At 59.7% G+C, this 57449-nt stretch carries 58 protein-coding genes (2 of these 58 running past the window's edge); 14 read left to right on the top strand and 44 right to left on the bottom strand.

Annotated elements, in window-relative coordinates; genetic code table 11:
- On the bottom strand, positions 1–1668 hold the 5' portion of the coding sequence (locus tag BN1969_RS08145; protein ID WP_050623848.1) for a sensor histidine kinase. Its footprint begins 327 nt before the window's first position; only the first 1668 of its 1995 coding nucleotides appear in the window; its start codon is at positions 1666–1668; the stop codon falls past the left edge of the window.
- Positions 1669–2364, bottom strand: coding sequence for a response regulator transcription factor (locus tag BN1969_RS08140; RefSeq protein ID WP_050623847.1), 696 nt, complete (start codon positions 2362–2364; stop codon positions 1669–1671).
- A 411-nt stretch (positions 2365–2775) separates the two neighbouring features.
- On the opposite strand from BN1969_RS08140, the gene BN1969_RS08135 reads away from it, so the two are divergent.
- Complete coding sequence (locus tag BN1969_RS08135; protein WP_050623846.1) at positions 2776–3147, top strand: DUF6465 family protein; 372 nt, start codon at positions 2776–2778, stop codon at positions 3145–3147.
- A 96-nt stretch (positions 3148–3243) separates the two neighbouring features.
- Here the strand turns inward: BN1969_RS08135 and rpsU are convergent, their stop codons facing one another.
- Positions 3244–3426: a 30S ribosomal protein S21 gene (gene rpsU, locus BN1969_RS08130; protein ID WP_023348912.1), complete on the bottom strand. Its 183-nt coding sequence runs from the start codon at positions 3424–3426 to the stop codon at positions 3244–3246.
- A gap of 164 nt (positions 3427–3590) precedes the next feature.
- Positions 3591–6101, bottom strand: a complete 2511-nt coding sequence (gene leuS, locus BN1969_RS08125; protein ID WP_050623845.1) for a leucine--tRNA ligase — start codon at positions 6099–6101, stop codon at positions 3591–3593.
- 253 nt (positions 6102–6354) lie between these two features.
- Here leuS and BN1969_RS08120 point away from each other — a divergent pair, with 253 nt between their 5' ends.
- Entirely contained in the window at positions 6355–6912 is a 558-nt protein-coding gene (locus BN1969_RS08120) for a hypothetical protein (RefSeq protein WP_050623844.1), read from the top strand.
- Between the two features lie 113 nt (positions 6913–7025).
- Here the strand turns inward: BN1969_RS08120 and rsfS are convergent, their stop codons facing one another.
- From rsfS to BN1969_RS07995, 26 genes are all read right to left on the bottom strand, one after another.
- The gene (gene rsfS, locus BN1969_RS08115) at positions 7026–7385 is read right to left on the bottom strand and encodes a ribosome silencing factor (RefSeq protein WP_050623843.1); all 360 of its coding nucleotides are present in this window, start codon (positions 7383–7385) and stop codon (positions 7026–7028) included.
- Between the two features lie 39 nt (positions 7386–7424).
- Positions 7425–9047 (bottom strand): LCP family protein, encoded by a 1623-nt coding sequence (locus tag BN1969_RS08110; RefSeq protein ID WP_050623842.1) that lies wholly within the window; start codon positions 9045–9047, stop codon positions 7425–7427.
- 16 nt (positions 9048–9063) lie between these two features.
- Entirely contained in the window at positions 9064–10272 is a 1209-nt protein-coding gene (gene nadD / locus BN1969_RS08105) for a nicotinate (nicotinamide) nucleotide adenylyltransferase (protein WP_050623841.1), read from the bottom strand.
- Positions 10273–10295: 23 nt separating this feature from the next.
- Positions 10296–10718, bottom strand: a complete 423-nt coding sequence (locus BN1969_RS08100) for a hypothetical protein (protein ID WP_050623840.1) — start codon at positions 10716–10718, stop codon at positions 10296–10298.
- 74 nt (positions 10719–10792) lie between these two features.
- The gene (locus tag BN1969_RS08095; protein WP_050625435.1) at positions 10793–11134 is read right to left on the bottom strand and encodes a YhbY family RNA-binding protein; all 342 of its coding nucleotides are present in this window, start codon (positions 11132–11134) and stop codon (positions 10793–10795) included.
- Between the two features lie 116 nt (positions 11135–11250).
- Entirely contained in the window at positions 11251–11844 is a 594-nt protein-coding gene (locus BN1969_RS08090; RefSeq protein WP_050623839.1) for an XTP/dITP diphosphatase, read from the bottom strand.
- Positions 11845–11846: 2 nt separating this feature from the next.
- Complete coding sequence (locus BN1969_RS17895) at positions 11847–12008, bottom strand: hypothetical protein (RefSeq protein WP_154669730.1); 162 nt, start codon at positions 12006–12008, stop codon at positions 11847–11849.
- A 61-nt stretch (positions 12009–12069) separates the two neighbouring features.
- The gene (gene rph, locus BN1969_RS08085) at positions 12070–12786 is read right to left on the bottom strand and encodes a ribonuclease PH (RefSeq protein ID WP_050623838.1); all 717 of its coding nucleotides are present in this window, start codon (positions 12784–12786) and stop codon (positions 12070–12072) included.
- Between the two features lie 61 nt (positions 12787–12847).
- Positions 12848–13435: a hypothetical protein gene (locus BN1969_RS08080; RefSeq protein WP_050623837.1), complete on the bottom strand. Its 588-nt coding sequence runs from the start codon at positions 13433–13435 to the stop codon at positions 12848–12850.
- A 193-nt stretch (positions 13436–13628) separates the two neighbouring features.
- On the bottom strand, positions 13629–14498 hold the full coding sequence (gene ftsY, locus BN1969_RS08075; protein ID WP_050623836.1) for a signal recognition particle-docking protein FtsY: 870 nt from the start codon (positions 14496–14498) through the stop codon (positions 13629–13631).
- 15 nt (positions 14499–14513) lie between these two features.
- Positions 14514–14828 carry a hypothetical protein gene (locus BN1969_RS08070; RefSeq protein ID WP_050623835.1) on the bottom strand — a complete coding sequence of 105 codons (315 nt, stop codon included), beginning with the start codon at positions 14826–14828 and terminating at the stop codon, positions 14514–14516.
- Complete coding sequence (locus BN1969_RS08065; protein WP_050623834.1) at positions 14825–15463, bottom strand: hypothetical protein; 639 nt, start codon at positions 15461–15463, stop codon at positions 14825–14827. Before BN1969_RS08065 ends, BN1969_RS08070 begins: the two co-directional genes overlap by 4 nt.
- A 331-nt stretch (positions 15464–15794) precedes the next feature.
- Complete coding sequence (smc, locus tag BN1969_RS08060) at positions 15795–19367, bottom strand: chromosome segregation protein SMC (protein WP_050623833.1); 3573 nt, start codon at positions 19365–19367, stop codon at positions 15795–15797.
- 938 nt (positions 19368–20305) lie between these two features.
- Positions 20306–21487, bottom strand: a complete 1182-nt coding sequence (locus BN1969_RS08055; protein WP_050623832.1) for a MalY/PatB family protein — start codon at positions 21485–21487, stop codon at positions 20306–20308.
- 3 nt (positions 21488–21490) lie between these two features.
- Positions 21491–23284, bottom strand: a complete 1794-nt coding sequence (locus tag BN1969_RS08050) for an N-acyl-D-amino-acid deacylase family protein (RefSeq protein ID WP_050623831.1) — start codon at positions 23282–23284, stop codon at positions 21491–21493.
- Between the two features lie 13 nt (positions 23285–23297).
- The gene (locus tag BN1969_RS08045; RefSeq protein ID WP_077138731.1) at positions 23298–24122 is read right to left on the bottom strand and encodes a hypothetical protein; all 825 of its coding nucleotides are present in this window, start codon (positions 24120–24122) and stop codon (positions 23298–23300) included.
- Positions 24123–24136: 14 nt separating this feature from the next.
- On the bottom strand, positions 24137–25096 hold the full coding sequence (locus tag BN1969_RS08040; RefSeq protein ID WP_050623829.1) for an ABC transporter ATP-binding protein: 960 nt from the start codon (positions 25094–25096) through the stop codon (positions 24137–24139).
- Positions 25089–26129 (bottom strand): ABC transporter ATP-binding protein, encoded by a 1041-nt coding sequence (locus BN1969_RS08035; RefSeq protein ID WP_050623828.1) that lies wholly within the window; start codon positions 26127–26129, stop codon positions 25089–25091. The genes BN1969_RS08040 and BN1969_RS08035 overlap by 8 nt, the downstream gene beginning before the upstream one ends.
- A 12-nt stretch (positions 26130–26141) precedes the next feature.
- Positions 26142–27071: an ABC transporter permease gene (locus BN1969_RS08030; RefSeq protein WP_050623827.1), complete on the bottom strand. Its 930-nt coding sequence runs from the start codon at positions 27069–27071 to the stop codon at positions 26142–26144.
- Between the two features lie 10 nt (positions 27072–27081).
- The gene (locus tag BN1969_RS08025; protein WP_050623826.1) at positions 27082–28002 is read right to left on the bottom strand and encodes an ABC transporter permease; all 921 of its coding nucleotides are present in this window, start codon (positions 28000–28002) and stop codon (positions 27082–27084) included.
- An 83-nt stretch (positions 28003–28085) separates the two neighbouring features.
- Positions 28086–29762, bottom strand: a complete 1677-nt coding sequence (locus tag BN1969_RS08020; RefSeq protein WP_050623825.1) for a peptide ABC transporter substrate-binding protein — start codon at positions 29760–29762, stop codon at positions 28086–28088.
- A 57-nt stretch (positions 29763–29819) separates the two neighbouring features.
- Positions 29820–30761: an ornithine cyclodeaminase family protein gene (locus tag BN1969_RS08015; RefSeq protein WP_050623824.1), complete on the bottom strand. Its 942-nt coding sequence runs from the start codon at positions 30759–30761 to the stop codon at positions 29820–29822.
- 37 nt (positions 30762–30798) lie between these two features.
- Positions 30799–31428 (bottom strand): helix-turn-helix transcriptional regulator, encoded by a 630-nt coding sequence (locus BN1969_RS08010; RefSeq protein ID WP_050623823.1) that lies wholly within the window; start codon positions 31426–31428, stop codon positions 30799–30801.
- Between the two features lie 469 nt (positions 31429–31897).
- The gene (locus tag BN1969_RS08005; protein WP_147577036.1) at positions 31898–32107 is read right to left on the bottom strand and encodes a hypothetical protein; all 210 of its coding nucleotides are present in this window, start codon (positions 32105–32107) and stop codon (positions 31898–31900) included.
- Between the two features lie 158 nt (positions 32108–32265).
- The gene (locus BN1969_RS08000) at positions 32266–32673 is read right to left on the bottom strand and encodes a response regulator (protein ID WP_147577034.1); all 408 of its coding nucleotides are present in this window, start codon (positions 32671–32673) and stop codon (positions 32266–32268) included.
- Between the two features lie 497 nt (positions 32674–33170).
- On the bottom strand, positions 33171–33905 hold the full coding sequence (locus BN1969_RS07995) for a helix-turn-helix domain-containing protein (protein ID WP_050623820.1): 735 nt from the start codon (positions 33903–33905) through the stop codon (positions 33171–33173).
- 282 nt (positions 33906–34187) lie between these two features.
- Between BN1969_RS07995 and BN1969_RS07990 the strand changes: the two genes are divergently transcribed.
- The gene (locus BN1969_RS07990; protein ID WP_187120337.1) at positions 34188–34652 is read left to right on the top strand and encodes a sporulation initiation factor Spo0A C-terminal domain-containing protein; all 465 of its coding nucleotides are present in this window, start codon (positions 34188–34190) and stop codon (positions 34650–34652) included.
- 42 nt (positions 34653–34694) lie between these two features.
- A complete protein-coding gene (locus BN1969_RS07985; RefSeq protein WP_050623818.1) occupies positions 34695–35594 on the top strand; it encodes a PAS domain-containing protein in 900 nt (299 codons plus the stop codon).
- 166 nt (positions 35595–35760) lie between these two features.
- Here BN1969_RS07985 and BN1969_RS07980 read toward each other — a convergent pair whose 3' ends face one another.
- Positions 35761–35946 carry a hypothetical protein gene (locus tag BN1969_RS07980; RefSeq protein ID WP_050623817.1) on the bottom strand — a complete coding sequence of 62 codons (186 nt, stop codon included), beginning with the start codon at positions 35944–35946 and terminating at the stop codon, positions 35761–35763.
- A 713-nt stretch (positions 35947–36659) separates the two neighbouring features.
- Between BN1969_RS07980 and BN1969_RS07975 the strand changes: the two genes are divergently transcribed.
- The 3 genes from BN1969_RS07975 to BN1969_RS07965 all read left to right on the top strand — a co-directional run bounded on the left by BN1969_RS07975 (position 36660) and on the right by BN1969_RS07965 (position 40741).
- Positions 36660–37028: an Hpt domain-containing protein gene (locus tag BN1969_RS07975; RefSeq protein ID WP_050623816.1), complete on the top strand. Its 369-nt coding sequence runs from the start codon at positions 36660–36662 to the stop codon at positions 37026–37028.
- A gap of 14 nt (positions 37029–37042) precedes the next feature.
- Positions 37043–37498, top strand: a complete 456-nt coding sequence (locus BN1969_RS07970) for a response regulator (RefSeq protein ID WP_050623815.1) — start codon at positions 37043–37045, stop codon at positions 37496–37498.
- Positions 37499–37642: 144 nt separating this feature from the next.
- Entirely contained in the window at positions 37643–40741 is a 3099-nt protein-coding gene (locus BN1969_RS07965) for a PAS domain-containing hybrid sensor histidine kinase/response regulator (protein ID WP_050623814.1), read from the top strand.
- A gap of 1011 nt (positions 40742–41752) precedes the next feature.
- On the opposite strand, the gene BN1969_RS07960 is transcribed toward BN1969_RS07965, so the two are convergent.
- Positions 41753–41992, bottom strand: a complete 240-nt coding sequence (locus tag BN1969_RS07960) for a TnpV protein (protein WP_050623813.1) — start codon at positions 41990–41992, stop codon at positions 41753–41755.
- A gap of 263 nt (positions 41993–42255) precedes the next feature.
- Between BN1969_RS07960 and BN1969_RS17090 the strand changes: the two genes are divergently transcribed.
- The 6 genes from BN1969_RS17090 to BN1969_RS07930 all read left to right on the top strand — a co-directional run bounded on the left by BN1969_RS17090 (position 42256) and on the right by BN1969_RS07930 (position 46282).
- A complete protein-coding gene (locus tag BN1969_RS17090; RefSeq protein WP_077138730.1) occupies positions 42256–43134 on the top strand; it encodes a dipicolinate synthase subunit DpsA in 879 nt (292 codons plus the stop codon).
- A gap of 23 nt (positions 43135–43157) precedes the next feature.
- Complete coding sequence (locus BN1969_RS07950) at positions 43158–43745, top strand: dipicolinate synthase subunit B (RefSeq protein WP_050623812.1); 588 nt, start codon at positions 43158–43160, stop codon at positions 43743–43745.
- Positions 43746–43931: 186 nt separating this feature from the next.
- Positions 43932–44282, top strand: a complete 351-nt coding sequence (locus BN1969_RS07945; protein ID WP_050623811.1) for a hypothetical protein — start codon at positions 43932–43934, stop codon at positions 44280–44282.
- A 67-nt stretch (positions 44283–44349) separates the two neighbouring features.
- Complete coding sequence (locus BN1969_RS07940; RefSeq protein WP_050623810.1) at positions 44350–45099, top strand: alpha/beta fold hydrolase; 750 nt, start codon at positions 44350–44352, stop codon at positions 45097–45099.
- Between the two features lie 84 nt (positions 45100–45183).
- Positions 45184–45696, top strand: a complete 513-nt coding sequence (locus BN1969_RS07935) for an SLOG family protein (protein ID WP_050623809.1) — start codon at positions 45184–45186, stop codon at positions 45694–45696.
- A 1-nt stretch (position 45697) separates the two neighbouring features.
- Entirely contained in the window at positions 45698–46282 is a 585-nt protein-coding gene (locus BN1969_RS07930; protein ID WP_050623808.1) for an epoxyqueuosine reductase QueH, read from the top strand.
- A gap of 225 nt (positions 46283–46507) precedes the next feature.
- Here BN1969_RS07930 and gltS read toward each other — a convergent pair whose 3' ends face one another.
- From gltS to BN1969_RS07910, 4 genes are all read right to left on the bottom strand, one after another.
- Positions 46508–47707, bottom strand: coding sequence for a sodium/glutamate symporter (gene gltS, locus BN1969_RS07925; protein ID WP_050623807.1), 1200 nt, complete (start codon positions 47705–47707; stop codon positions 46508–46510).
- A 277-nt stretch (positions 47708–47984) separates the two neighbouring features.
- Complete coding sequence (locus tag BN1969_RS07920) at positions 47985–48404, bottom strand: YjdF family protein (RefSeq protein ID WP_050623806.1); 420 nt, start codon at positions 48402–48404, stop codon at positions 47985–47987.
- A 174-nt stretch (positions 48405–48578) separates the two neighbouring features.
- Complete coding sequence (locus BN1969_RS07915) at positions 48579–49061, bottom strand: VOC family protein (RefSeq protein WP_050623805.1); 483 nt, start codon at positions 49059–49061, stop codon at positions 48579–48581.
- 28 nt (positions 49062–49089) lie between these two features.
- Positions 49090–49977, bottom strand: coding sequence for an SPL family radical SAM protein (locus tag BN1969_RS07910; RefSeq protein ID WP_050623804.1), 888 nt, complete (start codon positions 49975–49977; stop codon positions 49090–49092).
- 130 nt (positions 49978–50107) lie between these two features.
- On the opposite strand from BN1969_RS07910, the gene dinB reads away from it, so the two are divergent.
- Positions 50108–51346 (top strand): DNA polymerase IV, encoded by a 1239-nt coding sequence (gene dinB / locus BN1969_RS07905; RefSeq protein ID WP_050623803.1) that lies wholly within the window; start codon positions 50108–50110, stop codon positions 51344–51346.
- Between the two features lie 215 nt (positions 51347–51561).
- On the opposite strand, the gene BN1969_RS07900 is transcribed toward dinB, so the two are convergent.
- The 8 genes from BN1969_RS07900 to BN1969_RS07865 form a co-directional block, all read right to left on the bottom strand.
- Entirely contained in the window at positions 51562–51747 is a 186-nt protein-coding gene (locus tag BN1969_RS07900; RefSeq protein WP_050623802.1) for an LPXTG cell wall anchor domain-containing protein, read from the bottom strand.
- 166 nt (positions 51748–51913) lie between these two features.
- Positions 51914–52450 carry a hypothetical protein gene (locus BN1969_RS07895; RefSeq protein ID WP_050623801.1) on the bottom strand — a complete coding sequence of 179 codons (537 nt, stop codon included), beginning with the start codon at positions 52448–52450 and terminating at the stop codon, positions 51914–51916.
- Positions 52451–52554: 104 nt separating this feature from the next.
- Complete coding sequence (locus BN1969_RS07890; RefSeq protein ID WP_050623800.1) at positions 52555–52923, bottom strand: type II toxin-antitoxin system PemK/MazF family toxin; 369 nt, start codon at positions 52921–52923, stop codon at positions 52555–52557.
- A gap of 171 nt (positions 52924–53094) precedes the next feature.
- The gene (gene alr, locus BN1969_RS07885) at positions 53095–54267 is read right to left on the bottom strand and encodes an alanine racemase (RefSeq protein ID WP_050623799.1); all 1173 of its coding nucleotides are present in this window, start codon (positions 54265–54267) and stop codon (positions 53095–53097) included.
- Between the two features lie 10 nt (positions 54268–54277).
- Entirely contained in the window at positions 54278–54871 is a 594-nt protein-coding gene (locus BN1969_RS07880; protein ID WP_242850300.1) for a hypothetical protein, read from the bottom strand.
- A gap of 17 nt (positions 54872–54888) precedes the next feature.
- The gene (locus BN1969_RS07875) at positions 54889–56544 is read right to left on the bottom strand and encodes an NAD(P)H-hydrate dehydratase (protein ID WP_242850299.1); all 1656 of its coding nucleotides are present in this window, start codon (positions 56542–56544) and stop codon (positions 54889–54891) included.
- Between the two features lie 3 nt (positions 56545–56547).
- A complete protein-coding gene (locus BN1969_RS07870) occupies positions 56548–57051 on the bottom strand; it encodes a hypothetical protein (protein ID WP_050623798.1) in 504 nt (167 codons plus the stop codon).
- Positions 57052–57148: 97 nt separating this feature from the next.
- On the bottom strand, positions 57149–57449 hold the 3' end of the coding sequence (locus BN1969_RS07865) for a SufB/SufD family protein (protein WP_050623797.1). Its footprint extends 617 nt past the window's final position; only the last 301 of its 918 coding nucleotides appear in the window; its start codon lies off the right edge, out of view; it ends in the stop codon at positions 57149–57151.

Below are 57449 nucleotides of genomic sequence, written 5' to 3'. Positions count from 1 at the left end.
GTCCGCATACACATAGGTCTCCCCCTCCGGCAGACTGGGGACCACTGTGAGCTTCCGGGCCTCCAGCTTCTCCTCGTACTCCCCCAGAGCCTGGTCCACCAGCTGGCACATTCCGATCTTCTCCCGGTTCACCGTCAGCGCGCCTGTGGAGGCCTTGGACGCCTCCACCAGATCCTCTGTGAGCTTTTTCAGCCGCTGGGACTTCCGATCCAGCACCTCGATGTATTCCCGGGCTTTGGGGTTTTCCACCTCCTCCATTTTCAGGAGGTTGACATAATTTATAATAGAGGTGAGAGGAGTCTTCAGATCGTGGGAGACGTTGGTGATGAGCTCCGCCTTGAATCGCTCACTCTTCATCTTCTCCTCCACCGCACCGTTGAGCCCGTCAGCAATGTTGTTGAGCGCCTCGGCGTGGAGCCTGAGATCGTGGGGCATGCGGGTAGTGTCGATCTGGTGGTTCAGGTTGCCGCCCGCGATGGCCTCGCTCCCCTTCCGCAGGCGCTGGAAGCAGACACTCCAGTGGCACAGCCACAGCAGCATCCCAAGATTGATCAGAAACAGAGGGATGGGATTGTCCCACCAGATGCGGCGGGCAAAAAAGCATAGCACCAGATAGGCCAAAAACCCCGCCACGCTTCTCCATATCATGGGGAAGGAGCGGATGGCATCCAGCAGACCGCTCCATATCCAGCTGCATGCCCGGCAAACCAGGGTAGTGCGGGCCAGGACCCCCGCCTTGCAGCGCACCACCAGGGTGCGCAGGACCAGCACGGCCAGCGCCGTCATAGCCGTTACGCACAGAGAGACCACGATGGCGCTCACCTGGTTCTCATAGCTCTCCTGAGACGCATACCCCCAGCCGTACAGGAACTCCATCAGCGGGAAAATCAGAATGAAAAACAGGACCCCCGCCCCGATCAGATACAGGTCAAAATAGATTTTTTCCTGCCAGGTGAGGACGATCCCCTCCACTCCCTCCTTATGGCCGGAGGACCACATGAGAAAGGCAAAGCAGGCAAGGGAGAGCACCAGGCACACACAGGTGGCAGCGATCCTCAGGGGGATCTCTTTCCGGCCCCCTGTGTCGCGGGCATGGAGCTCAGAAAATTCATCCTCTGCCCCGGACAGCTCCTGGGGGACGCCACACTCGATGATATAATAGGCATCTCCGCTCTCCTCCGACCCCTCCGTCACCAGCGCAGGGTCCCCCGCATCGGGGCTGCTGTTCCAGGGCTGGGTCAGGTGCTCCCCTGGACGGAACACAGCGGAGTGGATCTCGGGCACCAGCTGCTCCAGGGACTCCCCCGGCGCCAGATTGGTGGCTAGGACCTTTGTCCCGTCCTGACTGAGCACCCGGTAGCGGAAAGAGGTCTGATCCTGCGCCATTGCTGCTCCGATCCGCTCCGCATCTGTCTCATACCGCACCTGGTCCAGATAGGCCAGTCCAGGATCCTCCAGCGCGGCTCTGGCCGCGAACCACTCGGCCAGCTGGTCCTCCCGTTCCCGGATCAGCTCTTTGAACTCCCAGGTATCCTGCCAGCTGTCTGTCAGCACATAGTCGATCCCCCGCAGCACAGCCATCCCCTGCCAGCACAGGCTGAAGACGGACACCAGAATCAGCAGTGAGGCGATCACCTTGGCCGGCACGCTCTTTCGGACATCGCTCACTCACGCTCCCCCTTTCTCGATCTTATAGCCCAGCCCCCACACTACTTTCAGATAGCGGGGCTCGGCGGGGTCGATCTCGATCTTCTCCCGCAGATGCCGGATGTGGACCGCCACCGTGTTCTCTGAGCCGTAGGCGGGGTCGTTCCATACCTGTTCATAGATCTGGGCAGAGGAAAAGACCTGTCCCGGGTGGGAGAGGAGCAGCTTCAAAATGTTATACTCAATGGGCGTCAGGGACACAGGCGCACCGTCCACCATCACCTGCTTGGACCCGTCGTCCATAGAGATGGGGCCCACGGTGAGCATACCGGGCGCCTTCTCCGCTCCCCCCAGTGCCGTATAGCGGCGCAGCTGGCTCTTCACCCGGGCGATCACCTCCAGGGGATTGAAGGGCTTTGTAATGTAGTCGTCCGCCCCGATGTTCAGTCCCAGGATCTTGTCTGTATCCTCGCTCTTGGCGGTAAGCAGGATAATGGGCACATTGCTCCCCTCCCGCAGCTTGGCCGTGGCCCGGATGCCATCCAGCTCAGGCATCATCACGTCCATCAGGATCAGATGGATCTCGTTTTCCTCCGCCGCCTGGATAGCCTCCCGGCCGTTATATGCCGCGATGGTGCGGTACCCCTCGCTGGTCAGGTAGATATCCAGTGCGGAGACGATGTCCCGGTCATCGTCACAAATCAGTATCGTGTACATACTCTCTCCCCCAGAAGCTTCATTTCCGGCCGGCTCAGCAGGTCCGGCCCGACTGTACTATAAGGATAGCATAGACAGTTTAAGTTGCAAGACCGAAAATCTTAAGAACTGATAAAATTGTGGGGCCATCCCTGTGCTTTCTTCCGCTCCTCCGCCGGTAAGGTCCCCTTCCAATGCGGGCTTCCTAACCGGTTTTTTAAATTTATCCTATTTCCTCCAAAAACACACCAACAAACCTCATAAGAAAAGGGCTTTTTTCCTCCGCTTTTTTGTTTTGAGCGAATAAATTCAATTATTTTCCATCATACTCTTGAAAGTGACAGAATAAAAGTGTAACATACAAGAAAGATCGATTTTTCTTCCTCAGCCTACTATCGCATCATGTTGCGTAAGAAAAAGGAGTGTCCTACTATGAAGAAGACCCCGGAGACAATTGAGAAGGCGGCTGAGCCTGTCGCTGAGAAGGCGGCCGAGACCGTAGTGGAACAGGCTTCCAAGCCTGTGACAGAAAAGGCCGCTGAGACCGCCGCCAAGCCCAAGGCCGCCAAGGCTAAAAAGCAGCCCGCTGCCAAGGCCGCACCCCAGAAGACGGAGGATATCTTTGTCCAGTTTGGCAGCGGAGAGTGGAACGTCTCTGAGTTAGCCGAACGCGCTAAGGCGGCCTATCTGGCTGAGGGCCACCGCGCCGCCTCCATCAAGAAGCTCTGCCTGTATGTCAAGCCGGAGGATGGCAAGGCCTACTATGTGGTCAATGACAAGGCCGCCGGCAACATCGAGCTGTGACCCCCTTTCCTGCCTGAAAAGCGGAAAAGCCCTCCGGTCTGGAGGGCTTTTGTCATTAGAAAACGCCGCAGCTCACGCTGCGGCGTTTTTGATGCCTTAATAGAACTTCTTGCGATTCTTGCGGGCAGCCTCGGACTTCTTGCGGCGCTTAACGCTGGGGCTCTCGTAGTGCTCACGCTTCCGGACCTCAGCCAGCACGCCAGACTTGGCACAGCTGCGCTTAAAGCGCTTCAGCGCGCTCTCCAAAGACTCGTTTTCTCTTACACGGACTTCCGACATTTATATTTCCCTCCCTCCGGCGCGGCGGGGCGTCCCCTGCCGCGAAAGGGCCATTCATATGGCTTTAACAGATTCATTATATTAGACTTTTTCCTTCTTGTCAAGCTCCAGTTTCCCGAGAAAATTTGAACATTTTATGAAAACCCGCTCCGCCCGGATGGGTCTCACGCCTTGGGCTTGAAGATCAGGTTCACCAGGCGGCCCTTGACCACGATGGACTTGACTAAGTCCATCCCCTCCGCCATGCGTGCGATCTTGGGCTCCGCCAGGGCGGAGGCCACTACAGCCGCCTCGTCGCTGTCCGTGGGGACCACGATGTTGGCCCGGACCTTGCCGCCCACCTGGACTGCCATCTGCACAGTGGCGGCCACGGTCTTGCTCTCGTCATACTCAGGCCAGGCCTGGAGGCATACCTGCCCGCCGTAGCCGGCCATCTCCCACAGCTCCTCACACATGTGGGGAGCGAAGGGGGAGAGCATCAGCAGCAGGGCCTTCATATCGCCCCGGCTGGCTCCGTTGGCATAGAAGTCGTTGACCAGGGACATCAGGGCGGCAATGGCGGTATTGAACTTCATGGCCTCGATATCCTCAGACACCTTTTTGATGGCCTTGTGGACAGCGGCCTCGTTGGCCTTGGAGTACTCCTCGCCGGTGTGCTCCTGCTCAGTAGCCAGGTTCCACACCCGGTCCAGGAAGCGCTTGCAGCCACGGACGGAGTCGTCGGACCAAACCGCTGTCTTTTCAAAGTCACCGATGAACATGATATACAGGCGCATGGTGTCCGCGCCGTAATCCCGGATCACGTCGTCGGGGTTGACCACGTTGCCCAGAGACTTGGACATCTTGACAGAGGGACGCAGGGCCTGATTGCCGTACTTTTCAATGAGTGCCTGCTTCTCCTCCTCGGTCTCCACATTGCCCACATAATGGGGGTTCTTGCCCAGGATCATGCCGTGGCTGGTGCGCTTGGCATAGGGTTCAGCACAGGGGATGACCCCGATGTCATGGAGGAAGTTGTTCCAGAACCGGGAGTAGAGCAGATGGAGGGTGGTATGCTCCATGCCGCCGTTGTACCAGTCCACCTGTCCCCAGTACTCCAGGGCCTCCTTGGACGCCAGAGCCTTGTCGTTGTGGGGATCCATATACCGCAGGAAGTACCAGCTGGAGCCGGCCCACTGGGGCATGGTGTCGGTCTCGCGCTTGGCCGGGCCGCCGCAGCAGGGGCAGGTGGTGTTTACCCAGTCGGTCATCTTGGAGATGGGGGATTCGCCGTCGTCAGTGGGCTCGTAGCTCTCCACCTCGGGCAGGAGCAGGGGCAGCTGATCTTCAGGCACAGGCTGCCAGCCGCACTTGTCGCACCAGATCATGGGGATGGGCTCGCCCCAGTAGCGCTGGCGGGAGAACACCCAGTCCCGCAGCTTATAATTCACCTTGGCCTCGCCGATGCCCTTTTCCTCCAGCCACTTGGTGATAACAGGAATGGCTTCCTTCACCGTCAGGCCGTTGAGGAAGTCGGAGTTGACCATGATACCGGTGTCGTCCTTGGCGGTGAAAGCGGCCTTCTGCACGTCCTCGCCGCCGGATACCACCTCGATGATCTCACAGCCGAACTTCCTGGCAAACTCCCAGTCGCGGTCGTCGTGGGCAGGAACGGCCATGATGGCGCCGGTGCCGTAGGTGGACAGGACGTAGTCGGAGATGAAGATGGGGATCTCCTTGCCGTTGACCGGGTTGACACCCCGGACGCCGTCCAGCTCCACGCCGGTCTTTTCCTTATTCAGCTCGGTGCGCTCCAGGTCAGACTTGGAGGCCGCCGCCTTCTGATAGGAGACGACCGCATCTGCATTCTTCAGCCTGCCGCTCTCCAGCCAGCCCCGCACCAGGGCGTGCTCCGGGGAGAGGACCATGTAAGTCGCACCAAACAGGGTGTCGGGCCGGGTAGTAAAGACCTTGATGTCCTCGCCGGTAGTGGCCTTGAATACCACCTCGGCGCCGGTGGAGCGGCCGATCCAGTTGCGCTGCTGGGTCTTGACCCGGTCGATAAAGTCCACAGTGTCCAGACCGTCGATAAGCTTCTGGGCGTACTCTGTGATCTTCAGCATCCACTGGCTCTTTTCCTTGCGGATGACGGGGGCGCCGCAGCGCTCACACACGCCCTCTACCACCTCCTCATTGGCCAGCACACACTTACAGGAGGTGCACCAGTTCACAGGCATGGTGGTCTTATAGGCCAGACCGTGCTTATATAACTGAAGGAAAATCCACTGGGTCCACTTGTAGTAACCGGGGTCGGTGGTGTCCACCACCCGGTCCCAGTCGAAGGAGTAGCCCAGCATATGGAGCTGGCGGGTAAAGTTAGCGATGTTGTCCTTGGTCACCTTAGCGGGATGGACGTGATTCTTGATGGCGAAGTTCTCAGTAGGCAGGCCGAAGGCGTCGTAGCCGATGGGGAACAGCACATTATAGCCGTCCATCCGCTTCTTCCGGGCGATCACGTCCATGGCGGTGTAGGGCCTGGGATGGCCCACATGCAGGCCGGCGGCGGAGGGGTAGGGGAACTCTACCAGGCCGTAGAACTTGGGCTTGGAGGTGTCGCCGTTCTGGCAGGCGAAGGTCTTTTCCTCCTTCCACCTGCTCTGCCACTTCTTTTCGATGGCTGTGAAATCGTACTTCAAATCAATCACACTTTCCTGTATTTCTGCGCCGGAGTGAACCCTCCGGCAGGCATACGCATAAATTTCCGTAATATTATATCCGAAAATTTCGATGATTGCAAGGGCCGCTCCCCCCTTTTTCCGCGTCCGTCTCCCGGAAGAGATGATAAAAAAATTCTCATCTCTCTTTCAAAAAATCTTAATCTTCTCTTTATTGCCTCTTAGAATCCATCCTGTATCCTGAATGCACACAGACAGGAAGGGAGAAAACATCATGGGAAACACCACAGAGGCGCGCACCATCTACATCCTTTTGACCCGCTCCGGGACCTGGTTTTCCCGTCTGATCCATCTGGCCACTGCGGATTCCTATACCCATGCATCCATTGGACTGGACGGCCCCATAGGTCCCTTTTACAGCTTTGCCCGGAAATACTCCCACTTTGCCCTCCCGGCCGGGCTGGTGGAGGAACAAATCGGTCCGGAGCTCCGGACCAAGAGGCAGCAGGTCCCCTGCTGCCTCTATGAGCTGTCCGTCTCCCCAGAGATATACGCCAGCCTCCGCCGGCAGATCAGTGCTATGTACGCCCAGCGGCAGCGATACCACTACAATCTGCTGGGTGCCCTCTCCTGCTTCTTCAACCTCCCGCTGGACCGGCGTGACCACTACTTCTGCTCCCAGTTCGTGGCCGGCCTCCTGCGGGACAGCGGGGCGCTGGAACTCTCCAAGCCGCCGGCCCTGGTCCGTCCTGCCGACTTCTGTCAGATCCATCAGCTCCGGACGGTCCACCAGGGGGACATGGGGGGCCTGCCCGCCCTCGCTCTGGCGTAGCGCCCCCATCTCCCATTCGATCAGAGGACCAACTTCCCGGTGGTTTTCTTTCTTACTCCGAAGAGGCCGGTGCGCAAGCGCACCGGCCTCTTTGTCTGTTTTATCGTTCTCTCTTATTCCGGCTTCAGGACCTGGCTCAGATCCTCCTCCTGGGCATCGCCCCACAGGCGCTCCAAGTCATAGAATTTCCGGGCCTCGTCCATGAAGATATGGACCACCACGGAGGAGAAATCCATCAGCACCCAGGTGCCGCCCCGGTGGCCCTCAATGTGGTGGACCCGCTCTCCGTTCCGCTCCATCGCCTCTTCGCAGACGTCAGACAGGGCCTTGATCTGGGTGGTGGAGGAGGCAGTACAGATGACGAAGTAGTCCGCCAGGGTGGTCAGCTCCTCCGTCTTCAGCACCTTGATCTCCATGCCCTTCTTACTGTCCAGGGCTTTGGCTAACACGATCGCACTCTCTCGGGATGTCATGGGCAAAATTCCTTTCCTTTTTGTATTCTGTATCAGGCATCACGCCACATCAGGCAGCAGCCACTCCGGGGGCAGATCGCTGCCGCCGCTCTCCCCCTCTGTGCCGGGCTGGGAGGGTTCGGACTGTGACGCACCCCCGTTCCCGCCGCCAGGGTCCTGCTCCGGCTGGGAGGCTCCAGCTCCCTCCCCCTGGCCGGGCCCTTCAGGCTGCACAGCCCCGGGGTCATCCGTATCGGGAGTCTCTCCCTCCGGCCCTTGCGTGCCGGGCTCCCCAGTCTCCGAGCCGGTGCTGCCGGGTTCCCCGGTTCCGGTCTCCGTGCCCTCCGGGGGCGTGGTGCCGGGGGTCTCCGTCCCGGCGTCCGTCTCCCCTGGCTGTTCTGTCTCAGGCTCCTCTGTCTCCTGGGTAGTCTGTGTCCCCGAGGAGGAGCTGGAGGCCCCGGCGTAAGCCATGCTGGAGTCCAGCAGGGTGCCGGTGGTGACCCCGTATCCCCCGCCGCTCTTTTTGTACATCAGCTGGAGGTCGCTGGACTGGATCTGGTCCACATAGGGGTTCATGCCGCTGTTGAGGATCTCCAGCAGCTCCTTCTCCACCGGCAGCACCAGTGAGGCCCTGTCATACATGACCCCGGTATAGGGCATAGTGGAAAATTTCACATCGCTCTCCGGGTCCATGCCGATGGCCAGCTGTGCGAAGGCCAGGATATTGCCCACTGTCAGGTCGGTGGTCACGTTGTTCAGGAACACCTGGGCCAGTGCCGGGGCCTTCAGCAGGGTTGCTGGCTGGAGGCACTTGTCCAGTACGGCGGAGAGGAAGTCCTGCTGGATCTGGATACGTCCCACATCGCCCGGAGAGGGCTCCCCGTTGTTCTTCCGCCAGCGGATGACCTCCATGGCGTCCTCCCCGCTCAGCTTCCGGTAGCCAGCCTCCTGGTGGATATGCAGGTCCTGATAGGGATCGTCGTAGTTCATATCAAATGGGACGTCGAAGTACACTCCGCCCAAGGCGTCCACCAGCTCGCCGATGGCCTCCCACTCCACCATCACATAGAAGTCGGGGTAGATGCCGGTCAGGCGGCTCACCTCCTGCTTCAGGGCAGTCATGCCGTTCTCCACCCGCTGGGCCTCCGGCAGGTCGGAGGAGCCCCGGTTGCGGTTGTACACCACGTTGATCCGCTTCAGCGAACCGCCCTTGGCGCTGGTGTTGATCATAGTGTCCCGTGGCAGGCTGATGGCGTTCAGGCTCTTGTTATTGGTGTCGAACGTAAAGAGGAGGATGGTGTCCGTCAGGCCGCTGGCCACGTCCCGCCCCACCACCAGGAAGGTGTAGTAGCCCTCCTTCCGTCCGCTCTTGGCCACATTGGGCAGCTCTGCCCCCGTGAACTGGATGTCCTCTCCCTCCCCGGGCTGCTGGGTGGTGTCCGGGCCGGCCGTCGGCGGGTCAGGCACCTTGGGCACCCGTATCCAGGCGCTCATCACCGCCCAGACCGCGATGATGGCGATGGCCAGGACCACCGCCGCCTGGAGCAGGCGGTGCCGGATGCGCTGTCCCCGGGTCATCCCGGCGATCCACTCCCGGCGCTGCTGCCGCCACTGTTGAAACTTCTCTCCCAGGGAGCGCCGCTCCCGATGCTGCTCTCTGCGTCCTCTGTTCTCAGTGCTCATCTGCTCGTTCCTCTTGTCATTCCTCTGTTTTTGTCCCGTGCTCTCTCAGCCAGTCCCGGGCCCGGAGGGTATTGGTGTGGATAGGGAGCCGGCGGTCCCGCATCTCCTGGATGGTGGTCTCCACCCCCAGCAGCAGGGCCCGGTCCAGGTCCTCATACGCCAGCCGGCGCAGCTCCTCCACCCCCTCGAAGTCCCGGTTGGGCTCGATGTAATCGGCGATATAGATGATCTTTTCCAGCAGGGTCATGTCCGCCTTGGCCGTGGTATGCCAGAAGATGGCCTGGTACACCTCATCAGGTTCCCCAAAAATGTCCCGAGCGATACAGGCCCCCGTCTTGGCGTGGAGCAGCTTCACCGCCTGCTGTTCCAGCTCATCCAGCTCCACCCCGTACTGCCGGCACAGACGGAGCTGGTCGTCCAGTTCCAGATACTTGGTGCAGTCGTGGAGGATAGCGGCCCGGCGGGCCATCCCCTCGTCTCCGCCCCACCGCTCGGCCAGGCGCACCGCCTCCTCCTCCACGCCCATAACATGTGGGACCCGCTTGGCCCGGATCATGGAGTAGGAACAGGCCCGCAGCTCCGGAAGCTCCAGCCGCTTCAGGTCCGCGTGGGTGCCGTACAGCCGGTTCATCAGGATATAGCCGTACACCTGGGGGAGCAGATACTCCTGTCCCTCCCCCCGGGCCAGCAGCTCCCGCAACCGGGTAGAGGACACATCCACCAGTCCCGGCAGGGTGATGGTGACGATCTGGGCCTGATACTTCTGGGAGAGGAACTCCCTCTGGGGGGCGAACAGCTCCTCTCCGTCCTGCTCTGTTCTGCCAAAGGCGCAGATCCCCGCCAGCTGGGTGATGACCTCCGGGTCGTGCCACAGGTGGAGGGTGAGGAACATGTCTGTCCCCATAAGCAGCCACAGCTGGGCGTCCGGGTACTGAGCCCGGATGGCCCGGAGGGTATCGGCGGTATAGCTCTTGCCCTCCCGGTCCAGCTCCATGCGGGATACCTCCGCCACCTTCGGCATGGATAGGGCGTCCGCCATCCGCTCGGTCATGGCCAGACGGTGGGCGCCCTCCGGCGTCCCCTCCGGCAGGGCCTTGTGGGGCGGGACCGCCGCCGGGATCAGGATCAGCTTGTCCAGCTCCAGCACCTTGACCGCCGTCCGGGCCGCCTCCAGATGCCCCAGGTGGGGTGGGTTGAAGGTCCCTCCATAGATCCCAATTTTCATACAGACACCCTTCCTTTCCAAGTTCACCGCTCCCCCGGCTCTGAGCTGGACGGGAGAGCGGATGCCAGATCCCGCCACAGCTGTTCTCCGTCCAGAATGCGCCAGTTTAAGCGCTCCCCGCTGTCATAGGCGAAGGCGCCCTCCGGTCCGGCAATCAGATACCAGCTGCCCCCCCGGTAGCTGAAGCCCAGCTCTAAGGGGTACCTATCCAGTTGGTAGGCGCCCACCTTCCCGCCATAGACCCGCCGGCAGCGCGCGATCCGCTCTGTCACAGCTTCCCGGTCTGCCCGGTCCGTCAGGTCTACCCTCGCCTGTCCGTCCCACAGGGTCACACAGTACAGCTCTCCCTCCATCATGGAGCGGGGAAAGAAGCACCAGAGCAGTCCCCCCACCGCAGCCAGAAGCAGGAGGGCGGTCAGGGCCGCACGCCATTTTCTCCGTTTCAAGAGACAAGCCTCCTCTCAGCCCTTCTTCCGCTTCACTCCTTCTTGCTGCCGCTCCTCAGAGACAATTCTGTTTTTTATGGCTCCCTCTGGGGTACGCTTTCTCTCTTCTTTCCCTCCACCAGCACGATCTTGTCCTTTTTGTCCTTCCGGTGGCTCTGGCGGTAGAGAACAAATTTGGTCCCGATCACCTGGACCACCTCGCTTCTGGTCAGGGGGGCCAGCGCCTCCGCCGCCTCCCGGGCCGACATCAGGGCGTTTTCCAGCACCCTGCCCTTGATCAGCTCCCGGGCCTCCAGGGCATCGTTGGCCTGCTTGACCAAATTGTCACCGATGCCCTCCTTGCCCACGATCAGGATGGTGTCGATCCCGTTGGCCAGACCGCGCAGCTGGGCGCGCTGTTTGCTTGTCAAATCCATCGTCCTCACAAACTCCATTCCGCTCCGTCCGCCTCCCGGCGGACATCCGCTCTATTCCGTTGCTCGTCCTCTCCAAATGGGACCCGCTCCGCTGGGCTCCCATTTGGGGCCGGGCGTCAGCTTTTCTCCAGACACTCCCTCAGTTTCACCTGAAACGCCTCCAGAGCCTTCCCCCGGTGGGAGATGGCGTTCTTCTCCTCCGCCGTCAGCTGAGCAAAGGTTTTTTTCAGCGGCGGCACAAAAAACACCGGGTCATAGCCGAAGCCTCCCTCCCCCATGGGGGTGAAGGCCACGGTGCCCTCACATTCTCCTCTGGCAGAGAGCACGTCTCCGTTGGGGAAGCAGCAGGTGATCACCGATACAAAGCGGCAGGTCCGGGGCATCTGGCCCCGCATGTTCTCCAGCAGCAGGCGCACCCGTCCCGGGTCGTCCAGCCCAGGCCCTCCGTACCGGGCAGAGTACACCCCCGGCGCGCCGTTGAGGGCGTCCACGCACAGCCCGGAGTCGTCGGCGATGGCAGGCAGACCGCTGGCCTCCATGACCGCCCTGGCCTTCAGCAGGGAATTCTCTTCAAAGGTGGTGCCGGTCTCCTCCACCTCCACATCCACCCCCGCCTCAGCCTCAGAGCAGACCTCCACGCCCAGATGGGACAGGATATCGTTCATTTCCGCCAGCTTTTTCTTGTTTTTACTTGCTAGTACCAGCTTCATAGTTACCACTCCCACGGGTCCTTGCCCTTTCGTTTGTTCCACTTTTTATCCTCTTTTTGCTCCGCCTTCTGCTCCTGCCAGTTCTCCCGGGTTTTTTCTATATCAGACCTGATCTGATCCAGCTTCTTTTTCAGCTTCTGTCCGGTGGTCTCGATCTCCGGCACAGGGACAATAATCCGGCGGCAGTCGGGGCAGTAGAAAGCCTCCGCCTCCTCAGGTTTGGAGTTACCCCTCCAGCACAGCCCGCTGGACCGTCTGAAGCCGTCGGATACCCTTCTCGCACAGCTCCACCAGCTGACGCTGCTCATCCAGCGTGAAGGGCCGCTCCTCGCCGGTGCCCTGGATCTCGATGAGGCGGCCCTGGTCGTCCATGACGCAGTTCAGGTCCACCATGGCGGCGGAGTCCTCCTCATAGCACAGGTCCAGCAGGGGCACATCGTCCACGATGCCGGCGGACACGGCGGCCACATAGCCGCTGACCGGATACTCCGCCAGCTGGCCTGCTTCCATCATCTTTCGGAAGGCCAGCATCATGGCCACAAAGCCGCCGGTGATGGAGGCGGTACGGGTCCCTCCATCCCCCTGGAGCACATCACAGTCGATGGTGATGTTCCAGGGTCCCAGCTTCTTCATGTCCACCACAGAGCGCAGAGCACGGCCGATGAGCCGCTGGATCTCGGCGGAGCGGCCGTTCAGCTTCAGCTTGGAGATGTCCCGGCGGGACCGCTCCCGGTTGGCCCGGGGGAGCATGGAGTACTCGGCGGTGACCCAGCCCTCCCCCTCGGGCACGTGGCGGGGCGGCCGGTCCTCCACGCTGGCGGTGCACAGCACATGGGTGTTTCCGCACCGGATCAGGCAGGAGCCCTCGGCAAACTTGTTGATATGGGGGATGATCTCCACGGTTCGGAGCTCATCGTTTTTTCTTCCGTCAATACGCGGCATCGTCTTGTCCTCTCCTGTTCTCTGAGTGGCCCGCTGAGGGCCCCTCTGTTTTATGCGGTCTTTACTGAATGCCTCCCATGCTCATGAAAAATGATTCGGTGATGTCCTGCCCCTCTCCGTCGTACAGGGTGATCTGCTCCACGGAGGCAAGTCCGGTGGGGATACGGCTGTCCACCCCGGTGTGGATGAAAAAGACCTCTTTCCGGGGCAGCTTCAGCTCATATTCATAGCCCCTGTCCAGTGTGATTTGGACCCTGTCGATCTCTCCGAAGGTGTTCCGTCCCTGAAAAAGCAGCTGCTTTCCGCCGTTCTCCTCGATCACACCGCACCGAAAGGGGGCGTTTCCGGAAGAGGTGTGGGCGATCCGATATCTGCCAGTGATGCTCCGCTCCAGCAGAGCGTAGCCCAGCTTCTCCCCCACCTCCATGGGGACGTAGGTCCGCTCTCCCAGGGTGACCGGCTCATGCAGCCGGGGCTGATAGCCATGGACCGCGTCTATCCCCCGGTTCAGCCAGTTCGTCAAAGAGCCCTCCAGCCCGTCCATTCCAGGATCGATGGGGTAGGAGAGGCGGTCGTTGATCCAAAAGCCCCCCGCCGCCAATGTGGCGGCACAGAGCACGCCCAGAAATATCTTCCCGATACGCTTCACGGCAGGCCCTCCCTCCGTATTCCCCTCCCGTTCCGGGAGACGTCATTTTATTTTACCATACCGCTGAGGAAAAATGTTGAAATAGATATGAATATGACCCTTAATTTTTCTTAACTCTGAGGCGGCAGCTGCCCCGCCGGTGACATGGTGTTACACCGGCGAGCGCCAGGACGGCCGGCCTCCAATTCCTAACTCAAATGAGCGCCTGCGCAAACTCCAGCGCGTCAAAGGGTCTGAGGTCGTCGATCCCCTCGCCTACCCCGGCGTACTTCACAGGCACGCCCAGCTCCCGGGCGATGGCGATGGCGATGCCCCCCTTGGCGGTGCCGTCCAGCTTGGTGAGGACGATGCCGGTGATGCCGGCGGCCTCCCGGAACTGCTTGGCCTGGATCAGTCCGTTCTGCCCTGTGGTGGCGTCCAGCACCAGCAGGGTCTCCTTGGCGCAGCCCGGCAGCTCCCGGTCGATGACCCGGGAGATCTTGTTCAGCTCGTTCATCAGGTTCTGTTTGTTGTGCAGCCGCCCGGCGGTATCCACCAGCACCACGTCGGTGTTCCGGGCCTTGGCGGCGGAGGCAGCGTCAAAGACCACAGCCGCCGGGTCCGCACCCTCGTGCTGCCTGATGATCTCCAGGCCGGAGCGGTCCGCCCAGATGGTCAGCTGCTCTGCGGCGGCGGCCCGGAATGTGTCGGCGGCGCACAGCAGCACCTTTTTCCGCTCCTTCTTCAGCTGTGCCCCGATCTTGCCGATGGTGGTGGTCTTGCCCACCCCGTTCACCCCGATGAACAGTACCACCGAAGGCTTGGTGGACAGGTCCAGGGCTGGGTCGCCCACCTGCATGGCGTCGGCGATACACCGGCACATGCAGGTCCGGGCCTCCTCCACCGTCTTGATGCGCTCCTCCCGCACCCGGCGGCGCAGTTCCTCCACCAGCTCCAGGGTGGTGTCCATGCCGGTGTCCGCCAGGATCAGGGACTCCTCCAGCTCATCGTAAAAGTCGTCGGTCAGCTCCGAACCGAAGCTGGCAAAAATATTGATCTTTTTCAGCTTGTCAAAAAAGCCCATACGTTTGATCCTTTCTTAAAACAATCTGGTATTCTTCTTTCCGCAGAAGGGGCACTTGGGGCTGTCCAGCTCATAGCTCCTGCCGCAGCTGGGACACTCCATCCGGGCGATGCCGCTGCCCTCCGGGTCCTCCAGCTCAGACCACTCTCCCCGGAAAAATTCCAGCTTCCCGCAGTCTGAACAGCACAGGATATCCACATCCAGCGCCCCGGCCAGCAGGTTGTCCAGATCTCCCAGGACCCACCCTGTCTTTCCCATCTGGAGAAATTCCCGCCGCAGCAGCTCCATCGTCCCGCCGCAGCGCAGGCATCTCAGGGTCCTCCGGCTCATGTCCCGCTCCCTTCCAGTCGGTCCCGGCCGATATAGGTCTCCTCCGTGGAGTACAGCCGGTCTCCAATGGAGGTCAGCTTGCGGACCTCCTGCTCCCGGCCGTCCAGGATGACTCGGACCCGGATTCCGTTCCAGCTGTCGGAGGTAGTGGCGAAGCAGTACAGCGTCTCCTCCGGCGCCACCGGCTTGCTGTTCTCCGGGGTGCGGGCCCGCAGGACCAGGCACACCTCACTGTCCTCCTCCGTCTCTTCGGAGGCGGTCAGCCCGCCCTCCAGCAGGGAACGGTCCTGGTCCGGCAGATAGAGCAGATACTCGTCGGTGTCCTGGCGGTAGAGCCAGAAGACAATCCCTTCTGTCTCCGGGGTCTGCTCCAGTTCTCCGGCCGCCTGCTCCATCCACTGGGCGATGTCCGGCGCGGACAGGTCGATCTCTCCCGGCTCCCGCAGAGTGTAGCGCACCGCCTCCCCCTGCTCGTTGTACATCTGGTACCAGTTCCCTGTCTCTTCGGGACCTTCGTCCTGGGGGATAACATATCCTAGCCCCGCGAATACCAGCTTCACCCCCGCAAAAAGGACCGCGATCAGCAGGATCAGCCCCACAATGGGCAGCCACCCGCCCTTTTCCTTCTCCTTCAAATGTGTCCTCCCCGGTTCTATGCCGTAAAATATCTGTTCTCCGCCCAGCGGGCAGTATTGGGGTCGATATAGGCCCAGTGATCCAGAAAATCGTCCTCATTCAGGGGGAGGAATGAGATCTCACCGGATCTTCAGCTCTTTCTCCACGTCGTTGAGATTGATCGTCAGCATACGGCTCACGCCCTGCTCCTTCGTCGGTGCAAAGTCCGCTTCTGCTCGGGACGCCCCTCCGGGCATCCCTCGCCCGCTCCCTTGCGCCTCCTCTCCCAGTCCGGCCCGCTTCGCTGGGCCCGGCCTGGGGTCCCGCCATGCAGGAGCAGGGAAAGGAAGTTCATCGGATCTTCAGCTCTTTCTCCACGTCGTTGAGATTGATCGTCAGCATACGGCTCACGCCCTGCTCCTGCATGGTGACGCCGTAGAGGACGTCAGCCTCCTCCATAGTGCCGCGCCGGTGGGTGATGACGATAAACTGGGTCTTGTCCGCCATGGAACGCATGTAATGGGCGAACCGGGCCACATTGTTGTCATCCAGGGCGGCCTCGATCTCGTCCATCACCACGAAGGGGGTGGGCCGGACCTTCAAAATGGCGAAATACAGGGCGATGGCCACGAATGCCTTTTCCCCGCCGGAGAGCAGGGTGATGATCTTCAGCGCCTTGCCCGGGGGCTGCACTTTGATCTCGATGCCGCAGTTGAGGATGTCCTCCGGGTCCTCCAGCTCCAGCGTGGCCTTGCCGCCCCCGAAGAGCTCTGTGAAGGTCTGCCCGAATGCCTGGTCGATGGTCTGGAACTCCCGGGCGAAGATGGTCTTCATCTCCCCGGTGATGTCCGCGATGATCTCCTCCAGCTCCCCCTTGGCCCGCTGGACATCGTCTCTCTGGTCGGTGAGGTAGGTGTATCGTTCGTTGACCCGCTGATACTCCTCGATGGCCCCCAAATTTATGGAGCCCAGGCTGGAGATGGCCCGCTTCAGCTCCCCGATGCGCCGGCTGGCCTTGGGCACCGACTCGATCTCCACCCGGTGCTGCTTGGCCGCCTCGTGGGACAGCTCGTAGGTCTCCCACAGCTTGTCCAAAAGCTGCTTCTCCTCCATGGCGGCAGCCACCTTCCGCTGCTCCAGTATGGAGACCTCCCGCTCCATGGCCAGCAGCTCGTCGTTCTTGGCCCTGCTGTCCTTGTCCGCCTGGTTGCGCTGTCCCTCCAGGGCCAGCTTTTCCTCGCCCAGGGCGCGGATCTCCTCGCTGCGGACCTGATTCTCCGCCCGCAGCTCCTGGAGGCGTGCTGTCTTCTCCCCGATCTCCTGGGTGAACTGGCGGTTCTTCTCCTCATACTGGCCGATGAGGGCCTGGTTCTGCTCCCGGTCCCCCGCCATGTCGTCCCGCAGGCTCTTCAGCTCACCCAGGCTCTTGGCCGTGGTCTCCTGCTCCGCCTCCAGGGCGGCCAGGGAGGCGGTGAGCTCGGACAGCTCCCGGGTGATGCGGGCGGACCGGTCCTGGAGATCCGTCTGGCCTCTGACCTTTCCCTCCGCCTCGCTCTTCAGGGCAGCGGCGGCCCCCTCCAGCTCCTGGATGCGGCTCCTGGCCCCCCGGGTGTCCGACTCGATCTGGGCAGAGCGGCTCTTCAGCTGCTCCAGCTCCTCCCTCTGGGACGACGACTGGCGCTCCAGGTCGGCCACCACGCTGTCGCAGTGGGCCGCCTCGCCCTCAGCCTTCAGGATGGCGTCCTCCCACTCCCGCAGCTGGCTCTGGGCCGTCTCCATCTCATAGCCGGCGGCGGCGGCCTCCCGGTCCGCCTCCTCCAGCGCCTTGGCGGCCTGGGCCAGCTGCTCCCGCAGACCCCGGCCCTGTTCGTTCAGCCGCTCCAGCTCGTTGGCACGGCTCAAGATGCCGGCACTGCGGCTGGCGGAGCCGCCGGTCATGGAGCCGCCGGGGTTCAGCACCTGCCCGTCCAGGGTGACGATGCGGAACTTATAGCCGTATTTCCGGGCCGCTGCGATGGCGTGGTCCAGGTCCTCCATCACCGCCACCCGGCCCAGCAGGTTGGAAAACACGTTCCGGTACTGGGGCTGGAAGGAGATCAGCTGATCTCCCACCCCCACGAAGCCGGGCTCCCGCCGGAGGGCCTGTCCCTCCCTCAGCTCCCCCGGCCGGATGGAGCTGAGGGGCAGAATGGTGGCCCGGCCTGCGTCTCGGCGCTTCAGATACTGGATGACGGCCTTGCCGTCCTCCTCCCGGTCCACCACCAGGTTCTGCATGGCGCCCCCCAGCGCGGTCTCAATGGCCACGGTGTACTCCTCCGGCACCTTCAGCAGGTCGGCCACCGGACCGTGGATATGCTGGAGGCTTCCCCGCTGGGCCTCCCCCATCACCAGCTTGACCGCCTTGGAGTAGCCCTCGTGGAGCTTCTCCATCTCGGTGAGCATCTTCACCCGGGATGACAGGGCATTCTCGTCCATCTGGAGCTTCATATGGCGCTCCCGGGCCTGCTCCGCCTTTTTCCGGCGTGACTCCAGGCGCAGGGCGTAGCCGCTGATGACGTTCTGCACCGCGTCCCGCTCCTCCACCGCCTTGGCCAGGGCCTTCCGGGCCTGACGCTGGGCGGCGCGCCCCTCCTCCAGCCGGCTGTCCAGCTCCCGCAGCTCCTGGCGCACCGTCTCGTCCCGGTCCAGCACCTCCTGAGCGGCAGCCGCCAGGGCGGAGAGCAGGGCCTTGGCCTCGGCGGCGGTGGCCGTCTCCATGGCCTCCTTCTGCCGCAGTTCCTCCAGCTCCCGTGCCATGGTCCCGGCAGACTGGGCCGCCTCCTGGGCCTGCTCGCTCTTGCCCCGCAGCTCCTCCCGCATCCGAGTCAGCTTGTCCTCGATCTCGGCCAGCCGCTCCTGCCGCTGGCCGATCTGGCCCGCCAGGCTGTCCGCCCGGCCTTCCTGCTGGTCCAGGTCCGCCCGGATGCGCTGAGCGTTGTCCAGGTTGTTCTGCACGTTGTTCTTCAGCACCGCGATAGCGCTCTCCAGCTCCGCCGCCGCGGCCTCCCGGCTCTGGCTCTCAAAGCGCAGCCGGTCCGCCTCCACGTCCTTCTCCCGCATCTGGGCGGAGAGGGCCTCGGCGGCGGCATACAGCCGCTCCAGGGCCACCCGGGCCTCCTCCTTCTGCCGGGCAGCCTCCTGATAATCGGCGTCCAGCTTGATGTGGCTGGCCCGCAGCCGCTCCAGGGTGTCCAGCCACACGGAGACCTCCAGCCCCTTCAGCTCGTCCCGCAGCACCAGGAACTTTCTGGCCCGCTTACTCTGCTCCCGCAGGGGCTCCACCTGGAGCTCCAGCTCGGCGATCTTGTCGTTGACCCGGACCAGGTTCTCGTCCGTATGGGCCAGCTTCCGCTCTGCCTCCTCCTTCCGGTGGCGGTAGCGGGAGATGCCGGCGGCCTCCTCAAAGACCTCCCGGCGGTCGGCGCTCTTGACGGAGAGGATCTCGTCGATCTTGCCCTGACCGATGATGGAGTAGCCCTCCCGGCCCAAGCCGGTGTCCATGAACAGCTCGTTGACGTCCTTGAGGCGGACGGAGCGGCGGTTGATATAGTACTCGCTCTCCCCGGAGCGGTAATACCGCCGGGTCACCATGACCTCGCTCTCATCCATGGGAAAGATGTGGCTGGTGTTGTCCAGGATGAGGGACACCTCGGCATACCCCGTCTGGCGGCGCTGAGCAGTGCCGCCGAAGATCACATCCTCCATCTTCCCTCCCCGCAGGGCCCGGGTGGACTGCTCCCCCATGACCCAGCGGATGGCGTCGGAGATATTGGATTTTCCGCTGCCGTTTGGCCCTACGATGGCGGTGATGTCCTCCCCAAAGGTGAGCACCGTCTTGTCCGGAAAGGACTTGAAGCCCTGGATCTCCAATGCTTTTAAGTACACAACGTCGCCCCCTTCTTCTTAAATCCTTTCAAATCCTTGCGCCGCAATGGTTTCCAAGCTTTCTGCTTTTTCATAAATTCTTAAAACTCACCATAATTTCTTTTTGAGTTGGTGTAAGATCGGTGCAACATGGGATTTCATGGAATTCTGCACCACAAAAACCGCGTAACCGTTGGGGCAGTATGGTCACGAGATTTTGAACGCCCCATTTAGGGCTTGAATTGTTTCCAATTTCTTTTCTCTTAACGCTTTTGTGTAAGTTTCCATAGTTGTACAGATGTTCCGGTACCCCATCACATCTTGCAACAGCCTGAGGTTAGTGATAATTTTTTATTGTATCACACCATCTATCCCTTTTCAATATGCTAGATAATGCGTCCCTGTTTAAGAAAGGTGTTGATGATTCCAACTCCGGCGATTTCACCAGTGTGCCTTGCAGAAAGCATTCACGGATGATAAAATAATAAAAAGTAAAACATCAAAGAAATGTTTACGTCTATATAGATGAATTTATAGTTTTGGTCTTATCTTTTCGTGTGTGGGAATTGTAGTCAATATTGCATTTCTACTGATGAACTAAATGAAACCACAGAGTAAAAGGTATTAAGCTAATAAGAATTTGACAAAGGAGTGCAAAAATTATGATACCAAACTTTGGATTGATTATGATTTGTGTAATTCTTTCAATAGGTATAGGAGTGGCGGTTGCTATCTATAACGAGAAGAAAAAGAATGACAAAGATAAAGATTGACAAATTCTAATTTGTTATCTGAAATGCTGACCCATAGGCGCAAGGTTGAAATACACCTTTTATATTTTTGCCTAATTTTCTACATACTGAAGTAACCTCTTCCCTCCACTTTCCAAAGGTCTTCCGGCATCATCGTCGCCTATAACAAGGGCTCTGCACATTTTTTCGTGCAGAGCCCTATTTTTATTAGATGTAAGGCGCCTCTTGGGCAAAGCCGCATTTCCGGGCGGCAGCTTCCAAGCGGGTGAGCGCTCCGGTCAGCTCAGAGCGGGGCATTCCAATTTGCAGGCGCAAAAAGCCGGTCCCGGCAGCGCCGTACTTGCTGCCCAGGTCAGGCTCCACGCCGGCGGACAAGAAGAACCGCTCCAGCTCCAGCTCCGACAGCCCCAAGCCGCGGAAGTCCGCCCAGATTAGCGTACCAGCTCTGTGGCGCAGAAGCTTCACCGCCGGCATACAGCGGGCAAAGCAGTCCCGCACCAAGGACTCGTTCTCATGCACAAAGTCCATCAGTTCGTCGATCCACGCCTTGCCCTCATCTGTGTAGGCCGCCAACACCGCGGCCCGCATGAAGGGAGAGAGGCTGCCATAGTGATCGGCATCCCGCTGGGTGCGGTAGGCCTTCCGGATGGCCGCATCGGGGATGATCACATTGGAGTGGCTGGTACCGGTAAAATTGAACGCCTTGCCAAGACTGGTACAGATGATACAGTGGTCCAACGCGTTCGGAACGGCGGCATAGGGAACCATCAGACCGGGCTGCCACACATGCTCGGCAAAGATCTCGTCCGCCACCACCAGCACATGGTGCTTTTGGGCCAAAGCCGCCACTCGCTCCAAATCCTCCCGCTCCCATACATCCATAGTGGGGTTATGAGGGTTACAGAGGAGCATCAGTTTGTTTTCCGGTGCGGCCATTTTCTCCTCCAGGTCGGCAAAGTCCATCTCATACCGGTCACCCCGCAGTTGCAGGGGACTGTCCACTAATTTCCGACCGCAGTTGGCGATGGCGCGGGCATAGAGCAGATAGACCGGCTGCTGCACAATGATGCCGTCGCCGGGCTGAGTAAAGGCGCGGATGGAGGCACACATGGCCTGAAGGATCCCGTAGGACGGCACGATCCAGGAAGGTTCTATCTCCCAGCCGCGGACCTTTGCCATCCAGTTGACAACAGCCCGGATGTACAGGGGGTCATCGGAGTCGGTCCAACCATACAGACCACTCTGAGAAAACCTGGTCAGCGCGTCGATAATGCAGGGGGCGGTTTTTACATGCAGCTGTGCTCCGGCCATCACGGTATAGTCCGGTCGGAACCCGGTGCCGAAGCCGTAGTCAATGGCGTCGGCCAGAGTTTGAAAGTCAAAAGACATAGCTCAGTTCTCTCCCTTTCGATGTTCAGGCCCCAGAACCGTGCCGCTGCGCACATGGGTATGGACGCCGTGGTCCACGGCGATCTGCCCGGCCACCAGCACATAGTCCAGTCCCTGCGGGCCATGTCGGGGATCAGCAAGATTTTCCCTGGCAGAGAAATGCTCCCAGTCCAGTACCAACAGATCGGCAGCCAGACCTTGGGAGACAAAGCCCCGGTCGGTCAGGCCCAGGGTGCGGGCCGCATTGCCGGTAAGCTTGCGTATCGTCTCTTCTATGGCAGCGCCCTTGTCCCGCTCCGTCTCCAGAAACACGGTCATCCCCTCGTATGTGGCGGGCGAGCCGCACTCCAGCGGCAGGTCGCCCTCGGACAGGGCCGCGTCGTAGTCCAAGGTCCAGGTATCCAGACCAATGGTGGCCTCCGTTCGGGCCACAAAGGCGTCCCGGTCGGGGGTATGTTCCGGACGGCGCCCCAGGGAAATCATAGCGGCGTAGGGGTCTTCGGTCAGCACATCCAGCAGCAGCTCCAGGCTGTCTGCCCCCTGCGCTGCCTCTCGAATCGTTTTGCCTACACAGCCTGCCCGCTGCACACGGGTAAACCGGTAGCGGGTGTCCCAGGCTGGGTCGGCCTGCGGATCAAAGCGGGTAAAGACCCCCTGAGACGGATGGCGTCCGGTCCGGATCTCCTCAACAACCTGCCGCCGAAAGTCAGGCAGGGTCAACGCCCGGGAAAAAGCGGCACAGCCCCCACACCGCTCCACGTAGGGTTGGAACAGAGAGGCGGCCATAGGGTAGTGGAAGGGACCATAGGCGTACTTGGGGATCACATCCCAGGTGACGTTTACACCCGCCTGCCGGGCTCGGTCCAGCTCCTCCAGCGTCTTGGCCACGGCGGCACGGATCAAACCGTCGTGGGCCGGGGTGACGTTGTAGCCGTTTTGTATGTGGCTGACATGGATGCGGACGCCGCTCTCCCGTCCCAGGTCCAAAAATTCCCGCAGACCGTCCAGGAAGCTCTGAGCATGGCCATAATAGGGGTGGCTGCGGCTGCGGGTGTGAGCAGTGACGATGCCGCCCCGGGCAGCCACCAGCTTCATCAGGCGCAGCAGTTCCTCCCGCCCGGCAAAGAGGCCCGGCTCATAGTCCAGGCCCAGACTCAGTCCCAGCGCGCCGCCATCCATGGCCTCGCTGAGGGCGCCCTCCATGGCGGCGATCTCCGTCTCAGTGGCGTCCCGGTGATAGTCGGTGCCCATGGCCTGCAGACGGATCTGGGCCTGCCCGGCCACCACAGCCAGGTTGGCACCCAGCCCCACTCGGCGCAGATGCTCCAGGAACTGGCCATAAGTAGTCCAGTCCAGCTCCTGACCGTAGGTCTGGGCAAAGGGCTCCCGCAGCCGCTGGGTGGGAACGAGATAGGCGTTGTATGGGTTAATACCCCCAGGCGGCTCAGGCATGACCTTGGTGAATGCCTTTTTCTCTGGGAACATGTAGAGCCAACTATGCTGTACTGGGGCGACCCCCAGGCCGCAATGTCCGGCAAATTCTGTGGTAATGCCCTGGCCCAGCGTGCTCTCCATATTGGGGTACATGGCGGCGGAGCAATCGGAATGGGAGTGCATGTTGATAAGTCCCGGGGTAATCAGTTTCCCTGCGGCATCCATCACCTGGGCTCCCTCCGGGGCGGAGAGGTCAGGGCCCACGGCGTCTATTACGCCGTCCCGGATGCACACATCGGCCTGGAAGGGCGGGGAGCCGGTCCCGTCTACCACAGTCCCGCCCCGAATCAAAGTCCATGCCATGGCGGGCCTCCTGTCAGACCAGCCCGCCGATGCGGGTGACCTCTACGCCCCGAGCCTCCCAGGCGTCCAGGATCTGGTTAAAGCCAATGGAGTCGCTGGCCATGTGACCCATGCACAGCACGTTGCAGCGGTTGTCCTCCTGCAGGGCTTTGACGATGTCAGCGTCCATGTGCATGCAGACAAAGGTACCCACACCGGCGGTAATCAGCGCCTTCAGCTCGTCCAGCTCCGCCCCCAGGCCGCCGGCAAAATCCACCACAGTCTTTCCTGCGTAGCTGTCCTTTTCGCCCACCCAGATGGCAGGGCGCTGGCCCTCGGGGGCTTGGGCATACTCTCGGATGGTCATTAAATTGTCCAGGATCTCCTGGACGGTGGGGTTGTCATTGGCTTCATAGACCTCGTCCACCTTCGCCTCCACCATCCGCTCGCCCAGCAGGTCGGCGGGGGTGTGCAGGCCCAGATATGGCATCCCCAGCAGCCGGGCCACAGACGGCCCCCCGTCCAGGTTGGAGCCGTGAAACATGATCTCCGTAGCCCGCTTGCGGTGCTCCAGCAGCTTTTGGGCTACGTTGACGGGCACACCATAGTGTACCAGCTTCTCATAGTGGCTTTGGGCAACCAGCTCTCCCAGCTTACCCAGGCGGGGCACCATGTTATGGTGCCTGGCCACGCAGTCATAGCCCAGCTGGCGGGCCAGAGTCAGCTCGGCAGCACCCATATCAATGCCCGCCAGCACGCGGGTGATATTCTCCCCTGGAACCGAGACGGAGGAATCCAGAGGCAGTTCCTGCAGTTGGGCCAGATCCAGGGCAATTTGAACCATTTCTGTTGTATTCATTGGTAGTGTTCCTCCTAATCCAGATGATGACAAGCGGCAAAATGTCCGCCGCTCAGGTCCTTGGGCGCGGGCGTCTGCGTGCGGCACTGCTCGGTAGCCCGGGGACAACGGCCGCAGAAACGGCAGCCCGGTTTGGGGTCGATGGGGCTGGGCACCTCGCCCTCCATAGGGATGCGGTGGTGGGTCTTTTCATAGTCTGGGTCGGCCACCGGCACTGCCGAGAGCAGACCCTGGGTATATGGATGGGCCGGATGGCCGTAAACCTCCTCCGTAGGGCCATATTCCACCATGGTGCCCAGATACATGACAGCCGTCTCATCGGCGATGTGGCGGACCATGGACAGATCGTGGGCAATAAACAGGTAAGTAAGTCCCAGCTCCCGCTGAAACTTCATCAGCATATTGACCACCTGGGCCTGGATGGACACATCCAGGGCGGAGATGGGCTCATCACAGACGATAAATTCCGGGTTCAATGCCAGCGCCCGGGCGATACCCACCCGCTGGCGCTGGCCTCCGGAGAACTCATGGGGGAATCGGTTGGCGTGCTCCTTGCTGAGGCCTACCATGTTCAGCAGCTCATACACCCGTTCCCGCCGCTCCTTGGCATTGGCGCAAAGCTTATGCAGCTCCAGGCCCTCCGCGATGATCTCGCCTACGGTGAAAAAGGGATTCAGAGAGGCGTAGGGATCCTGAAAGATCATCTGCATCTTTCGAGTCAGGGCCTTGGCCTGGGCCCGGGTCACCTTACTGATGTCCTGGCCGTCAAACACGATGGTGCCCCCGTCCGGCTCATAGATACGCAGCAGGGTGCGGCCCACGGTGGTCTTGCCGCAGCCGGACTCGCCCACCAGTCCCAGGGTCTTGCCCCGCTGGATGGCAAAGGATACATTGTCCACCGCCCGCAGGATCTTGCCCCGGCCTACACGGAAGTGTTTTTCCAAGTTGGAAACCTGGAGAATTGCATCAGACATGATCACTGCCTCCTTTCGGCAGGGGCGGAATGCCCTCCGGCGGCGTTACATCGGGTGCCCTTGGGTCCAGCAGCCAGCAGCGGGAGCCGTGGCCCTGACCGCAGGCAAATTCCGGGGGATCTTCCTTCAAGCACGCCTCCATGGCGTAGGGACACCGGGCCGCAAAGGCGCACCCCTTGGGCGGGGCATACAGATCAGGCGGCGTGCCGGGAATGGCGTACAGCTCACTCTTCACGTCCTGGATCAGGTTGGGCATGGCCCCCAGAAGCCCCCAGGTATAGGGGTGGCTGGGGCGGTAAAATACCTGCCGCGCGTCGCCGTACTCCACGATCTTGCCCGCATACATCACGGCGATCCGGTCGGCCATCTTGGCCACTACGCCCAAATCATGGGTAATGAGCAGTATGGAGGTCCCTCGCTTCTCCTTCAGGTGGTTCATCAGATCCAAGATCTGCGCCTGCATCGTCACGTCCAGGGCGGTGGTGGGCTCGTCGGCAAAGAGGATCTTGGGATTGCAGGCCATAGCCATGGCAATCATGACCCGCTGACGCTGACCACCGGACATGGTATGGGGGTAGCGCTTTGCCACCAGCTCCGGGTTGGGCAGGCCCACCTGCCCCAGCAGCTCTGCCGAAATCTGCTGGGCCTCCTGGCGGGACACCCTCTGATGGCGCAAAATACCCTCGCACATCTGCCGTCCCACCCGCATGGTTGGGTTCAGGCTGGTCATAGAATCCTGAAAAATCATGGAAAATTCCTTGCCCCGGTAGGACTCCATAGCTTTGTCGCTCAAATGGGTGATGTCGGTGCCCTGGTAGGTGATGGCGCCCGACTTGATTTGGGATGGAGGGGAGGGCAGCAGCTTCATAATGGTTTGGATGGTCACCGACTTGCCGCAGCCGGACTCGCCCACAATGCTCAGCGTCTCACCCGCATCCAGCCAGAAGCTGACGCCCCGTACCGCCCGGACTTCGCCGGCGTGGGTGTCAAAGGAGACATGCAGGTCCTGCACGTCCAAAAGATGGTTCGTCATAAGGCGCCTCCTTTAGTCCCTCAGATGGGGGTCCAGCGCATCGCGCAGACAGTTGCCGAACAGATAAAATGCCAAAATGGTCACGCTGATAAACACGCCGGGAATAAACAGCTGGTAGGGGTAGAGGCGGTAAAACTCCGAGCCCACCTGGCACAGCTGACCCCAGGACGTCATGGGGGATTTGATGCCCAGGCCGATAAAGCTCAGGTATGCCTCCAGGAAAATGGCCGCCGGGATGGCAGAGGAGATGTTGACCACCTGCTGGCCCAGGATATTGGGCAGGATGTGCCGGAAAATAATGCGGATGGGGGAGGCCCCCAGAGTGCTGGCAGCCAGGACAAACTCCCGGTTTTTAAACTGGAGCATCCGGCCCCGGACGACGCGGGCCGAGTCCATCCAACCCGTAATGGCAATGGCGATGATGATGGCCACGGGGCCCGCGTCCAGCCAGAGCATAATCAGGGTCACATACACCAGCGATGGGATGCACACGCCCACGTCAATGATGCGCATGATGAGCATATCCACCCAGCCGCCGAAAAAGCCGGACAGGCCGCCCAAAAAGATGCCGATGATCTGGGGCACAATGGCGCCGCCCAGACCGATAATCAGGGAGATCCGTGCCCCCACCCAGACCCGGGTCCACAGATCCCGGCCTCCGGCGTCGGTGCCGAACCAGTGCTCGGCACTGGGAGGCTGGTTGGTGTGGAGCAGATCGGTGGTCTCATAGCCGTAATGAGAAAGTATGGGGGCAAAAATGGCCATCAGGATGATGATGACAAGGAAGGTCAGACTGACTATGGCGACTTTGTCGGACCGAATACGGCGCAGCACGTCCCGCCAGTAGCTGACACTGGGGCGCACTATGGCGTCGGCCATGCTTCGGTCAGCGGGCAGACGGACAAAATCCTGCTCGTTCAGAGAGGAAGCGGGTTTGTTCATTGAATGCACCTCATTTCGCAACCCGGATCCGCGGGTCCACAAGGCCGTAAATCAAATCGATCACAAAGTTGGCGCTGACCACAAACACACCGAAGAATACCGTTAAGCCCAGGGTCATGGTGTAGTCCAGGCTCTGGATCGATTGGACAAAATACGCGCCGATACCCGGGATGGCAAAAATCTGCTCCACCACAAAGGATCCCATCAGGATGGTCACGATCTCCATGCCCAGGGAGGGGATCATGGGGATGATGGCGTTGCGGATCTGGTGGCTCCAGACGATCCGGGCAGAGGAGAGGCCCTTGGCCTTGGCAGTCTTGACGTAGTCCTCCGAAATGACCTCCAGCATCAGCGTGCGCATATTGCGGGTTTTTCCGGCGATGGAGCCGATGGCCAGGGTCAGTGTGGGCAGGATGGTGTAGGCAAAGCCCTTCCACTGGGCCACCGGGAACCACCCCAGTTCGGTGGCAAATACATATTGCAGCAGGGATGCCAGAATAAATACCGGCACCGACACGCCCAGCACGGAGAAGCCCACCAGAGCATAGTCCAGGGGACGGCCCCGCCGCCGGGCGGCAATAATGCCGAAAAAGATCCCGATGGGGAAGCTGAGCAGATATGCCTGCAGCCCCAGCTGCGCCGACACCGGGAAGGTCTGGGCAATGATGCCGTTGACCGACTGCCCTACATATTTCAGCGAGTAGCCGAAATCACCCCGAATCAGGTTGGACAGAAAGGTCAGGTACTGCTCCAGGGGCGGGCGGTCTAGCCCATAGTAGGCCATCATCTTGTCCCGCATCTCCTGGCTCATCAGCTGCGTGGTGCCGAAGGGGGTCCCCGGCAGGGCATGGAGCAGAAAGAAGCTGCATGTGGCAATGAGCCAGATGGTGATGATCGAGATCACCAGCCGCTTTAGAATATATCGTTTCAAGGCGGGTCTCCTTTCGAAGAACGATACGCGGGGAGACGGGGCCTGAAAAGCCGCCGCGCTCCCCGCTGCGCAAAACTACTTGTTTACTTGTGTACCACCAGGTGATTGAACTGATAACCGGAGCTGGTGGCGGACATCTGGAAGCCCTCCACATAGGATTGCACTGCGCCGGTCACGCCGTTTTCATACAGGGGCAGGATGGCCGCATTGTCCAGGAAGATCTGCTCGGCCTGGGCGGTGAGCTCCGCCTGCTTGTCCGGCTCCAGCTCGTTGATGGCCTGCTCCACCAGGGAGTCAAACTGGGCATCGCTCCAGATGCCGTAATTGACCTCGCCGCCAGTGACCATGGCCTCCATAATGTCGGTGGGCAGCACGTCAGTTTCCCAGGTAATGGCAAACAAATCATAACTCAGGTCGTAGAAGCTGCCAATGGCAGTGCCAATCACATACTGGGTCAGCTGGATATTCTCCAGGCCCAAATTCTGCTTCCACTGGTCGATGATGGTCTCCAGCAGCAGCTTCTGCTCCGAGGTATCCCAGGTGATCAGCTCCAGCTGGGGCAGCTGAGAGACATCAGAGTAGCCCAACTCTTCCATGGCCGCGGCCAGATACTCCTTGGCCTTATCCACGTCGCCGGACAGAGGCACCGTTTCCACCGGGTACTCATCCACAAACTTGCCGCCGTCGGGACCGGCAAAGTTGGAGTCCACCAGTCGGTTATAGGCTTTGTAACCGGGGTTTACCGCATTGACGGTGGCGGAACGGTCGAAGCCATAGTTCAGGGCCTGACGAAAGTTCTGATTGCTCAACAGTGCAGCGGTCTCCGGACTAGTACCCTGTTGATTGATCCACAGGAACATAATGCCGCCGCCCACAAAGGAGTTCAGGTACTCATTCAGGTGTCCAAAATACTGGCTGGAGATCTGCTCAATGGCGTCCACCTCGCCATTTTCGAACATGGCCACCTTGGTGTTGTCATCCTCCACCTCGATGAAGTGCAGGTTCTGGGTGGGGAAGGAATTGGCACTGTCCCAGTAGAGATCATTCTTTTTCAGCTCCATGGAGCTCTCCAGCACCCAGTCGGTGATGATGTACGGGCCGGAGAACAGCATGGTCTCCGGCGATGAGCCCAGCTGCTGGCTGCCTACCTGCTCCACAAAATCCTGGCGCAGGGGGTACAGGCCGCGCACAGCAATGGTGCGGTCAAAGGAGTTGAGCGGCCGCTCCAGGGTGATCTCCAGGGTCAGGTCGTCCAGGGCTTTCACGCCCACCTCGGCCCAATCGGTGATCTCGCGGGAATTATAGGCCGAGGCGTTCTTGATGGCAAACCAGCTGTATGCGGCCGGGCTGCCCATGTCGGGATTCAGCAGACAGTAGGCGCCGTACTCAAAGTCGTGGGCGGTAAGCGCCTGGCCGTCCGACCACTTCAGGCCGTCCCGCAGGTGGAAGGTGTAGACGGTATAGTCATCGCTGACCTCGTAACGCTCGGCAGCGTCGTACTGCAGCTCATCGCCGTAGAAGCGCACCAACTGGATCTGGGTCAGATAGAAAAGGTTAAAATCGTTGGAGCTCTGGCTCATAATGGGGTTCAGAGTCACCACACCATTGTAGGCCATGGTGAAGTCGGCGCTGACTCCATCTGCCGTGTTTGAGGTGCTTCCGGCGCTGGAGGCGCTGTCATCATTTTGGTAGGTGTTGCAGCCGGACAGGAGGCCCAGCAGCATCACACCGGTCAGAAGCAGGGCAATGCATTTTTTCATGGCGGTTTCCTTCTTCCTCAGATAAATTTATTGTTGTCGGGTCATGGGGCCAGCCATTCAGCTGCGGCTTCCGCCGCACAGATACTTGACACAGGCCACATCCTCCACGGCCAGGCCCAGCGCGTCAAACAGAGTAATCTCTTCCCCGCTGCTCCGGCCCGGGACACGCCCCAGCAGCACGTCGCCCAGAGAGCCCACAATGTGGTCCGGACCGATCAGTCCCTCCTGCAGGGGGACCAGATATTCACCGCACTCCTTGCGCATGGCCTCCACCTGATCGGCGTACAGTCTGGCTTTGGCCACCAGAGTACTGGTGACCTCTCGGGTGGTGGGCGTGAAAGCGCCCACAGCGTTGATATGGGTGCCGGGGGCAATCCAGTCGCTCTCCAAATATGGCTCCCGACTGGGCGTTACGGTGCAGACGATGTCAGCGTCGCATACCGCCTCCCGGACACTGTCTGCAGCGGTGACCGGAATACCAAATTTTTCCTCCATCTCCTGACAGTAGCGGCGGGCCGTCTGAGTGTTTTGATCATAGACGGTCACGGAATGGATATCCCCCACACCGGTCATGGCGGCCAAGTGAGACCGTCCTTGTGCTCCCGCCCCGATAATGGCTAGGCGGTGGGCATCGGGCCGGGCCAGCAGGTCGGTGGCAACGCCGGAGACCGCGCCGGTACGGATCTCAGTAATGACCGCCGCGTCGGCCATTCCCAGGAAGCTGCCGTGTTCTCCCTCAAATAGCAGCACATAGCCGATGTGGGATGGGTATTTGGTTCCTGCATTCTGGGGAAACGCTGAAAGCACTTTGGCTCCAAAGCAGTCCCCCAAACAGGCCGGCATAAACCCAAACTTCTCTCCGCCTGGCAGCAGGGCAATGGAGCGCAACGGCTGGGTGTAATTCCCGGCCTCCAGCTCCCGCAGGCTGGTGCGCATCAGGTCGATACACACAGGCATGGTCAGCCGCTGGCAGACTTCTGCGGCCTCTACAATTGTCATGGGCGTCTCCCCTTCTCCAGCATTATGGTCTGCTTCATTAAATGTGCTCCAACTCATTGAGGTAGTTGTAAATCGTATATTTGGATACACCCATACGCTCGGCTACATAGGGGACGCTGCGCTGCAGGTGGAAAATACCCTTCTCTTTCAGCAGGGCCACCAGCGCCATTCGGTCGCCCTTGCGCATCTGAGACATGGGCTTGTCCAGTTTGGCCTGGCAGGCATCGAAGATGGCATCCAAATCAGAGCGGTCCTCTGAGATAGAGTCCAATAGGCTGCCAGAGGACTCGGTAAAGTTCTCCAGCAGGCGGCGCATCGCCCCCATCACCGAGACATCATAGTTGATGCCAAGGGCATAATGGTACCCCTCGCCCCGCAGGTGGAAAGTAGAGGATTTGATATTCTTCCCGCTGGGGGTCACTACCATCTGGTTCAGGAAATCCTGATCCAGACTGGTCCCTTCCGGGTCATCCTGGATGGTATCCCTTCCATAAATACTCAACGTGGAGCCGGCGCTGCGTCCGGAGACGTGACCATTGAAAATCACCAGATTCTTCATCCGCTCACCCTCCATCTCATGGACTACCGTTTCACAGCTGTCGCCAAACATACTGGCAATCCCCTGGGCCAGACGGCAGAGAAACTCGAACGCCTCCTCTTGACGCATGGTCAGTCCCCTTTTCTGTGTCTCATTGGTAATGGGGTAATTATAATGATATCTCAACAAATTGTCAATATAATTTCAACAAAAAATAAATATTGGTCGAGCAGTGCGAAAATTTGCGAGCAGTTTACGCGGATATCGTACGGATCTGTGGCCCGACAAAGTTGCCTTCGCAGAAAAAACGGCTGTTCCGGCTGCGTAGTTTGCTGGATTTTCGGCCGTTGGTTCTGACACTTTACTCCGAACAGAACAGCCAGCAGGTCAGTCGATGTAACTAGTGCTGGAAATATTTCATTCCGAAAATGAAAAAGGCCCCCCGGTACTGTGACCGGGTGGCTGATGGCAAGAGCTGCAAACAGCGCGGGGGAATCTGGTAAGGCTAGATAAGACTTCGGAGGGCGAAGCACCCTTCACTTTATAAAAAGCTGCAGGACAGGAAATACACCCATCTGCTTCTCTGGCATGAAATTTTCTATTTAGTAACGGTATCCATCGCTTTCTTGGCATAGACCGCCAGATTGTCCACCTCCACCGTCACCCTATGCTCCCAGCGGTCGGCGCCGTTTTCAAAGGGGGCGTTTTCCAGGTCGTAGACCTGTACCATAAAGGTCCCGTTGCCCTTCGTCAGTAAGGAGCTGCGGTCAGCAGTTACTTCCAGCGCGAAAGTACCATCCAGGGTCACGTTTTTTGCCCCGCCCTCCACCTGGACACTGCCGCTTATGGCCCGCCAGGAGAAGGTGACGAAGTGTTCAGGCGCTGGTTGGCTCCAAGGGAAATATAGAAGGTATAGGTGTCGCTGCCAGAAGGAACTATGAGGACTTGCCCAGCATCTTGGTACAATCATACCAAACAAAAGAGGATAGGAGGACTGCGCCGTGAAGCGAATACGATCATGAATGCTTCTTTTTTCCTGCTGTGCGCGGCAGTGGCGGCGGCACTGCTGTGCTTCCGCAGCTGGCCGTTGGGAAAGGCGGCCACCGTGCCGTGGCTCTGGCTTTTGGCATAGAGCAGGGTATCCAGCGGCAGCACCGATGTCTTGCTGCCCAGCCGCAGGGTCACCCGGTCCGGCCGGTGGTGCAGACAGAGATTTGTCTCCAGGGCCTGAGCCAGCTCCGCCCGGTCCACCGGTTTGTAGAGGTACTGGATAGGGCGGACGGAGTAGCCGTCCTTGAGGCATTCCTGGCTGCTGGCGATGAAGAGGATGCTGGTCTGTTCATTCTCTGCCCGCGGATCTCGGGCCAGTTCCATTCCCGTCCGGCCTCCATCAGGATATCCATATATAATAAGAAGTTCAAACCGCTCCCCGCCGTCCAGCGCGGCGGCCAGCTCCCCGGCGCTGGACAAGGCAGAGATGGTGTGCTCCGACTTAAACCCGGTGAGAATCTCGCGGCACAGGTCGCAGATCTGCTCCTAGGCATCACGCTCATCCTCACAGGCCGCCACTCAGTATATATCTCCCGCCCTCTAGCTGCCTCATGGCTCCATTATAGATGGGGGATACCTGTTTGTAGAGGGCAGGCAGAGAGCGCCAGCCTTTTTGATGGGCCTTTTCTTGTCTATGCGGTGCAATTTTTGAGCTTCCATTGTCTATATTTATGTAGTGTTAGGCCAAATACAAAATTTTATATTTATATTTTACAAGTTCTTACTAATATCAAAAATCTGCATAAAAAGTAAAAGCCCCAAGGCTTTTCACAACGAAGATCCCTTCTTTTCGCCAAAAATATTCGGAAAGCAGGGTTCATTTAAGTTTCCAAAACGGCATTTACTTGGCCAAGGACCGTACCAATACAGTGGAATTCATCCGCTTCTTTCACCAAAATATCCTCATCAATTACATTTAGAGATCGAAGACGGCACTCTCCCTTCTCCTGGAAAAGGGTACGGATATAGTAAATGCCATTGAGACAGAACAGCCCCATCTCATTGTGCCGTGCCTGTCTTCTCTGGAGTGCCAGAATATCAAATTTTCGAAAGACAGGCAGATATTGATCTACTTGAATTTGAAAGCAAAAATCGGTTCCGTCAGGCAGATCTTTTTGCATGATGTGCGCGCTGCCCAATTTCGTTTGCATGAGAAATCCGGTGTGGAGCTTACGCACACCAGGCAGATAGCAGGGGAGGGTAAGCTGACTCTTGGTAATAGTTCGGGCATATTCCTCATTGATAATCAGCCGAACGAGCCGCTTTCCCTCTTCCGAAAGCTTTTTATATTTTTGAATAGAATCAATTTCTTCCGCATTCAGGTCCTGGTCATAAAGATTTCTTACTTGGCTATGTCCAAGATAATCGGAGTAAATATAATTGGCATCGACCTCCAACACATTGATTAGGGAAATCAGGATATCAGGTTTCGGGGTGCTGATACCATTTTCGTAATTGGCAATCGCTGAGGGAGTCACGCATATTTTAGCCGCCAGCTGGGGCCTGGTGAGGCCCATTTCCTGTCTCCTCTGCCGTAATCTATCTCCCAGGCTCATGTGAGGTCCTCCTTATCAGACGCTACAATCCCCATTTTCTGCCTCACAAATCTCTTGCCCGCAAAAAGAGGATAACAAGAAATTTGTAAAAATTGGTCGGCTTTCAAAGATATTTGTTGTAAGCTAAGGGTGCTGAACGTGTTACATGGACATATGTACCACGAACGGCGTATTTAAGTATATCGATAATACTTAAAGCAAAAGACAGCGCTTGTCAACCAGGAAATGTACGTGGCCCCCATAGGAATGGCTGGGCAATCTATCATTGAAAGGATATTTATTATGATATACGATGAAATCGCGGATACTCTGCTGCGCGCAGGGATTCCGGTCAATACAAAAGGGTTTATATATATTCACGATGCTTTAGAACTCATGGATAAAGATCCCTACTATTTTTCCGGAAAGATCTGTGCGTTATACGCAAAGATAGCCAAGCAGAACGGAGCCAGTTTCGCACAGGTAGAGCGCGGGATACGCTACGCTTTTGAGGGTGCCCTGACACGCGGGGATTCGAAATTGGCGGGGCATTATCTGGACCCCGTCAATACCCAAAGCTTCAATCAACTCAAAGTCTTGTTTCTGCGGTGGAAACAGGACTCACATCAGAGAGAGACAGCTTTATGCAATAATATGTCCGTATGCCGTGCGGAGATATACAACGAGATCCTTGCTGAGATGAAAGTTTTGACCTCTACGATCCGGCAGGCTGCATTAAGTGCCGTCTCTCAAAAAACAGCAGTGTAAGGAGAGCCCTATTCAATATGTATATGGGAGAGTTATGTGGGAATGAAGAGTGATCTGAAAATGCCAGCCCCTTCGCAGTGCTTCGTTTATAAACCTGACGAGAAGAGACAGCTTGAGCATTGTATAGAAAAAGCAATGCTGGATTTGCTGAGCAAATGTATGTTCGGCGGTATTATGATTACTTATAATGCTCCGGGCTTCCCCCTCTATTACATTGATGAACAGATGCTGTCTCTTTTGAATTATCCAAGCCAGAGGGATCTCATCGCCGCTGTCGGGAAAGCCATGATCAATTGCCTTCGGCCAGAGGACCGCGAAAATGTAAAGGCAGAGATCGCACAGGCCCTTCTCGTTGGAAATAACTATACAACGGCATATAGAATGCTGTGCAGAGGCAAAGGCTATATCTGGGTAAAAGAGACAGGAGTACAGACGGTCTTACCCAATGGCGCATCAGTACTGGTCAGCCTATGCTTGGACATCACCGGTCAAATGGAGGCGCAGGCTGAATTGGAGTCCATCGTTCAATGTCCGATGGGCGGAATTTTCCGTGCCAGAACGGATCGGGATCTTACCTTGATCTATGCGAACGATCACTACTATGCTCTGCATGGCTTTACAAGGGAGACATTCCGCAACAAATTAAATAACCAAGCGATCCACTTGGTACATCCCTCGGATATTCCCTGGATTGAGCAGCGGCTGCGTAACGCCATAAAACAGAGGGAGTCAACGATCAGCTTAGAATATCGTGTAGTTCGTCCCGATGGGGAGGTCGTATGGCTGTTGATGAATGGCTCCTTTTCCGAGCAGCAAGGGGACATGCTTCTCACTGGCATGGTCATTGACATTTCGCATCAAAAGTTCATGGAGGAACGTCTCTGTTGTAAAAGTCGGCGCCAGCGCGCACTTTGCGTCCAAAATTGCGAGCCTATCAATTAGAATCTCAGCCCCAGGACCGGACCGAATATTTGTTTGTTATCGTCTGAGCCAGGCAGAGTCAGTTTTAAATCCCCATAGTGAGCGATAATCGCTTATAATATCAATGTTTGAGTCTTATATAGTTTCCCTTGTTTTTGACCTTACAGGCTGAAACAGGGGAACACTTTTACTCCCCGCAGGCTGCCTTGTCCAGCAGCTCCTGCATATCCTTGGGTGCCATATCTTTTGAGGCGAGCAACCAGATCGTCATCTGTCCGTCTAACAAGGAGCTCTCCCGTCTCAATGACCAGTACAGCAGCAGGCGAGGCTCCCATAAGCGGTTCATCCGGCAGTGCATCAACCGCGATGCCATCTAGGAAGCCCCTCCTGTTGATATGCCAACGCTGGTCTAGGAAGTTCGCAGCAGCAGGAACATCCCGAACCAACTCCTCCGTACCGTCAGCTCCATCGGCCTGCTGGATGAGGCCAAGCTCCGCAGGGTGCTGGGACACAACCGGGAGATGGAGGGATGTATCGTGGAGGCTTACCCGAAAGGCTGACAGCAAAACACACCGCACAGCCTCACGGTCATTCGGTGCTTACATCAATTATAACATTCTCCGGTAAACGCGAGGGAAATGATGTGGTTTACTGTACTTCACCTTAATGCAAAGTCCGCTGTTATTTTGCTGTTTTCATGACCTTCCAGATATTGTACTGTCTTAAGATCATCAGAAGCGCAAATGAGCTCGGTGATAGGTGATATATGTGCAACATAATTTTATCTGAAAATCAATACTCCTTTTGCCTTTGGCCGGTATATCTTGTTCAATTATCAATGCCATACTCTTAAGTTAGATCTGTGGAGTGCGCTTCCGTACAGGGCCGGATCATTTTTTATGCAGAACAATCTCGTCTCCTCCCTTGTAGACATACTGTAACTTTTTGTAGAATTTGAGATTTCCTATCTATACAGATCGTAAAAATACTGTTACAATTAGATAAAGACAAACTGTGAGCAGACATCGGGTTCAAATGCTCTGCGAAGAGAGCGCAGCTCGATTGTTAGAAAGCGAGTGACACTGTATGGAATTTCATGAACTGCTGGAGCGAATCGGGGTAGATGCACCGGCAACTGTGGCCAGATTGGGAGGAATGGAGTCGATTTTGAGGCGCTTTATCCTGAAATTTCCACAGGACCCGACCTTCAGCGCCCTGGCCCATGCCTATGACATTCGTGACATGAAGGCGTTGGAGCGCCATGTTCACACGTTGAAGGGCCTGACTGCTAATCTGGGTATCGAGCCGCTGCGCCAGCTGTGTGCCGAATATCTGGAGCAGATCAGAACCGCTGTGCCCCCTAGTGAGCTGACAACTTATCAACGCCAACTTACCCTGGAGTACCGCAGGGTCACCCAGAGCATCACCCAGTTCCTAGCGGAACAAACCGGTTGAAAGAAGGAACGCGGATGAAAAAAATCATGATCGTAGACGACGATGTGACCAGTGTGGCCATCGTCAAGGCTCTGCTGGAGCCAGAATTTGAGGTGGTCAGCGCCAATACTGGAGTAGAGGCCCTGGGCGAGCTTCAGCGTTCGCCAGATTTGAATCTGATCCTGCTGGATATGGTGATGCCGGGCGTCAGCGGCATGGACCTGCTCAAGGTGCTGAAAAAATTTGAAAACTGGTCCAATATATCCGTGATCTTCCTGACCAGCCTGGAGGGCGTGGATATTGAACTGGAGGGCTTTACCAACGGAGCGTCAGACTTTCTTCAGAAGCCTGTGAATGCAGAGCTGCTGCGGCTGAAGATCAAGCGCCAGCTGTTTATCCAGGATCTGAAAGCGGAGAACCAGCACTTACAAAAGACCTTGCAGACGCTGCACAGCCGGATCGACCAGGTATTCAACGAGGTCCTGCCGTGAGCCTCCCTTTGACGCTTTCCTGTGGGTTCAGCGGCCGGTAAGCAGGTCGACAAAAAGACGATGCGCGTGGCTCTGTGTCCAGAGGTATGCGCATTGAAAAACTCCACATCCGACGTGAAAACTGAGAGGCAGGAAGGATCGTTTATGAATCAGAATCAAAACAGAGGGATCGATGCGCTCCACGGAGGCCTTGCTGTCTATGACGGGTCCACGGACAAATTTGTGTTTCAGTATTGCTCTGATACGCTTGTAAAGCTGATCTGCGGCGATCGGTCGGAATTTGAAGCGCTTACCCGTGGAAACGCCCTGCAGATCGTTTGCGAGTGCGACCGGGAGCAGGTGGAACAAGCCTTGCGCGTGGCGCGGGAAGAGCATACAGAGCTCAGCACGCATTTCTGGCTGAAAAGCAAGGGCGGGCGTCAGATCTGGTGTCATCTAGTGGGATGGATGGTGGGAGAGGAGTTCCAGGTGCTGTTCTCCGGACTATCTCCGGAGGTCCAGCTGTTTCAGCACATTGTCAGTGAATCGGCGGACGATATTTATGTGATCGATTCGGAAAACTACGACCTCCTGTATGCCAACAGCCTGAAATCCAGGGGCGGAGCACAGAGCGCCTTCCCAGCCGGGAAATGCTACGAGGTGCTGCACGGCAGAACAGAACCATGTGAGTTCTGCTCCCTGTATTCAGGCGCGTCTGCACAATCGGAAGGTGTGGAAGTCCACGAACTGAACGGAAGGACCTATACGACGAGGACCCGGGTAACAGACTGGAATGGGACCCCGGCGTACATCAAATATGTACGCGATACGACTGAGGAACTGAAAGAACGCAGGGCAAAGGAGCGGCTGGAGCAGTATTTTCAGACTGCGGTGAAATATCTTCCCGGCGGCATGGCCGTGATCCGACATGATGTAGACGGAAGCATCAAACCGGAGTATCTCTCAGAAGGCTTTTCAGAAATGCTGGGTATGCGCCATGAGGACGCCTGGGCCATGTATCAGGAGAGCGCCCTTGCCGGCGTGCATCCGGACGATCAGGCGTTCGTTCGTGAGAATCTGGATCGCTGTATCAGCGAAAAACGCGAGAAATATGAGCTTGAGTATCGCCTGCAAAAGGGAAACGGGGAGTACATCTGGGTCAAGACCAAGGTGTCTGTCATTCAGTGCGACGGCGACTGTGTAAGGGTCTATGCCGATTATCACGATGTGACCGCAGAAAAAAAGGTCAAGGAGCAGCTGCGCCAGCAGTATCAGGAGCAGATACACCAGCACTATCAGTTGGCTGGACCGGATGCTTTGATTCTTGGACACTGTAACATTACAAAAAATCAGATCCTTGAGATCGTGGACCACACAGACTCCGACCTTCTTTCTCTGTTTGGTTCGGAGCGGGAAAATTTTTTCACAGGGCTGGGGACCCTGATCGTCGATCAGGAGGAGCGAAAGACCTTTTACTCCAAATATTTGAACGAACCGTCTCAAAGAGCCTATGCCGCCGGCGACAGAGAAATCGTCATGCCCTGCTTTATCGACCTCCCGAAGCAGCGTGCCGGAAGATATGTCCAATTTAAGGTGCGTTTAGTAGAGATGCCGGATACAGGAGATATTACTGGTATCCTGACTGTGACGGACATCACGAAGGAGACGATACGAGATAAGATATTTTTAACGCTGTCCTCTACGAAATATGACTTGGTGGCGGATGTGGATCTTCTTACCGACCAATATGAGATCGTGAGCGGTGGAGATGACAATATCCCTGAGATGACAGGCTGTAATTCTGAGCGCATCCGGAAAGTCGTGGGAGAGACGCTTGTGGAAGACTGGGGCGAAGAGGGATATGTAGAAAAGATGCTGGATCCTGCCACGATGCTGGAACGGTTAAAAGAGCAGGGAAGCTACTCCTTCATCTTTTCTGTGTACAATGCCGCCGGTGAGATCCGAACGAAAAAAATGCACATTTCGGCCATCGATCTGCGGCTTGGACGGGTCTGCTTCATCCGGGCGGATGTAACGGACGTCTTGAACGCGGAGCGAAAGGCAAAGGAAGAGCTCGAAAGAGCACTGCGCGAAGCGGAAAACGCGAGTAAGGTGAAAAGTGATTTCCTCTCCTCGATGAGCCACGACATCCGTACGCCCATGAATGCGATCGTTGGTATGACGACCTTGGCCCTTGCGAACCTGGATAACACCGACAAACTGAAGGATTATCTGTACAAGATCTCTGTGTCATCCCAGCATTTACTCAGCCTGATCAATGACATTCTGGATATGAGCCAGATCGAACAGTCTAAAATACATCTGAACCTTCAAACGATCCATATTGAGGAGCTGATCGGAAATATATCCTCTATTATGACCTCTCAGGCGGAAAACATAGGCCTGTGCTTCAAAATTGAGACGAGTGTGTTCCAGCACATCAAATTTACCGGCGATGCACTGAGAATCAAGCAGATCTTGATCAATCTTCTGAGCAATGCATTCAAATTCACATTGGAGGGTGGAATGGTCATCTTCCGTGTTGAGGAGATCAATGCAGAGAGACAGGGATATGTACGCTACCGGTTCACAGTTCAGGATACCGGAATCGGCATCAGAGATGAATTCCTCAACCGACTGTTTGAACCATTTAACCGGAGCAAAAGGGTCTCCAAGGTGGAAGGGACCGGCCTGGGATTGAGCATCACCAAGGGACTGGTCGATTTGATGGGCGGTACGATCCAAGTGGAAAGCAAGCTTGGTCAAGGGACAAAGTTTGAGGTCGAACTGGAATTTGACATTCCCTCTGAGCAGGAACAGTACTCCCGGGATGTGCCCGTTGAGGTGGAGTCTGGCGACTTGTCCGGCTATCATTTCCTGCTGGTAGAGGATAATGAGATCAATTCTGAGATACTGGGAGAACTGCTACAGATGTGGGGAGCCACATTTACACTTAGGTGTGACGGCCTTCAGGCGGTCAACGAGTTCAATCAGTCTGAGCCGGGGACATACGATGCAATTTTCATGGACATACAGATGCCGGTGATGAATGGCTATGAGGCAGCGAGAGAAATTCGGAAGCTCGCTCATCCAGACGCAGCATCCATCCCCATCTTTGCGATGACGGCAAATGCGTTTGCTCAGGATGTGCGTGACGCTTTGGAGGCCGGAATGAACGCTCACATCTCGAAGCCTGTTGAGATGGATCTGCTGTATAGTACAGTGTCGAAATATTTGAAGAAAAATGATCCAGCCCGTCGTTAAGAGCGAAACAATGCGTTTGTCTCACTGCCATGGAGCAGCAAATCGCAAACTTCAGCACTGTATCACTGTCAGAATAAGCACAGCAAAAGGTGAGGGATGTTCGGCTCCTTTTACTCACTCTGCAGAAAAGAGCCAGATGGTTTTCTTTCATGCCCTTCTCCTCCGGAGCCTTTCCCCAGCAGGTCGATTGACAGCTTCAAAAGAAAAGGCTCTGTCGCAGAATAGTTTTCAAAAATGAAAGCAAATAAAAAGTTACCGAGAACCCCGGAGCTGCGGTTCTCGGTAACTTTTTATTTATTCCATTTTTCTGTCTCAGACTGAAATCTGTATTTTGTGACTGGCTCTCTCAAAGCCGTCAGCACTGACGGATTTGATGAGAGAAGACTGTATCAATTCCATCAGATCATAGTTTTGCTCAGTCCCTCCGCACCGCCCGCAACGTCTTCTGGTAATTGGGGCAGCCATTGCGGCGGTCAAAGCGCCCTCCAGCCTCTTCTGCCTGACTCCAGAACCACTGGGTCAGGGCGGCACACTCATATAATCCGTCTACAGAACAGTCTGTGAAGTCGGGGAACTGCGGGTTTAGGTACTGTGCGCTTTGGGCCTGACAGAATCCACCGCAAGGACTGGGCAACCACATCCCAAGATACCCCGCTGGGGTGTTTCTATAAATCACTACTGGAACCAGTTTTATACGGCGCAGGAATGCACCTGGCATGGCAAAACACACACGCAGCGCTCTCAGTATGAGCGGTATGTGGATAGCTGGCATCAGTTTTTAAATACAGTCTCTTCCAAGAACTGTTATCTCAGCCCTTCCAGTAAAGACGCACCGGCTTATGGGCTGCATACCACACTCAACAAACAGGGATAATCAGGCATGGCCCCATGCGGTCTGGCGTCAGAGCATATAGGATTTCTGCATCTGCTGTCAGCCACCAGAAATCGGGTCGGGTGAGCCAACACCTCAGAAATACGATAAAAGGGGCATTGCTCCGCTGTCACTTCACTTTATGTGTATATGATCTCCTTGTCTACAACTTCCATTGCACCGGCTCGGATATTGTTCATCTTACCGCTCCATGTCATTTGATCGGCGGCTTTCATCGTTTCGGTGATTTCCTGCGCCTCGCCATCTGTTGGATGATAATGTCCGCCCCTCCTGAAGAACGCTGAGCGCCAGACGGGCGGCCTGGGTAAAATGGACACAGCGCGCAGGTGCTGGTCTCCAATGCTTTTAAGTACAAACACACACCTCGCCTCCGCGGGAGAGCGGTCCCTCCCCCGTGGATGTCGGAAGATTTTCGATCTGTCCATACCGATAGATAGTATATTATAGCAAAATACCCCCGCATTGCAAAGAAAATCCCCCGGAAAGCCCACGGAAAATGCCGCGCCCCGCTCCGCATTTTTTACTTTCCCAGCAAGTGGGCCCTGACAGCCACTCTCCGGCCCCGGAACCCCCTTTTCTCCCCCGTCATAGACTGAACCAGCAAAGAATGGAGGCTGACGCCATGAAACGTGAACTGAATTTCTGGGTGCTGGGCGGGGACCTGCGCCAAGCCTGTCTGGCCCGCCTGCTGGCGGAGGACGGCCACCGCGTCCATACTTACGCCCTGAGCGGCAGCGTGGTCACGCCCACGGAAAACCTGACCCTGGCCGACTCGCTGGACGGGATCGGCCGGGCAGACTGCGTGGTCCTCCCTCTCCCGGTGGCCGGGGCCGAGGGGATGGTCAACACCCCCCTTACCCGCTCTGCCCTTCCCCTGGCCTCTCTGCTGGATGCCCTCTCACCCCCCCAGATCCTGTGTGGCGGCCGGGTAGACCCGGTCTCCGCCGCTATGGCTGACGCCCGGGGGCTGATCCTTCGGGACTACTTCGCCCGGGAGGAGCTGGCGGTGGCCAACGCAGTCCCCACGGCGGAGGGGGCGGTCCAGCTGGCTATGGAGCAGATGCCTGTCACCATCCACGGGGCTCGGGTGCTCATCACCGGCTTCGGCCGGGTTGGGCAGGCCGCGGCCCGGCGCTTCGCCGCCCTGGGAGCCCGGGTCAGCGTGGCCGCCCGGCGGTATGAGCAGCTGGCTCTGGCGGAGAGCGAGGGCTACGGCGCAGAGCAGATCGGCGGTCTGGACGGCTGGCTGTGCGGCTACGATCTGGTGGTCAACACCGTCCCCGCCCCGGTACTGGGGGAGACGGAACTGAAAGATCTGCGGCCCGACTGCCTCATCATCGACCTGGCCTCCAAGCCCGGCGGGGTGGACCGCAAGGCCGCCGACCGCCTGGGACGTCAGGTGATCTGGGCCCTGTCCCTCCCCGGCAAGGTGGCCCCTGTCACCGCTGGCGGCGCCATTCGGAGCACCATCTACAACATGCTCCACGAGCTGGACGTGTGATATCTAGAAAGGAAGGCTGCAATATGGAACATAAAACTGTGGGATTCGCGGTGTGCGGCTCCTTCTGCACCCACCACAGGGCCATGGAGGCCCTGGAGGCGGTGAAGGCCCGGTATGACCATGTCATCCCCATCGTCTCTGAGGTGGTGGCAGACACCGACACCCGGTTTGGCACCGCCCACGACCTGATGCGGGAGATGGAGCGCATCTGCGACCACCGGGTGATCGCCACCCAGAAGGAGGCGGAGCCCATCGGCCCCAAGGGCCTGCTGGACCTGCTGATCATCGCCCCCTGCACCGGCAGCACCCTGGGCAAGCTGGCCTGCGGCATCGCCGACACCACCGTCACCCTGGCCGCCAAGGCCCACCTGCGCAACTGCCGCCCCATCCTGCTGGCTCCCTCTACCAACGACGGGCTGGCCGCCTCGGCCCGGAACCTGGGGCAGCTGATGGCCCGGAAGTACATCTATCTGGTCCCCTTCCGGCAGGACGACCCGGAGGGGAAGCCCGCCTCCCTGGTGGCCGACTTCTCCCTGGTGGCTGACGCCGCCCAGGCCGCCCTGGAGGGCCGCCAGCTCCAGCCGGTGCTGCTGGGCCCCGCTGCCCCCTGAGCGCTCCGCTCCCCCATCCCTCCGCCGGCGGGCCTGAGCCCGCCGGCGATTCTCTTCTCGCGGGCCCCGCCCCGCCATTTCGGCAAGAAAAAGCATGGAACACGGGACGTCCCTGTGCTATACTGTTGACAAAGCCCGGATGAGCTGTCTGCCATCCGGCACCGGGCGGACAAGGAGGTCTCTGACATGGATCGCGGCATGAAAAAATGGATCTACTGGGGTGCCTATGTCTTCCTCACTCTGGCTGGTTTTCTCGCGTGCATCTTCCGTCTCCTGCCTGTGGTCACCCCCTCTGTCTTTCTGCTGGGCCTGTATAATCTCTGGCAGGGCGTTGCCTGGGCTCTCCATCTGTACCCCTATGTCCCCCAGCACCACTCTCGGAGGCGGCAGCTCCTATTTTCCGCCGCCTGCATCTGCCTGGGCATCGTTTGGGTCCCCCTCTCCCTCACCTCCTGGTCCACCCAATGGGGCCCCTTGATCGCCTCTATCCTTCCCTCTTTGATCCTCGCCTTCGCCTCGTCCCGCTGCCGCGGCTGACCGCACCGCCGCGCCTTTCCGCCGTCTTCCCCCTCTGCTCCGATCCGAATTAAGGAGGTGCTTTCCTTTGCCCTATTTTTTCTATCAGGGGAAGCGCTGCTTCTACACCTGCTCCGGTGTGGGTCCTCCCCTCCTGTTCCTCCACGGGAACACCGCCTCTTCCCAGATGTTTCAGTTTCTGCTCCCCTTCTATACCCCCCGCTTTCGCTGTATCCTGCTTGATTTTTTGGGCAGCGGGCGCTCTCAGCGGATGCCGGAGCTTCCACCCCAGCTCTGGATCGACCAGGGCAGGCAGGCCGCCGCTCTGATCAGGCACCTGGGCCTTGGTCCCGTCTTTCTGGTGGGGACCAGCGGCGGTGCCTGGGCCGCCCTGAACGCGGGGCTGGAGCACCCTGATCTGGTGCGGGGGATCGTGGCCGACAGCTTTGATGGCCGCACCCTTCACCGCGGCTTTGACCGGGAGCTGCTGGAGGAGCGGGCCGCAGCCAAAGCGTCCCACCAGGCGCGTCAGTTTTACCAGTGGTGCCAGGGCGCGGACTGGGAGGAAGTTGTGGACCGGGACACCCGATCTCTGGTCCGGTGCGCCCGGGAGGGCCTCCCCCTTTTCTCCAGGCCCCTGGAGGAGCTGCAGGCCCCCCTACTGCTGATGGGCAGCCGGGAGGACGTCATGTGCCGGAAAGATCTGGAGGCGGAATACCAGCATATTCTGGAGATCCTGCCCCAGGCCAGGATGTGCCTATTCGACCATGGGGCGCATCCGGCGCTGGCCTCCAACGGCCTGGCAGCGGCTGATGCGGTGCGGGACTTTTTCAGCTGAGTGCCTCGAACAAATTTTCTATCTCCGTTGACAATCCTCCCTATTCAGATTACAATAGAAAAAAACTGCTGGGAGGGATGCCCCGTGGACCGCGCCACCACCTGCTGCTTCACCGGGCACCGCCCGGACAAGCTACCCTGGGGCAGCCGGGAGTCGGACCCCCGCTGTCTGACGCTGAAGCGCCGTCTGACCCAGGCGGTGGAGGGAGCCTACGCCCAGGGGATGCGCCACTTCATCTGCGGCATGGCCCGGGGGACGGACCTGTACTTTGCGGAGGCGGTGCTGGCCCTGCGCCTGTGCCGCTCCGGCGTCACCCTGGAGGCCGCCCGCCCCTGCGAGAGTCAGGCCGACGCCTGGCCTGAGGCAGAACGGCACCGGTATCAGGCCATTCTGGACCAGTGCGACTTCGAGACTCTGGTCCAGCACCGCTATGACCGCTTCTGTATGCAGCGGCGGAACCGCTATATGGTGGACCGCTCTGCCCTGGTGCTGTCGGTCTATGACGGCGTGCCCAAGGGCGGAACCGCCCAGACCCTGGCCTACGCCATGCGTCAGGGCGTCCCCGTCCAGATCCTCAACCCAGAACAAGGAGACTGACATGAAGACGCTGATGCATATCTGCTGCGCCCCCTGCGCCAACCGCCCCATCGCCGCCCTGCGGGAGGAGGGCATCGAGCTGGCCGGCTTCTGGTACAATCCCAATATCCACCCCTATACCGAGTACCGCAGCCGAAAAACCTGCCTGGAGGACTACGCCAGGGAGATCTCCCTCCCTCTGGTGGTAGTCAATGACTACGGCCTGCGCCAGTTCGTCCAGCATGTAGCCGACAACATCGACGGCCGCTGCGCCTACTGCTATCGGGTGCGGATGGAGGAGACCGCCCGCTATGCCGCCGAGCACGGCTTTGACAGCTTCACCACCTCCCTGCTCATCAGCCCCTACCAGAACCACGAGGCCATCTGCGCCGTGGCCCGGGCCATGGGCGGGGAGTACGGCGTGGAATTCCTGTACCGGGATTTCCGCCCCCTCTTCCGGGAGGGGCAGCAGTTTGCCCGGGACCACGGCTTCTATATGCAGAAATACTGCGGCTGTGTGTTCAGCGAGGAGGACCGATATCTGGCCAAGAAGCGAAAAAAAGAGACGGAGCGCCTGGCCGCCGCCCGGCAGAACGGGCCGGACTGACCCCCGCCCAGATCATAGCCGTCGGCCTCCCACGGAAAAAGCCTCGCAGAGTTCGCTCCCGCAGGCGTGAATCCAGTTCTGATCCGTTTTCCCCGGCGACATGCGTGTCGGGGAAAACACTGCTCAGGCTGCCAGTGTGGGGTTTGTCCGCGGCAGACTGCATCTTTCTCGAAAAAGCGGCAAAGCTCCCACCGCCCGCAGGCGGTGGGAGCTTTTGGTCTGCCCTCATTTGGGCAGGAAATTCAGGAACACGGAGAGGACGGCGGTATTGGTGAAGTCCACAAACATGCCTCCCACAATAGGCACCACGAAGAACGCCTTGGGCGCGGGGCCATACTGGCCGGTGACGCTGAGCATGTTGGCCATGGCGTTGGGGGTCGCGCCCATGCCGAAGCCGCAGAAAGCGGTGGTCATGCAGGCCGCCTCATAGTCCCGTCCCATGACCCGGAATACTATGAAGGAGGCGAACAGGAACATGATGAGGGTCTGCACCAGCAGGGTGACGATCATGGGCACCGCCAAGGCCGCCAGCTCCCACAGCTTCAGGGTCATCAGGGCGATGGCCAGGAAGATATTCAGGCAGACATTTCCGCTGATGTCGATGGCGTGCATGGGCAGCTCGATCTTCCGCCAGTCGCTGACATTGCGAATGATCAACGCCACGATCATGGCGCCCATATAGGTGGGCAGGGTGATCTTGCCGTCAAAGTAGGCATTGATATAGGTGCCGATGCCGGCGGCAATGATCAGCAGGATGAATGCCTTCAGGATGCTGTCCGCGCCCTGGTCCTTGGCCGGGCTGGGCTCCTGCACCGTCTCCACGGTCTCCACGGCCTCCGCCTTCACGGAGGAGTGCAGACCATACTTTTTGATCTTCGCCCGGGCGATGGGGCCGCCCATCAGGCTGCCGGACACCAGGCCGTAGGTAGCGCAGGCGATGGCCACCACCTCGGCTCCCGCCACACCAGCCGCCTCGAACTGGGGCCCGAAGGAGCCGGAAGTGCCGTGGCCGCCCACCAGGGGAATGGAGCCCATGCACAGGCCCAGCCGGGGGTCATCCAAGCCGAACAGCTGGGCGAAGCCTACGCCCACAAAGTTCTGCATCGTGATCATGACGGTGGCCAGCAGCAGGAACACCAGCACCGGTCCCGCGCCCCTGCGCAGCACCTTGAAGCTGGCCCCGTACCCTACACTGGTGAAGAACCAGATCATGAACACATTTTTCAGCGTCTCGTCAAAGGTCAGGGTGAGCAGTCCCGTCTGATGGACCACCAGGTGGAAAATGGCGAAGATCAGCCCTCCCACCACGGGGGCCGGGATGCAGCAGCGCCGCAGGAATCCCACGTGGTTCACGATAAAGCGGCCCAGCACGAACAGCAGCATGGCCAGCCCTGTCGTCTGGAGGACATTCAGTTCAATGGTCATCTCTCTGTCTCCTTTTCTCTCCTAGAATGGCCGGAGCGCGTCTTCTTTCTGCTCCGGATAGGCACAGGATACCAGCCCCGCTTCAAATCCCTACAAAAACTCTCAAGGGAGAAAAAATCTTCTCCATATCTGACAAAGATTTTCCCGTCACTCCTGTCTATTTTGCACATGTATTATTGACGCGAATGGGTCTATTGAAACTTCTCATATGTCATTTCACCTATTTTCATGCCGGAGGGCCGCGGGAGATCTCCCGCGGCCCTCCGGTCCCGGGGCGTCACCGCCCCCTCTTTTTTTCGCGCTTTTTCTGCTGGCGCAGACGGAACCGCTCCTCCTCCGACTGGAGGCGGCGCTGCCGCCGCTCCCGGCGGAGCCGTTCTCCCGCCTGCTCCCGCTCTCTGGCCAGGGCCTGCTGGGCTCTGGTGCCAGCTCCGGAGCCCTCCAGGGTCTTTCTGGCCTCCCGCCGGACACGCTTTGGGTTTTCCGGCCGGACTCTGGCCCGCTCCCCCGGAGCGGCAGGACTGAACCGCAGCTTGTGCCACTCCACCCCCAGCCACTGGTAGATCTGGGCGTCGGAGGGCTCTGGTCCAAAGACTACCCGGGCGGCCTCATAGCCGTCCGCCGTCCACCGCTCCGCGATCCCCACCCAGAAGGGGGGCTGAAAGCACACCGTAAAGCTGCTCACGTTCCGGTCCATATTCGATTCCTCCCAAACACTTGTGTCGGGAAACGGACGACCCGGGAGGGAGGGCTACTGACGGGAGCGCGGCCCGCTCATGGACTACCAACCATGATGTGTTTTTATTCCCGCACCGCCATTGTAAGGCCCAGGCAGCGGTTCGTCAATGGCTTTTCATTCCGGCCGGAACGCTCAGGAGTGGCCGCCGGTGTCTCTCTCCAGCAGCTTCTCCAGGTCCCCCATGGAGACATCCATCCTGTCGGACACTTCTTCCATGGTCATCCCGCTGCGGAGGAAACGCCGGACCACCATGCCCATGTCCTCCCCCACCTCCACCAGGTGCCCGTCCAAATCATAAAAGCGGACCACCCGCTGTCCCCAGCCGTGCTCCACCACGTCCCCCAGGCGCTCTGCCCCGGGGTATCGTCTCAGCTGCTCCAGAAAATGGTCCAGGTCCTCCGTCTCAAAGCAAAGCTCCATGTTGTTGCTCTTTTTCCCGATCCGCTCCTTCTGCAGCCCCACCAGCCAGTCAAACTCCTGCTGGAGGGAGAGCCCGCAGGTAAAGGATACGTTGATCCCATAGTCCTGGCAGACCTCCAATCCGAACAGATCCTCATAAAATCCTCTGGCGGCCTTGACATCCGCCACAGAGAGCACCACTGCCGTATATTTCATCTGTCCCGCTCCTTTTCTGTATTTTCCGTCAAAAAAAGCTCAGCTGCCGGTCCCCATAGTCCCGGGTGGCTGCGGAGACGATCTGCTCCATACGGTACCGCATGCCCAACTGACCGCACCTGCGAGAGAACACCTCCCACAGCCGTCTGGCCCTGGGGCTGGCGCACCAATACCGGTCCCCGTACCGCCGGAGGTAGCGGGCCCGCAGCCCCTGCCCGGGGAAGGCGTCCTCCAGCCCCTGTAGGAAATACTCCCGCTGGCCCTCCCGCATGGTCACGCCGAGGGCTGGGTAGACAAAAGATGCCCCTGCCTCCGCCGCCCGCTCCACCACCTCCAGCACATTCTCTTCCGTGTCCTCCAGGAAGGGCAGTACCGGCATCAGGAGCACCCCGGCAAACAGTCCCCGGTCCGCCAGCTCCCGGAGAGCGGCCAGCCGCCGGGAGGGGGAGGGCGCCCCGGGCTCCAGCCGGGCCGCCAGGGCGTCATCCGTGGTGGTGATGGTGAGCTTGCAGATCACCGGCGAGTGCCGGGCGATGGAGTACAAAATGTCCCCGTCCCGGACGATCAAGTCGCTCTTGGTCGCAATGGCCGCCCCGCACTGGTAGGCGTCGATCAGCTCCAGGGCGTGTCGGGTCAGCTGGAGGGACGCCTCAAAGGGGTTGTAGGGGTCGCTCATGGCCCCGGTAGCGATGAAGGCGGGCCGGACCTTCCGTGCCAAGTCGTCCCGCAGGATGCGCAGGGCGTCTGCCTTGGCCTTTACCGTATCAAAGTCCGGGGTTTGATAGCAGGCACTGCGGCTGTCGCAGTACAGGCACCCGTGGCAGCACCCCCGATAGATATTCATGGTGTGATCCGTCCCGAACCACCGGGTGTCCCGGCTGCGGTGGAGCAGATGTTTAGCCGGAAGATACTCCATCTCCCCACCTCCTTTCCTATTTTCACCATAGCATATCCAGATCGCTCCGTCAAGAGGAATCGAACAAAGGTTTGACTTTCATGGCCCAAAGGGATATAATAAGGACATCCTAATAAGGGGGGAGCGCCCGGTGGACCGTGTCATCTTTCACTGTGATCTGAACAGCTTTTACGCCTCGGTGGAGCTGTTGGACCACCCGGAGCTGCGCCACCTCCCAGTGGCGGTGTGCGGCGACCCGGCCAGCCGCCACGGCATCATCCTTGCAAAAAACGAGCCTGCCAAGGCCTTCGGTATCAAGACCGCGGAGACCATCTGGCAGGCCCGGAAAAAGTGTCCCAGGCTGGTTCTCCTTCCCGCCCACCACGACAAGTACCGGGAGTTCTCCCGCCAGGTAAACCAGCTCTATCAGGAGTACACCGATCTGGTGGAACCCTTCGGCATCGACGAGAGCTGGCTGGACGTCACTGGCTCTCTCCACCTCTTCGGCGGGGACCCCCTGGCCCTGGCCCACCAGCTCCGCCGCCGGGTGCGGGGGGAGCTGGGCCTGACCATCTCGGTGGGAGTCTCCTTCAACAAGGTGTTTGCCAAGCTGGGCAGCGACTACAAAAAACCGGACGCCGTCACCCTGATCTCGCCGGATAACTTTCGTGCCCTGGTCTGGCCTCTGCCGGTGACCGACCTGCTCTATGTGGGCCGGGCTGCGGCAGACACCCTGAAGCGGTTCGGGGTGCGGACCATCGGCGATCTGGCCCGGTTTGACCGGGAAGCCCTGTTCTCCCTGCTGGGGCGCCACGGCAGGCAGCTCCATGCCTACGCCAACGGGCTGGACCGCAGTCCCGTCTCTTCCGCCTGTCAGGAGAACGCACCCAAGTCCATTGGCAACGGCCTTACCTTCCCCCGCAGCTTGTCCGGCCGGGAGGAGATCTGTTCCGGCATCGCCATGCTGTCCGACCGGGTGGCCGTCCGCCTGCGCCGGGCAGGGATGAAGGCTGCCGGCGTCTCTCTGGCCATCCGGGACCCGGATTTCCGGGATATCAGCCGCCAGCGCCGGCTGGAGCCCCCCACCTGCCTGGCCCGGGAGCTGTCCCAGGCCGTCGTCTCCCTGGCGGAGGGCTGCTGGAACATGGACAGTCCCGTCCGTGCCCTGACAGTGACCGCCCTCTATCTGATCTCCGAGGACCAGGCTGGCGTCCAGCTGGACCTGCTGGGCCAGGCAGACGCCCCCAGGCGGGACCGCCTGGAACGCCTGGACCGGACGCTGGACCAGATTCGGGCTAAGTACGGCCGGAACGCCATCTCCCCAGCCTCCTCCGCCGGCGTGTGCCAGGGCGGTGTGCAGGAGGAAGACGAGGAAGGCGCAACCTCCTGACCGGCCCGGAACCGCTGTCCGGCATCCGCGAAAGAGGCCGCCGCTATGCGGTTTCCCAAGGAGTCATTGGATCAGCTCCAGCAGCTCACTCACATTCAGGCAGAGGTCCGGCCTTTCGCTGCCATACAGGGGTGCTCCGCAAGGAATTCCAAGTTTTGTTTCATGGAAGGCCCCTTTTATAAAAAGGGGCCTTGTCTTTCATACTCATAATACGATCACTTTTTCCTCCGGCGGTACAGGAGCAGGCAGGCGGCTATGATCCCCGCTGTCAGTCCGGCCCATACGAAGTTCAGACCGTTTTGGTCCAGCCAACCATACAGGGCAGAGCCCGGGTAGATCCCACTGAAGAGCGTCATCAGCACAGCGATCAATATAGCAATCAGAAGCATTTTAACAGCCATAGATACGTTCTCTCCTCTCTACCGGCGTCCCCCTCCGCGGGGAAAATGCGCCTCCACTCTCTGACTCTCCCGTCTCCGGGGCTTTCCGTTCTCTCTGCTTCGATCATATCAGAAAGGGCCCGGCATGTCAAAGAGACATGCCGGGCCCTCTGTCTGTGCTCCAGTCTCAGGAGACGGTGTACTCTCCCCGCACCAGCAGCTTGACGGTGGCGGCGGTGGCCTGGACTGTCCGGTCCGCGATGGTGGCCATGTAAAGGTGGTTGGCGGTCAGCGCGCCGCCGTTGTTCAGCGTCCCCCCGGTACTTACGTCGATCAGCCCCGGGTCCGTGTTGGCCGCCAGGGTGGCGGTGCCCACCCGCAGCATTACCTCGCATCCCACCCCCATGGCCAGCGTCTGCCCGGAGGTGAGAGTGACCACGGAGTAGGAGGCACTGGTCCCCCCGGAGGCCCCGCCGCCCTCCACTGCCATCTTATAGTCCGCGATGGCGGTATTGAGCTGAGCCAGCAGCTCACTCTGCCGCTTGGCCGCCTGCTCGTCCACCTGCTTGAGGATATTGGGGGTGACTGTCTGGGTGAGATAGCTGAGGGTGACCAGGGGGTCGGACTCATCTCCCCCCGCCGCCAGGACCGCGCCGCCGCAGAGGCAGGCACCGGCCAGGCAGAAGGAGGCGATCCGCATGCTCCATTTCTTGTTCTGCTTCATCCTATGTACTCCTTTTCTGCTCCCCCGCAGCCCGGCCGGGGCCGGGCCATGGGGGAACGCCTTCGTGTTCCGCGCCGCCCCAGAGTTCCGGGACGGGCGCACTTTTATACCATCGTGTCTGGATGAAGGCCAAAGCTCACCGCGATGGCCGTGTCTACCTGCTTCATCATCGTTTCGTCCACCCGGCCCATGTGCTCCCGCAGGCGGCGCTTATCCAGGGTGCGGATCTGCTCCAGCAGGACCACCGAGTCCTTGGGCAGGCCGCAGCTCATGGCGGCCAGGGAGATGTGGGTGGGCAGGCGCGCCTTGCCGGTCTGGGAGGTGATGGCGGCGGCAATGACAGTAGGGCTGTGCCGGTTTCCGGTGTCGTTCTGCACGATCAGCACCGGGCGCACGCCCCCCTGTTCGCTGCCCACCACCGGGCTCAGGTCGGCATAGAAAATATCGCCTCGTTTGACTACACTGTTGTCCACGTGATTTCACACTCCGCCGGAAGATAATACGGCGTTACAGCGGACCGGCAGCGGTCTTTATGTAACGCTGTATTATGATTTTCCCACGGGGCGGCAAGGTTTATACATGCAGGGAAAAAACTCCGCAGCCCCTGCCCGGCGGCGGGCGGCGGCCCGCTGCTCCATACCATCTTATGCGGGGCAGCTGGGATCGGTCCCTGTCACTCCCCCCCGGCCCGTATAGATCCGGGGGACCCTGGGGTTCACGTTGCACAGCAGCTCATAGGGGATGGTGCCCGCCAGCGCGGCGGCCTGCTCCAGCAGACCCTCCCGGCCATAGAGCTCCGCCACGTCCCCGGGGACCGCGTCCGGGACATCTGTCACGTCCACCATGCACATGTCCATGCAGATACGGCCCACCACGGGGCAGCGCCGGCCCCGCAGCAGCACCTCCATCCGGTTGGAGAGCAGGCGGGGATATCCGTCCCCATAGCCCACCGGCAGCACGGCCAGGCGGCTGTCCCGCTCCAGCCGGGCAGTGCAGCCGTAGCTGACACAGGTGCCCGCAGGAACGGCCCGCACGGCGGCCACCCGAGTCTTCAGCGCCATCACCGGCAACAGTCCGGAGCCGTCCAGACCCTCCAGTCCCGGCGCGGGATAATAGCCGTACAGGGCGATGCCGGGACGGACCATATCCATATGAGTACAAGGATAGTTTAACACGGCCGCGCTGGCAGCACAATGGCAAATTTTGAACCGGACCCCCAGCGCTTCCAGAGCCTGCCTGGCATCCAGGAAACGGGTGAACTGCCCCATGGTGTACTCCTCGTTCCCGTCGGCGTCCGCAAAATGGGTAAACAGCCCCTCCGCCTCCAGGCCGGGCAGGGCGCACAGCGCCGCAATGGCGGCGGCGGTCTCCCGCTCACCCCCCTCCCGCCAGAGAAAGCCCAGCCGGGTCATGCCGGTGTCCACCTTCACGTGGATCTTCAGCGTCCGTCCCGCAGCCTGTGCCGCGCGGGCCAGGGCCCGGCCGGTCTCCAGGTCGGAGACAGTCTGGGTCACATCATGCTCCAGCAGCAGCTCGGCCAGCTGGGGCGGCGTCTGCCCCAGGCACAGGATGGGGATGGTCACGCCGCCGCGGCGCAGCTCCGCCGCCTCATCCACACAGGCCACCGCCAGCATATCGGCCCCCAGCGCCTCCAGCTTCCGCCCCACCTGGAGGGCCCCGTGGCCGTAGGCGTTAGCCTTGCACAGCCCCAAAAAGCGGCAGTCCGGAGCCAGCATGGCCCGCAGAGTCTGGTAGTTATGGGCCAGACGGTCCAGGGATATCTCCGCCCAGGTCCTCATTTGCGCGGTCTCTGTCATGGTAAAACCTCTATTCCTTGGTAAATTGAGAAAATTCGCATTGGAGCACACACACCCCGTCCTGGGAGACCTCTCCCCGGACCAGGGCGTGGGTGGCGGCGTCGAACCACAGGGTGGTTTCCGTCCCGCTGCCCTGTTTCTCCTCCGGGTCCCGGCTCACCACCCGCAGGGCCTGGACTTCCCCCAGCTCCTCCAGGACACAGGTGTCCAGATAGCCGGACCGAGCGGTCTCCAGCAGGGCGGGGATGGCCCCCATGGGGGTCAGTCCGCCGGGAGCCAGCTCCCCGGTCTCCAGGATGGCTCCATCGTACTCCAGCCAGCCCTCATCCTCTTCGATCCGGGCCGTCAGGCCGGCCACCGTCTCCGGCGCGGTCAGGGTGAGGAGGGCTTCCTCCCCGTTCACCGCAGCCGACAGCTCATACCGGTAGACCCGCTGGCCATAATCCGCTGTCACCACAGCCTGGGCCGCGCAGGACGTCATAGCCAGATACTCCCCCCGGATGGTGAGGGCGAGCTCCTCCGCCTCGCTGCCTCCCCCGCCTCCGCCGCAGGCGGAGAGGGAGAGGGTCATCATCAGTACGCAAATCAGCAGGGATCTCCGCACCGCTCCGACCTCCAAATTCAGGATCCGGACCGGACGTGGGCCTCCAGGGTCTCAGGCAGCCGCTCCACCAGGTCCCCGGGCGTCATACCGTACTCCCCCAGGCTTCCGGCGCAGCGGTCCCCGGCCTCCCCGTGGAGATATACGCCGTCCCGGGCCGCCAGCTCCGGCTCCCACCCCTGTCCCAGCAGGGCGAGGATGAGTCCGGCCAGCACGTCGCCGCTGCCCCCCTTGGACATGCCCGGATTGCCCGTGGTGTTGATCCAGGCCCGGCCGTCCGGGGCAGCGGTGACGGTGCGGTGCCCCTTCAGCACCAGCACACACCGGTGGTCCCGGGCAAAGTCCCGGGCCGCCGTCAGGGGGTCCTCCAGCGGCAGGGGCCGCCCGGTCAGCCGGGCGAACTCTCCGGCGTGGGGAGTCAGGATGGTGGGAGCCCTTCGTCCGTCCAGACTATCTATATGCCCGTCCAGCGCGTTTATGCCGTCGGCGTCCAGCACCACCGGCACCTTCAGGTCCTCCAGCAGGGAACGGACCAGCCGCTCCGTCCGGGGCGCCCGGCCCAGTCCCGGGCCGATGAGCACCCCTTCGCAGGACGACGCCCGCCTCAGGATATCCTCATACCGCGCCGGCAGGGGGAAGGGCATGGCCTCCAGACACTTCACCGCCGCGATGGGCCAGATCTCCTCCGGCACGCCCAGGGACACCAGGCCCGCCCCGCCGCGCACCGCGCCGGAGGCGGCCAGCACCGGGGCCCCGGTATAGCCCACGCTCCCTGCCAGGATCAGCACCCGCCCGTAGTCCCCCTTGTGGGAGTCCCGCTTTCTCCGGGGCAGGACCACATCCTCATATCCCATCACCCCCACCGGGAAGCACATCTGTGCTCCGGGGCCGAAGATGAGCCTGTGGGGGATGCCGATGTCCGCTACTGTGACCAGTCCGGCACAAGAGGCCCCCTCCCCCAGATAGAGGCCGGGCTTTGTGCAGGTGAACGTGACGGTCCGGTCCGCGCGGACGGCCTCACCCAATACGGCGCCAGTGTCGGCGTGGACCCCGGAGGGAATGTCACAGGACACCACCCGCTTCAGCGGGGACCTTCCCTGCATCAATCGCACAGCCAGAAGGGCGTCCCCCTCCACAGGGCGGGAGAGCCCCACCCCGAACAGGGCGTCCACCAGGCAGCCGCACAGAGACAACCACAGCATCTGCCGGCGGTCCTCCGGCCGGAACTCCTCCAGCACGCCTCCAGCTTCTTCCAGCTTTTTCTCCATGGCCCGCTCGTCCGGCGTCATCTTCCTCCGGTCTCCCACCAGGAAGGCTCGGACCCGAAAGCCCATGCCCCGGAGGATGCGGGCGGCGGCCACGCCGTCCCCGCCGTTGTTGCCGGGGCCGCACAGCACCCCCACCCAGGGAGCGTGGTCCTGATTTTTCTCCTCCGCAAGGGCCTGAAGGGCCTCCAGCTCCCGCCGGTCCTCCTCCGTCTCCGCCCCTGCTCCCAGGACCGCCACGGAGGCGGCTCCGCCGATGAAGTCCGGGCCGCCGCCCTCCAGCAGCCCCCGCACCTCCTCCGCCACCGCCTGGGCGGCCCGCTCCATCAGCCCCAGCGAGGAGACCCCATATTCTTCTATGGCCTGCCGGTCCAGTTCCTTCATCTGGGCGGCGCCAGCGATCTGATACACAGCCTATTCTCCCCTTTCCAGTGCCTCCGGGGCCAGTTCTGAGAGCGGGATCAGCCGGATCTGTCCCGCCGCCTCCGCCTTGGAGGGGTACACCCTGAGCCCTGGGGCAGGCTCCCACAACTCCCGGACCTCCTCCCCCGCCAGCAGGCGGCTGGAAAACCGGCCCATGTCCTCTGACACTCGGAAGGCAGTCCCCTCCGGGGTGACGCAGTACACACCCTCCCCCAGGGCCTCCGAGCGGCCGTACCAGCTGCCATCCCGGTCCCGGGCCGCCAGCTCCAGGCCGGGGACCGCGAAGAATGGGAGTTCCGGGAGCTCCTCATCCTCAAAGAAAAAGAATACCCCAGCCCGCTCTGCCATCTCCTGATACCGGGGCACCTCCGCCCGAATCTCGGCCTGCTCCGTGCGGATCACTGCCCCGGCTGGAAGGATCCGCACCTTACTGCTGAAGAGTCCCAGCGCGCCGGACTGGTCCAGTTCCTCCAGGTCAACATAAATGGTCCTCACGGCCCGCCCCCCTTTACAAAGGATTTTTCCGGTATTGTACCACATCCCGGCGGAAAAAGAAAGAGAGGACGTCTCCGTCCTCTCTCCCTTGGTCCGTTTATTTCAGAAAACCGTTGACGATCTGCTCCTCCGCCTCTTTCTCCGTCAGGCCCAGGGTCATCAGCTTGATGAGCTGCTCCCCGGCGATCTTGCCGATGGCGGCCTCGTGGACCAGGCTGGCATCCACGCAGTTGGCGGTGACCTCCGGGATGGCGGCCACCACGCCCTGGTCCATGATGATGGCGTCGCACTCCGAGTGGCCGTAGCACCGGGCATTTCCGTTGATGCGGGCCAGGAACACCTGCCTGGACTGGTCCTTAGCCACAGAACGGGAGATCACGTTGGTGTGGCAGTCCTCT

It is taken from the genome of Clostridium phoceensis, assembly GCF_001244495.1.
In the GTDB taxonomy this organism is placed as follows: Bacteria; Bacillota; Clostridia; order Oscillospirales; family Oscillospiraceae; genus Lawsonibacter; species Lawsonibacter asaccharolyticus.
The sequence above is the reverse complement of the archived record's forward strand: the minus strand, read 5'-3'. Positions and strand labels throughout refer to the sequence as shown.

Bases quoted from the DNA above. Each gene is read 5' to 3' on its own strand.
- BN1969_RS08140 (WP_050623847.1), bottom strand. From the start codon at position 2,364: ATGTACACGATACTGATTTGTGACGATGACCGGGACATCGTCTCCGCA.
- BN1969_RS08135 (WP_050623846.1), top strand. From the start codon at position 2,776: ATGAAGAAGACCCCGGAGACAATTGAGAAGGCGGCTGAGCCTGTCGCT.
- rpsU (WP_023348912.1), bottom strand. From the start codon at position 3,426: ATGTCGGAAGTCCGTGTAAGAGAAAACGAGTCTTTGGAGAGCGCGCTG.
- BN1969_RS08120 (WP_050623844.1), top strand. From the start codon at position 6,355: ATGGGAAACACCACAGAGGCGCGCACCATCTACATCCTTTTGACCCGC.
- rsfS (WP_050623843.1), bottom strand. From the start codon at position 7,385: ATGACATCCCGAGAGAGTGCGATCGTGTTAGCCAAAGCCCTGGACAGT.
- BN1969_RS08110 (WP_050623842.1), bottom strand. From the start codon at position 9,047: ATGAGCACTGAGAACAGAGGACGCAGAGAGCAGCATCGGGAGCGGCGC.
- nadD (WP_050623841.1), bottom strand. From the start codon at position 10,272: ATGAAAATTGGGATCTATGGAGGGACCTTCAACCCACCCCACCTGGGG.
- BN1969_RS08095 (WP_050625435.1), bottom strand. From the start codon at position 11,134: ATGGATTTGACAAGCAAACAGCGCGCCCAGCTGCGCGGTCTGGCCAAC.
- BN1969_RS08090 (WP_050623839.1), bottom strand. From the start codon at position 11,844: ATGAAGCTGGTACTAGCAAGTAAAAACAAGAAAAAGCTGGCGGAAATG.
- rph (WP_050623838.1), bottom strand. From the start codon at position 12,786: ATGCCGCGTATTGACGGAAGAAAAAACGATGAGCTCCGAACCGTGGAG.
- ftsY (WP_050623836.1), bottom strand. From the start codon at position 14,498: ATGGGCTTTTTTGACAAGCTGAAAAAGATCAATATTTTTGCCAGCTTC.
- BN1969_RS08070 (WP_050623835.1), bottom strand. From the start codon at position 14,828: ATGAGCCGGAGGACCCTGAGATGCCTGCGCTGCGGCGGGACGATGGAG.
- BN1969_RS08055 (WP_050623832.1), bottom strand. From the start codon at position 21,487: ATGTCTTTTGACTTTCAAACTCTGGCCGACGCCATTGACTACGGCTTC.
- BN1969_RS08050 (WP_050623831.1), bottom strand. From the start codon at position 23,284: ATGGCATGGACTTTGATTCGGGGCGGGACTGTGGTAGACGGGACCGGC.
- BN1969_RS08045 (WP_077138731.1), bottom strand. From the start codon at position 24,122: ATGAATACAACAGAAATGGTTCAAATTGCCCTGGATCTGGCCCAACTG.
- BN1969_RS08040 (WP_050623829.1), bottom strand. From the start codon at position 25,096: ATGTCTGATGCAATTCTCCAGGTTTCCAACTTGGAAAAACACTTCCGT.
- BN1969_RS08035 (WP_050623828.1), bottom strand. From the start codon at position 26,129: ATGACGAACCATCTTTTGGACGTGCAGGACCTGCATGTCTCCTTTGAC.
- BN1969_RS08030 (WP_050623827.1), bottom strand. From the start codon at position 27,071: ATGAACAAACCCGCTTCCTCTCTGAACGAGCAGGATTTTGTCCGTCTG.
- BN1969_RS08020 (WP_050623825.1), bottom strand. From the start codon at position 29,762: ATGAAAAAATGCATTGCCCTGCTTCTGACCGGTGTGATGCTGCTGGGC.
- BN1969_RS08015 (WP_050623824.1), bottom strand. From the start codon at position 30,761: ATGACAATTGTAGAGGCCGCAGAAGTCTGCCAGCGGCTGACCATGCCT.
- BN1969_RS08010 (WP_050623823.1), bottom strand. From the start codon at position 31,428: ATGCGTCAAGAGGAGGCGTTCGAGTTTCTCTGCCGTCTGGCCCAGGGG.
- BN1969_RS08000 (WP_147577034.1), bottom strand. From the start codon at position 32,673: ATGGAACTGGCCCGAGATCCGCGGGCAGAGAATGAACAGACCAGCATC.
- BN1969_RS07995 (WP_050623820.1), bottom strand. From the start codon at position 33,905: ATGAGCCTGGGAGATAGATTACGGCAGAGGAGACAGGAAATGGGCCTC.
- BN1969_RS07990 (WP_187120337.1), top strand. From the start codon at position 34,188: ATGATATACGATGAAATCGCGGATACTCTGCTGCGCGCAGGGATTCCG.
- BN1969_RS07985 (WP_050623818.1), top strand. From the start codon at position 34,695: ATGAAGAGTGATCTGAAAATGCCAGCCCCTTCGCAGTGCTTCGTTTAT.
- BN1969_RS07980 (WP_050623817.1), bottom strand. From the start codon at position 35,946: ATGGCATCGCGGTTGATGCACTGCCGGATGAACCGCTTATGGGAGCCT.
- BN1969_RS07975 (WP_050623816.1), top strand. From the start codon at position 36,660: ATGGAATTTCATGAACTGCTGGAGCGAATCGGGGTAGATGCACCGGCA.
- BN1969_RS07970 (WP_050623815.1), top strand. From the start codon at position 37,043: ATGAAAAAAATCATGATCGTAGACGACGATGTGACCAGTGTGGCCATC.
- BN1969_RS07965 (WP_050623814.1), top strand. From the start codon at position 37,643: ATGAATCAGAATCAAAACAGAGGGATCGATGCGCTCCACGGAGGCCTT.
- BN1969_RS17090 (WP_077138730.1), top strand. From the start codon at position 42,256: ATGAAACGTGAACTGAATTTCTGGGTGCTGGGCGGGGACCTGCGCCAA.
- BN1969_RS07950 (WP_050623812.1), top strand. From the start codon at position 43,158: ATGGAACATAAAACTGTGGGATTCGCGGTGTGCGGCTCCTTCTGCACC.
- BN1969_RS07945 (WP_050623811.1), top strand. From the start codon at position 43,932: ATGGATCGCGGCATGAAAAAATGGATCTACTGGGGTGCCTATGTCTTC.
- BN1969_RS07930 (WP_050623808.1), top strand. From the start codon at position 45,698: ATGAAGACGCTGATGCATATCTGCTGCGCCCCCTGCGCCAACCGCCCC.
- gltS (WP_050623807.1), bottom strand. From the start codon at position 47,707: ATGACCATTGAACTGAATGTCCTCCAGACGACAGGGCTGGCCATGCTG.
- BN1969_RS07920 (WP_050623806.1), bottom strand. From the start codon at position 48,404: ATGGACCGGAACGTGAGCAGCTTTACGGTGTGCTTTCAGCCCCCCTTC.
- BN1969_RS07915 (WP_050623805.1), bottom strand. From the start codon at position 49,061: ATGAAATATACGGCAGTGGTGCTCTCTGTGGCGGATGTCAAGGCCGCC.
- BN1969_RS07910 (WP_050623804.1), bottom strand. From the start codon at position 49,977: ATGGAGTATCTTCCGGCTAAACATCTGCTCCACCGCAGCCGGGACACC.
- BN1969_RS07900 (WP_050623802.1), bottom strand. From the start codon at position 51,747: ATGGCTGTTAAAATGCTTCTGATTGCTATATTGATCGCTGTGCTGATG.
- BN1969_RS07895 (WP_050623801.1), bottom strand. From the start codon at position 52,450: ATGAAGCAGAACAAGAAATGGAGCATGCGGATCGCCTCCTTCTGCCTG.
- alr (WP_050623799.1), bottom strand. From the start codon at position 54,267: ATGACAGAGACCGCGCAAATGAGGACCTGGGCGGAGATATCCCTGGAC.